Source organism: Nonomuraea sp. NPDC050547 (genome assembly GCF_044457345.1).
Taxonomy (GTDB): domain Bacteria; phylum Actinomycetota; class Actinomycetes; order Streptosporangiales; family Streptosporangiaceae; genus Nonomuraea.
In genome coordinates this window covers 1-55,748 of sequence record NZ_JBITGW010000001.1, presented here as the reverse complement: position 1 = coordinate 55,748, position 55,748 = coordinate 1, and the positions used below count along the sequence as shown (strand labels likewise).

General features: G+C 67.4%; 56 protein-coding genes and 2 tRNA genes (1 of these 58 running past the window's edge). 20 read left to right on the top strand and 38 right to left on the bottom strand.

Annotation, left to right across the window (positions count from 1 at the left end; translation table 11 throughout):
- The 3 genes from ACIBHY_RS00290 to ACIBHY_RS00280 all read right to left on the bottom strand — a co-directional run.
- On the bottom strand, nt 1-750 hold the 5' portion of the coding sequence (locus tag ACIBHY_RS00290; RefSeq protein WP_397245343.1) for an ATP-binding cassette domain-containing protein. It extends 21 nt beyond the left edge of the window; only the first 750 of its 771 coding nucleotides appear in the window; it begins with the start codon at nt 748-750; its stop codon lies beyond the left edge, outside the window.
- A gap of 1 nt (nt 751) precedes the next feature.
- Entirely contained in the window at nt 752-1,870 is a 1,119-nt protein-coding gene (locus ACIBHY_RS00285; RefSeq protein ID WP_397245341.1) for a sugar ABC transporter substrate-binding protein, read from the bottom strand.
- Between the two features lie 77 nt (nt 1,871-1,947).
- Nucleotides 1,948-2,358, bottom strand: coding sequence for a winged helix-turn-helix transcriptional regulator (locus ACIBHY_RS00280; protein WP_397305480.1), 411 nt, complete (start codon nt 2,356-2,358; stop codon nt 1,948-1,950).
- 67 nt (nt 2,359-2,425) lie between these two features.
- Between ACIBHY_RS00280 and ACIBHY_RS00275 the strand changes: the two genes are divergently transcribed.
- The 6 genes from ACIBHY_RS00275 to ACIBHY_RS00250 all read left to right on the top strand — a co-directional run bounded on the left by ACIBHY_RS00275 (nt 2,426) and on the right by ACIBHY_RS00250 (nt 8,897).
- A complete protein-coding gene (locus ACIBHY_RS00275; protein WP_397245336.1) occupies nt 2,426-3,343 on the top strand; it encodes an NADP-dependent oxidoreductase in 918 nt (305 codons plus the stop codon).
- Nucleotides 3,344-3,411: 68 nt separating this feature from the next.
- Entirely contained in the window at nt 3,412-4,476 is a 1,065-nt protein-coding gene (locus ACIBHY_RS00270; RefSeq protein ID WP_397305478.1) for an ATP-binding protein, read from the top strand.
- A complete protein-coding gene (locus ACIBHY_RS00265; RefSeq protein WP_397305477.1) occupies nt 4,473-5,525 on the top strand; it encodes a VWA-like domain-containing protein in 1,053 nt (350 codons plus the stop codon). Before ACIBHY_RS00270 ends, ACIBHY_RS00265 begins: the two co-directional genes overlap by 4 nt.
- Nucleotides 5,522-6,190 (top strand): hypothetical protein, encoded by a 669-nt coding sequence (locus ACIBHY_RS00260; RefSeq protein ID WP_397305476.1) that lies wholly within the window; start codon nt 5,522-5,524, stop codon nt 6,188-6,190. The genes ACIBHY_RS00265 and ACIBHY_RS00260 overlap by 4 nt, the downstream gene beginning before the upstream one ends.
- A 245-nt stretch (nt 6,191-6,435) precedes the next feature.
- Entirely contained in the window at nt 6,436-7,368 is a 933-nt protein-coding gene (locus ACIBHY_RS00255; RefSeq protein WP_397109087.1) for a LysR family transcriptional regulator, read from the top strand.
- 83 nt (nt 7,369-7,451) lie between these two features.
- Nucleotides 7,452-8,897 (top strand): S1 family peptidase, encoded by a 1,446-nt coding sequence (locus ACIBHY_RS00250; RefSeq protein WP_397305475.1) that lies wholly within the window; start codon nt 7,452-7,454, stop codon nt 8,895-8,897.
- A gap of 54 nt (nt 8,898-8,951) precedes the next feature.
- Here the strand turns inward: ACIBHY_RS00250 and ACIBHY_RS00245 are convergent, their stop codons facing one another.
- Nucleotides 8,952-9,479: a histidine phosphatase family protein gene (locus tag ACIBHY_RS00245; protein ID WP_397305474.1), complete on the bottom strand. Its 528-nt coding sequence runs from the start codon at nt 9,477-9,479 to the stop codon at nt 8,952-8,954.
- Between the two features lie 129 nt (nt 9,480-9,608).
- On the opposite strand from ACIBHY_RS00245, the gene ACIBHY_RS00240 reads away from it, so the two are divergent.
- A tRNA-Ile gene (locus tag ACIBHY_RS00240) sits at nt 9,609-9,682 on the top strand.
- A 362-nt stretch (nt 9,683-10,044) separates the two neighbouring features.
- Here ACIBHY_RS00240 and ACIBHY_RS00235 read toward each other — a convergent pair.
- The 11 genes from ACIBHY_RS00235 to ACIBHY_RS00185 form a co-directional block, all read right to left on the bottom strand.
- A complete protein-coding gene (locus ACIBHY_RS00235; protein WP_397305473.1) occupies nt 10,045-10,851 on the bottom strand; it encodes a DUF6551 family protein in 807 nt (268 codons plus the stop codon).
- Between the two features lie 213 nt (nt 10,852-11,064).
- The gene (locus ACIBHY_RS00230; protein ID WP_397305472.1) at nt 11,065-12,009 is read right to left on the bottom strand and encodes a restriction endonuclease; all 945 of its coding nucleotides are present in this window, start codon (nt 12,007-12,009) and stop codon (nt 11,065-11,067) included.
- 115 nt (nt 12,010-12,124) lie between these two features.
- A complete protein-coding gene (locus ACIBHY_RS00225) occupies nt 12,125-13,552 on the bottom strand; it encodes a tyrosine-type recombinase/integrase (protein ID WP_397305471.1) in 1,428 nt (475 codons plus the stop codon).
- Nucleotides 13,552-13,752, bottom strand: a complete 201-nt coding sequence (locus tag ACIBHY_RS00220; RefSeq protein ID WP_397305470.1) for a helix-turn-helix transcriptional regulator — start codon at nt 13,750-13,752, stop codon at nt 13,552-13,554. Before ACIBHY_RS00220 ends, ACIBHY_RS00225 begins: the two co-directional genes overlap by 1 nt.
- 182 nt (nt 13,753-13,934) lie before the next feature.
- A complete protein-coding gene (locus ACIBHY_RS00215; protein WP_397305469.1) occupies nt 13,935-15,116 on the bottom strand; it encodes a DUF3631 domain-containing protein in 1,182 nt (393 codons plus the stop codon).
- A gap of 23 nt (nt 15,117-15,139) precedes the next feature.
- Complete coding sequence (locus tag ACIBHY_RS00210) at nt 15,140-16,051, bottom strand: bifunctional DNA primase/polymerase (RefSeq protein ID WP_397305468.1); 912 nt, start codon at nt 16,049-16,051, stop codon at nt 15,140-15,142.
- 107 nt (nt 16,052-16,158) lie between these two features.
- Entirely contained in the window at nt 16,159-17,085 is a 927-nt protein-coding gene (locus tag ACIBHY_RS00205) for a hypothetical protein (protein WP_397305467.1), read from the bottom strand.
- Entirely contained in the window at nt 17,082-18,965 is a 1,884-nt protein-coding gene (locus tag ACIBHY_RS00200) for a DNA polymerase (protein WP_397305466.1), read from the bottom strand. Before ACIBHY_RS00200 ends, ACIBHY_RS00205 begins: the two co-directional genes overlap by 4 nt.
- Entirely contained in the window at nt 18,962-19,243 is a 282-nt protein-coding gene (locus tag ACIBHY_RS00195; protein ID WP_397305465.1) for a hypothetical protein, read from the bottom strand. Before ACIBHY_RS00195 ends, ACIBHY_RS00200 begins: the two co-directional genes overlap by 4 nt.
- Nucleotides 19,244-19,332: 89 nt before the next feature.
- Complete coding sequence (locus tag ACIBHY_RS00190) at nt 19,333-19,827, bottom strand: single-stranded DNA-binding protein (protein WP_397305464.1); 495 nt, start codon at nt 19,825-19,827, stop codon at nt 19,333-19,335.
- 49 nt (nt 19,828-19,876) lie between these two features.
- Nucleotides 19,877-20,011, bottom strand: a complete 135-nt coding sequence (locus tag ACIBHY_RS00185) for a hypothetical protein (RefSeq protein ID WP_397305463.1) — start codon at nt 20,009-20,011, stop codon at nt 19,877-19,879.
- A gap of 49 nt (nt 20,012-20,060) precedes the next feature.
- Here ACIBHY_RS00185 and ACIBHY_RS00180 point away from each other — a divergent pair, with 49 nt between their 5' ends.
- Entirely contained in the window at nt 20,061-20,330 is a 270-nt protein-coding gene (locus ACIBHY_RS00180; RefSeq protein WP_397305462.1) for a hypothetical protein, read from the top strand.
- Nucleotides 20,331-20,346: 16 nt separating this feature from the next.
- Here the strand turns inward: ACIBHY_RS00180 and ACIBHY_RS00175 are convergent, their stop codons facing one another.
- From ACIBHY_RS00175 to ACIBHY_RS00105, 15 genes are all read right to left on the bottom strand, one after another.
- A complete protein-coding gene (locus ACIBHY_RS00175; RefSeq protein ID WP_397305461.1) occupies nt 20,347-20,637 on the bottom strand; it encodes a hypothetical protein in 291 nt (96 codons plus the stop codon).
- 186 nt (nt 20,638-20,823) lie between these two features.
- Nucleotides 20,824-23,094 (bottom strand): hypothetical protein, encoded by a 2,271-nt coding sequence (locus tag ACIBHY_RS00170; RefSeq protein ID WP_397305460.1) that lies wholly within the window; start codon nt 23,092-23,094, stop codon nt 20,824-20,826.
- Complete coding sequence (locus tag ACIBHY_RS00165) at nt 23,091-23,357, bottom strand: hypothetical protein (RefSeq protein ID WP_397305458.1); 267 nt, start codon at nt 23,355-23,357, stop codon at nt 23,091-23,093. Before ACIBHY_RS00165 ends, ACIBHY_RS00170 begins: the two co-directional genes overlap by 4 nt.
- A gap of 18 nt (nt 23,358-23,375) precedes the next feature.
- Complete coding sequence (locus ACIBHY_RS00160) at nt 23,376-23,726, bottom strand: MazG-like family protein (protein ID WP_397305457.1); 351 nt, start codon at nt 23,724-23,726, stop codon at nt 23,376-23,378.
- A gap of 46 nt (nt 23,727-23,772) precedes the next feature.
- Complete coding sequence (locus ACIBHY_RS00155) at nt 23,773-24,735, bottom strand: hypothetical protein (protein WP_397305456.1); 963 nt, start codon at nt 24,733-24,735, stop codon at nt 23,773-23,775.
- The gene (locus ACIBHY_RS00150) at nt 24,732-25,295 is read right to left on the bottom strand and encodes a hypothetical protein (protein ID WP_397305455.1); all 564 of its coding nucleotides are present in this window, start codon (nt 25,293-25,295) and stop codon (nt 24,732-24,734) included. The genes ACIBHY_RS00155 and ACIBHY_RS00150 overlap by 4 nt, the downstream gene beginning before the upstream one ends.
- Nucleotides 25,292-25,441, bottom strand: a complete 150-nt coding sequence (locus ACIBHY_RS00145; protein WP_397305454.1) for a hypothetical protein — start codon at nt 25,439-25,441, stop codon at nt 25,292-25,294. Before ACIBHY_RS00145 ends, ACIBHY_RS00150 begins: the two co-directional genes overlap by 4 nt.
- A complete protein-coding gene (locus ACIBHY_RS00140; protein WP_397305453.1) occupies nt 25,438-25,821 on the bottom strand; it encodes an RRQRL motif-containing zinc-binding protein in 384 nt (127 codons plus the stop codon). The genes ACIBHY_RS00145 and ACIBHY_RS00140 overlap by 4 nt, the downstream gene beginning before the upstream one ends.
- Nucleotides 25,822-25,837: 16 nt before the next feature.
- Nucleotides 25,838-26,755 (bottom strand): DUF4097 family beta strand repeat-containing protein, encoded by a 918-nt coding sequence (locus tag ACIBHY_RS00135; RefSeq protein ID WP_397305452.1) that lies wholly within the window; start codon nt 26,753-26,755, stop codon nt 25,838-25,840.
- Nucleotides 26,755-27,102 carry a WhiB family transcriptional regulator gene (locus ACIBHY_RS00130; RefSeq protein ID WP_397305451.1) on the bottom strand — a complete coding sequence of 116 codons (348 nt, stop codon included), beginning with the start codon at nt 27,100-27,102 and terminating at the stop codon, nt 26,755-26,757. The genes ACIBHY_RS00135 and ACIBHY_RS00130 overlap by 1 nt, the downstream gene beginning before the upstream one ends.
- An 86-nt stretch (nt 27,103-27,188) precedes the next feature.
- Nucleotides 27,189-27,362: a hypothetical protein gene (locus tag ACIBHY_RS00125; RefSeq protein WP_397305450.1), complete on the bottom strand. Its 174-nt coding sequence runs from the start codon at nt 27,360-27,362 to the stop codon at nt 27,189-27,191.
- Nucleotides 27,363-27,551: 189 nt separating this feature from the next.
- A complete protein-coding gene (locus tag ACIBHY_RS00120; RefSeq protein ID WP_397305449.1) occupies nt 27,552-27,707 on the bottom strand; it encodes a hypothetical protein in 156 nt (51 codons plus the stop codon).
- A gap of 104 nt (nt 27,708-27,811) precedes the next feature.
- Nucleotides 27,812-28,582 carry an NUDIX domain-containing protein gene (locus ACIBHY_RS00115; protein ID WP_397305448.1) on the bottom strand — a complete coding sequence of 257 codons (771 nt, stop codon included), beginning with the start codon at nt 28,580-28,582 and terminating at the stop codon, nt 27,812-27,814.
- 50 nt (nt 28,583-28,632) lie between these two features.
- Nucleotides 28,633-28,770 (bottom strand): hypothetical protein, encoded by a 138-nt coding sequence (locus ACIBHY_RS00110; protein WP_375134153.1) that lies wholly within the window; start codon nt 28,768-28,770, stop codon nt 28,633-28,635.
- Between the two features lie 245 nt (nt 28,771-29,015).
- Entirely contained in the window at nt 29,016-29,798 is a 783-nt protein-coding gene (locus ACIBHY_RS00105) for a GntR family transcriptional regulator (protein WP_397305447.1), read from the bottom strand.
- Nucleotides 29,799-29,876: 78 nt separating this feature from the next.
- Here ACIBHY_RS00105 and ACIBHY_RS00100 point away from each other — a divergent pair, with 78 nt between their 5' ends.
- Both ACIBHY_RS00100 and ACIBHY_RS00095 read left to right on the top strand, forming a co-directional pair.
- A complete protein-coding gene (locus tag ACIBHY_RS00100; protein WP_397305446.1) occupies nt 29,877-30,317 on the top strand; it encodes an NUDIX hydrolase in 441 nt (146 codons plus the stop codon).
- Nucleotides 30,318-30,348: 31 nt separating this feature from the next.
- The gene (locus ACIBHY_RS00095) at nt 30,349-30,882 is read left to right on the top strand and encodes a hypothetical protein (RefSeq protein WP_397305445.1); all 534 of its coding nucleotides are present in this window, start codon (nt 30,349-30,351) and stop codon (nt 30,880-30,882) included.
- Between the two features lie 3 nt (nt 30,883-30,885).
- Here ACIBHY_RS00095 and ACIBHY_RS00090 read toward each other — a convergent pair whose 3' ends face one another.
- Nucleotides 30,886-31,983 (bottom strand): hypothetical protein, encoded by a 1,098-nt coding sequence (locus ACIBHY_RS00090; protein WP_397305444.1) that lies wholly within the window; start codon nt 31,981-31,983, stop codon nt 30,886-30,888.
- A gap of 414 nt (nt 31,984-32,397) precedes the next feature.
- On the opposite strand from ACIBHY_RS00090, the gene ACIBHY_RS00085 reads away from it, so the two are divergent.
- Nucleotides 32,398-32,469, top strand: a tRNA-Ile gene (locus tag ACIBHY_RS00085).
- Between the two features lie 482 nt (nt 32,470-32,951).
- Here the strand turns inward: ACIBHY_RS00085 and ACIBHY_RS00080 are convergent.
- Entirely contained in the window at nt 32,952-34,157 is a 1,206-nt protein-coding gene (locus ACIBHY_RS00080; protein ID WP_397305443.1) for a tyrosine-type recombinase/integrase, read from the bottom strand.
- Between the two features lie 1,300 nt (nt 34,158-35,457).
- Here ACIBHY_RS00080 and ACIBHY_RS00075 point away from each other — a divergent pair.
- Nucleotides 35,458-38,169 (top strand): tetratricopeptide repeat protein, encoded by a 2,712-nt coding sequence (locus ACIBHY_RS00075; protein ID WP_397305442.1) that lies wholly within the window; start codon nt 35,458-35,460, stop codon nt 38,167-38,169.
- 20 nt (nt 38,170-38,189) lie between these two features.
- Here ACIBHY_RS00075 and ACIBHY_RS00070 read toward each other — a convergent pair whose 3' ends face one another.
- A complete protein-coding gene (locus ACIBHY_RS00070) occupies nt 38,190-39,050 on the bottom strand; it encodes a serine/threonine protein kinase (RefSeq protein ID WP_397305441.1) in 861 nt (286 codons plus the stop codon).
- Between the two features lie 77 nt (nt 39,051-39,127).
- Here ACIBHY_RS00070 and ACIBHY_RS00065 point away from each other — a divergent pair, with 77 nt between their 5' ends.
- Genes ACIBHY_RS00065 through ACIBHY_RS00050 form a run of 4 tightly spaced genes read left to right on the top strand, consistent with a single transcriptional unit; the run spans nt 39,128 to nt 47,844 of the window.
- Nucleotides 39,128-40,651: a PD-(D/E)XK nuclease family protein gene (locus ACIBHY_RS00065; RefSeq protein ID WP_397305440.1), complete on the top strand. Its 1,524-nt coding sequence runs from the start codon at nt 39,128-39,130 to the stop codon at nt 40,649-40,651.
- The gene (locus ACIBHY_RS00060; protein ID WP_397305438.1) at nt 40,591-41,673 is read left to right on the top strand and encodes a hypothetical protein; all 1,083 of its coding nucleotides are present in this window, start codon (nt 40,591-40,593) and stop codon (nt 41,671-41,673) included. The genes ACIBHY_RS00065 and ACIBHY_RS00060 overlap by 61 nt, the downstream gene beginning before the upstream one ends.
- Nucleotides 41,666-45,199, top strand: coding sequence for a hypothetical protein (locus tag ACIBHY_RS00055; RefSeq protein WP_397305437.1), 3,534 nt, complete (start codon nt 41,666-41,668; stop codon nt 45,197-45,199). Before ACIBHY_RS00060 ends, ACIBHY_RS00055 begins: the two co-directional genes overlap by 8 nt.
- On the top strand, nt 45,187-47,844 hold the full coding sequence (locus tag ACIBHY_RS00050) for a pPIWI_RE module domain-containing protein (RefSeq protein WP_397305436.1): 2,658 nt from the start codon (nt 45,187-45,189) through the stop codon (nt 47,842-47,844). Before ACIBHY_RS00055 ends, ACIBHY_RS00050 begins: the two co-directional genes overlap by 13 nt.
- Before the next feature lie 364 nt (nt 47,845-48,208).
- On the opposite strand, the gene ACIBHY_RS00045 is transcribed toward ACIBHY_RS00050, so the two are convergent.
- Entirely contained in the window at nt 48,209-49,312 is a 1,104-nt protein-coding gene (locus ACIBHY_RS00045; protein ID WP_397305435.1) for a sensor histidine kinase, read from the bottom strand.
- Nucleotides 49,309-49,974: a response regulator transcription factor gene (locus ACIBHY_RS00040; RefSeq protein ID WP_397253758.1), complete on the bottom strand. Its 666-nt coding sequence runs from the start codon at nt 49,972-49,974 to the stop codon at nt 49,309-49,311. Before ACIBHY_RS00040 ends, ACIBHY_RS00045 begins: the two co-directional genes overlap by 4 nt.
- 133 nt (nt 49,975-50,107) lie before the next feature.
- Between ACIBHY_RS00040 and ACIBHY_RS00035 the strand changes: the two genes are divergently transcribed.
- Nucleotides 50,108-51,202, top strand: a complete 1,095-nt coding sequence (locus tag ACIBHY_RS00035) for a mannosyltransferase family protein (protein ID WP_397305434.1) — start codon at nt 50,108-50,110, stop codon at nt 51,200-51,202.
- 185 nt (nt 51,203-51,387) lie between these two features.
- Here the strand turns inward: ACIBHY_RS00035 and ACIBHY_RS00030 are convergent, their stop codons facing one another.
- Both ACIBHY_RS00030 and ACIBHY_RS00025 read right to left on the bottom strand, forming a co-directional pair.
- Nucleotides 51,388-51,519, bottom strand: a complete 132-nt coding sequence (locus tag ACIBHY_RS00030) for a hypothetical protein (RefSeq protein WP_397305433.1) — start codon at nt 51,517-51,519, stop codon at nt 51,388-51,390.
- 300 nt (nt 51,520-51,819) lie between these two features.
- Nucleotides 51,820-52,920, bottom strand: coding sequence for an integrase core domain-containing protein (locus ACIBHY_RS00025; RefSeq protein ID WP_397305432.1), 1,101 nt, complete (start codon nt 52,918-52,920; stop codon nt 51,820-51,822).
- Between the two features lie 217 nt (nt 52,921-53,137).
- Here ACIBHY_RS00025 and ACIBHY_RS00020 point away from each other — a divergent pair, with 217 nt between their 5' ends.
- The 3 genes from ACIBHY_RS00020 (at nt 53,138) to ACIBHY_RS00010 (ending at nt 54,748) form a co-directional block, all read left to right on the top strand.
- The gene (locus ACIBHY_RS00020) at nt 53,138-53,419 is read left to right on the top strand and encodes an STAS domain-containing protein (RefSeq protein ID WP_397305945.1); all 282 of its coding nucleotides are present in this window, start codon (nt 53,138-53,140) and stop codon (nt 53,417-53,419) included.
- Between the two features lie 270 nt (nt 53,420-53,689).
- Entirely contained in the window at nt 53,690-53,848 is a 159-nt protein-coding gene (locus ACIBHY_RS00015; protein ID WP_397305431.1) for a hypothetical protein, read from the top strand.
- A 330-nt stretch (nt 53,849-54,178) separates the two neighbouring features.
- Nucleotides 54,179-54,748 carry an RICIN domain-containing protein gene (locus tag ACIBHY_RS00010; protein WP_397305430.1) on the top strand — a complete coding sequence of 190 codons (570 nt, stop codon included), beginning with the start codon at nt 54,179-54,181 and terminating at the stop codon, nt 54,746-54,748.
- A gap of 312 nt (nt 54,749-55,060) precedes the next feature.
- Here the strand turns inward: ACIBHY_RS00010 and ACIBHY_RS00005 are convergent.
- Nucleotides 55,061-55,748, bottom strand: a 688-nt coding sequence (locus tag ACIBHY_RS00005) for a hypothetical protein (RefSeq protein WP_397305429.1), incomplete at its 5' end; no start/stop codon positions are given.

Sequence of the window (55,748 nt, the reverse complement as noted above, 5' to 3'; positions counted from 1 at the left end):
GGCCCGGCGGCGGGTCACCGCGTTGTCCGTGGCGCCGGTGATCGCGGCGATGATCTCCTCCTGCGTGGTGCTCCTCGCGTCGAAGACGCCGTTGTTCCGGCCCAGCCGCAGGACGGCGACACGGTCGGCGACCGCCTTGACGTCGACCATGTTGTGGCTGATCAGGATCACGCCGAGCCCTTGGGCGCGCAGCCGTTCGACGAGGTCGAGCACCTGCGCGGTCTGCTCGACGCCGAGGGCGGCGGTGGGCTCGTCCAGCAGGACCACCTTGGGCTCGCCGAGCAGCGAGCGGGAGATCGCCACGGTCTGGCGCTGGCCGCCGGACAGCGAGGCGACCGGGATCCGCACGCTCGGGATCTTGATGGACAGCGTGTCGAGCAGGTCGCGCGAGCGCTTCTCCATGGCGACCTCGTCGAGCACGCCGAGGCGGCGGATCTCGTTGCCGAGGAACAGGTTGCCGACCACGTCGAGGTTGTCGCACAGCGCGAGGTCCTGGTAGACGGTGGCGATGCCGAGCGACTGTGCCTCGCCCGGACTGTGGATGGTGACCGGGCGGCCCTGCCAGCGGATCTCCCCCTCGTCGGCCGGGCCGACGCCGGCGATGACCTTGATCATCGTGGACTTGCCCGCGCCGTTGTCGCCGACGAGCGCGAGGACCTCGCCGGCGTTGACCTCCAGCGAGACCTCCGTGAGCGCCTGCACGGCGCCGAAGCGCTTGGAGACCCCCTCCAGGGCCAGGACCGGTGCCACGTCATCCCAGCCCGGCGGCCTTGCAGGCGGCCTGTACCTGCGGGGTGCAGATCTCCTTCACGGTCCAGAACCCGTCCTTGACGACGGTGTCGTCGATGTTCTGCTTGATGACGACGATCGGCGGGATGATCTGGGCGGGGATCGAGTCGTTCGTGCCGTTGTTGACCGTGGCGGTGCCCTTGACGTCCTCGCCGGTGCCGAGCGCGATGGCCATCTCGGCGGCGTTGCGCGCCTCCGGCTTGATCGGCTTGTAGATCGTCATGGTCTGGGTGCCGAGCAGGATGCGCTGGATGCCGGCGAGTTCGGCGTCCTGGCCGGTCAGCGGGGTGCCCGCCTTGACGCCCGAGTTCTGCATGGCCTTGGCGATGCCGCCGGCCATGCCGTCGTTGGCGGCGTAGACGCCGATGACGTTCTGCGCGCCGAGGGCGGTGAAGGCGCCGTTGGCCTCGGTGTTGGCCTGGTCGGGGCTCCAGTCGGGGGTGTCGTACTCCTTGCCGATGGTCACCTGGCCGTCGAGCACCGAGTGGGCGCCCTTCTTGAAGTCACCGGCGTTCGGGTCGGTGGGAGATCCGTTGATCATGACGATCGGGCCGCGTTTGGGGTCGCCGCCCGCCTTGACGGCGTCCAGCAGGGCCTGGCCCTGCATCTTGCCGACCTGGATGTTGTCGAAGGAGGTGTACGCGTCGACGGGCCCGCCCGCCAGCCGATCGTAGGCGATCACCTTGGCGCCCTGGTCGGTCGCCTTCTTGACCGCGCCCGCGATGGCCTTGGCGTCCACGGCGTCCAGGATCAGCACCTTCACGCCGTTGGTCAGCATGGTGTCGACCTGCTGCTGTTGCAGGTTCGGGTCCTGGTTGGCGTTGTTGTAGACGACCTCGCACTTGGGGCACAGGGCCTTGACGCCCGCGGTGATGTACGGCCGGTCGAACTTCTCGTACCTGGCCGTCTTGGACTCGGGAAGCAGCAGGCCGATCTTGAAGCCCTGCTCCACGGTGCCGATCGCGCTCGGGCTGCCCGGCGCGGTGCCGCCGGTGCTGCCGCCGCCCGACTGGCCCGCCGTACCGCAGGCCGTTGCCAACCCCAGGACGGCCAGGAGACCGCCGATAACCTGTGCTTTCACACGGCGAGCCGTACCCAGGCGGAAGAGCGGCGCGCGCCGGCTTGCCAATCCTTGCCCGGGTGATGTCGGGGTCTTGATCAGATGGGCCGGACGGGCTCCGCGGCGCGTTCGTCGTAGGCGCGGCGGGCGGCGAAGACCTCGTCGGCGTGCTCGGCCGACCACTCCGCGATGGCCGCGAGCAGGCCGCCCGCGCTGCGGCCCAGTTCGGTCAGCTCGTAGTCGACGCGCGGCGGGATCGTCGGGTAGACCGTGCGCCGGACGAGGCCGTCGCGTTCGAGGGCGCGCAGGGTCTGGCTGAGCATCTTCTGGGTGATGCCGTCGAGGATGCGGCGCAGTTCGTTGAAGCGGCGCGGGCCGTCCAGGAGCGCGCCCATGACCAGCGTGGACCACTTGCCGGTCAGCATGTCGAGGATCGCGCGGGGCTTGCAGGCCCGCAGGAACGCGTCCGCGCCGCCGTACCCGCGGAGGTCGGGGAAGGTGGTATCCATCAGGTACCTGGATATCAAAGGGGTGCCTTCTTCACAAGGGATACCGCCCGCGGCCACGATGACAGTCATGAGAACGATCGTTTACCGCTCTTTCGGCGGGCCCGAGGTCCTGGAACTCGCCGACGTCGACCGGCCCGTCCCCGAGCCGAACGAAGTGCTGGTCAAGGTGCACGCCGCCGGGGTCAACCCGCCCGACTGGAAGTTGCGGCGCGGGCCGTACCCGCCGCACTGGGTGACGCCGCCGCTGGTCCCGGGCTTCGACGTCTCCGGCGTGGTGGAGGCGTCCGGGGCCTACCAGGGCAGGTTCGTGCCGGGCGACGAGGTCTTCGGCATGATCCTGTTCCCGAACCCGGCCAACGCCTACTCCGAGTACGTGGTGGCCAGGTCCCGCCAGTTCGCCCGCAAGCCGCCGGGCCTGAGCCACGTGGAGGCGGCGGCGCTGCCGATGTCCGGCCTGACCGCCTGGCAGGGCTTCGAGGACTCCTGGGACGTACGGCCCGGCCGGCGCCTGCTCGTGCACGGGGCGGCCGGCGGGGTCGGCCACCTGGTGGTCCAGCTGGCCAAGCGGCGCGGGGCGTACGTGATCGGCACGGCCAGCGCCGGCAAGCACGACTTCGTCCGGCGGATGGGCGCCGACGAGGTGATCGACTACCGCGCCGTGGACTTCGCGCACGCGGTCGAGCCCGTGGACACGGTCTTCGACGTCGTCGGCGGCGACTACCCGGAGCGCTCGCTGCCGCTGGTGAAGGAGGGCGGCGCCTACCTCGGCGCGGCCGACATCTCCGACGAGGTGGGCGCCCGGTACGCGGCCCGCGGCGTGCGGTGGCGGCGCTTCCAGGTGGAGCCGGACCACGCGGCGCTGGCCGAGCTCGCCAAGGTGCTGAACGTGCACGTGGACCGCACCTTCCCCCTGGAGGAGGCGGCCAAGGCGCACGAGCTGGCGGAGAGCGCGGACTTCGTCGGCAAGATCGTCCTGGAGGTTTGACATCCGCCCTCGCGTCAATCTACGTTGACCTAGAATCGTCAATGAAGGTTGACGCGAGAGGAGTCCGCATGCATGCGCTGGCCATGGCCGTGAGCGCGAACCTGCCCGTGATCCTGTGGGGCGCGCCCGGCACCGGGAAGACCTCGTCGGTGCTCGCCCTCGGCGAGCAGCTGGGGCAGCCCGTCGAGGTCGTGGTGGGGTCCGTCCGCGAGCCGAGCGACTTCGCCGGGCTGCCCGTCGTGCGGGACGGCGGCACCTGGTTCGCGCCGCCCCGCTGGGCCGAGCGGCTCGCCGCCGCCGGGCGCGGCATCCTGTTCCTGGACGAGCTGACCACGGCGCCGCCCGCCGTGCAGGCCGCCATGTTGCGGGTCGTGCTGGAGCGGGTGGTCGGGGATCTCGCGCTGCCCGCCGGCGTGCGGATCGTCGCCGCGGCCAATCCACCGGCGCTCGCGGCCGACGGGTGGGATCTGTCGGCGCCGCTGGCCAATCGGCTGGTTCATCTGGACTGGTCGATCAGCGCGGCCTCGGTGGCCGACGGGTTCATGGGAGGCTTCGCCGTACCGGATCTCGCGGGGGCCGCGGCGCCCACCTCGGCGCAGGTGGGGGCGGCTCGGGCGCTGGTGGGGGCGTTTCTGCGGGTGCGGCCCTCGCTGGTGCTGGCGGTCCCGGAGGACAGCGGGCGCGCGTGGCCCAGCCCCCGCACGTGGGAACTCGCGGCGACCGCCCTCGCCTGCACCTGCTCCCGGCCGGACGCGTGGGCGGAGCGGGTGCGGGCCGAGCTGGTGGTGGGCGCGGTGGGCGAGGCCGCCGGGTTCGAGCTGCTGTCCTGGGTACGCGACCTCGACCTCCCCGACCCCGAGACCCTGCTGTCCGACCCGGCGGCGCCCCTGCCCGAGCGCGTGGACCGGCTGCACGCGGTGCTCGGCTCGGTCGTCGCCCACGTGCGTGCCGACGGCGGCGGCGACTCCTGGCAACGCGCCTGGAACCTGGTCGCCCGGGTGGCCCGCCGTACCCCGGACGTGGCCGCCGGGGCCGCCCGCTCCCTGGCCTCCCGCCGCCCGGAGGGCACCGCGCTCCCGCCCGCGATGCTGGAGCTGGCCCCGATCCTGCGCGCCGCGGGCCTGATGCCATGAACATCGCCGCCGCCCGCCTGTGGGCCGTCACCCAGGCGCCGTATCTGGCCTCCGCCCTGTTCGCCCTGCGCCCCGTCGAGCACCCCGGCGGCCCGCCGGGGGTGAGCGCGGACGCCAACTGGAACGTCCACCTCTCCGGCGACCTGCCCGCCGAGGAGGCCGGGTGGTGGCTGATCCACCATGTGGGCCACCTCCTGCGCGACCACCCCGCCCGCGCCCGCGGCGCGGCCTGGCCGCTGGCCTCCGACGCCGAGGTCAACGACGACCTCCCGCCGCCGCCCTTTCCCGCCGTCTCCCCCGACACCCTGGGGCTGCCCCCGGGGCTGCTCGCCGAGCGGTACCTGGAGCTGGTCGACCTGATCGACGTTCCGCCCGAGCTGGTCGCGTGCTCGGCGCCGCCGTACACCGGCCCCGCCGTCATGACCGACGTCGAACGCTCCCTGCTGGTACGCGCGGTCGCCGCCGACGTCGACACCCACCGGGGCGCGGCGCCCGGCGGCTGGCGGCGATGGGCCGAGCAGGTGCTCCGCCCGGCCGTGGACTGGCGCGCCCTCCTGGCCACCCTCGTCCGCCACGGTCTCGCCCGCGCCGCCGGCCGCGTCGACTACAGCTACGCCCGCCCGTCACGCCGGTCCGCCCCGTCCGTGGTGCTGCCGTCCCTGGTCCAGCCCGTCCCGCGCGTGGCCGTCGTGGTGGACACCTCCGGCAGCGTCCGGGAGGAGGCGCTGCGCCGGGTGCTGGGCGAGGTGGACGGCGTGCTGCGGGCGGGCGCGCAGGTGGACGTGATCTGCTGCGACGCCGCCGCCCACCCCCCTCAGCGGGTACGGCGGGCGCGCGAGGCCACCCTGGCCGGCGGTGGCGGCACCGACCTGCGCGAAGGACTGAAGGCGGCCGGCGCCCTCCGCCCCGGCCTGACCGTCGTCCTGACCGACGGCGACACCCCCTGGCCGGCCTCCCGCCCCCGCCACCCGGTCGTCATCTGCCTGATCGACGCTCCCGATCCGGTCGAAGTCCCCGCGTGGGCGCACGTGGTGCGGGTGGAGTCGTGAGCGCCTGGAAGGGGTTCACGCAGGGCGAGACGCGCCGGTGGCGGCGGGCCGGGTTCGAGGAGGAGGAGGCGGCGGCCTGGCGGGAGGCCGGGGTGGAGGATCCGGATGACGCGCGGCTCTGGCGCACCACCGGCGCCACCCCCTCCAGCGTCATCTCCTGGCAGCGCGGCGGCCTGACGCCCAGGGAGGCGGTGCGCTGGCACGAGCACGGGGTGACGCCCCGGGAGGCCGCCGCCCGCCACCTGGCCGGCGAACCTCCGCGCCGGGTGCCGCTGATGGCCCGGCTGTTCCCGAGAGCACGGCTGAGCGATCTCGAACCCGGGCAGGCGGCGGCGTTGCGTACCCTGCTCCGGGCGGGTGTCCCGGTGGACGTGGCGCGCGCCTACACCGACGCCGGGTGGGACGGCGGCGCGGCCCGCGACTGGGCCGCGCGCCGGATCCCGCCCGCGCAGGCGGGGGTGTTCCGGGCGATGGGATTCACCGCGCCCGAAGCCGCACGTCTGGGACGAGCGCCCATGGAGGTTCTGGCCGGCTGGTGGGGCGCGGTGCCGCTGGAGGAGGTGGCGGCGTGGTGCGCCGCCGGGCTCGGGCCGCGGGAGGCCGCGGCCCAGCGGGCGGCGGGGGTCACCGCCGAGCAGGCGGCCGTCCTGCGCGCCCTGCGGTAGCCCTGACTCATCTAGACCACCGCTCTGGTCAGAGGTGGTGTGGCCGTCAGTTTCGGGCACGATGGCAAGTGACGCGGACATGAATGCCGACGTCGGACCGGGTCCGCACGTCATGCCCACATATGTGTAAATCCTCCCCGTATAGTCGTGCTTAACCGGCTAACCTAGGGGGCCTCGACAATATCTGTCATATTTCCTGACTTATCCCCATTGCTACCCAAGAAAGGCCGTCTTACCTTCCCGTTATGGACCTCGAGCTCAGGCACCTCAGAATCGTCCGCGCCGTCGCCGACGCGGGCAGTGTGAGCAAGGCCGCGAACCTGCTCGGCCTGGCGCAGCCCGCGTTAACCGCCCAGCTCAAACGGATCGAAAGGGTGCTCGGAGGCTCCCTGTTCGAACGTGACAGGCGCGGCGCCAGGCCAACACTCCTCGGCGAACTGGTACTCGAACGCGCCCGCGTCCTGCTCCCCGCCGCCAAAGAACTTCAGGATGAAGCCCTGCGATTCGCCAGCACCCCCTCCGTGCGCTACCGCATCGGCGCCACCAACGGACCCGTCCTCGGCGGGCTCGTCGACCGCCTCGCCGCCGAGCGCCCCGTCACCACCCACACCTCCTGGTCGGAACACGAACTGACCACCATGGCCGACCTCGGCCGCCTCGACTACGTACTGATCGGCGCCTGCGGCGACAGCGGCGCGCCCACCGGTTCGCTCGAATGGGAGACGATCAGCGTCGATCCCGTGTTCGTCCTGCTCGGCGCCGGCCACCGGCTGTCGGAGGAGAAGGAGCTCGAACTGGGCGACCTGGCCGGCGAGCAGTGGTCGGTCACGCCAGGCGACGGCTGCTTCGCCGACTGCTTCGCCATGGCGTGCGCCCGCGCCGGCTTCACCCCCGGCACCATCTACGAGACCGACGTCTCGACCTGCGCGCACCTCGCCCAGGTCGGCCGCGCCGTCGTGCTCTGCCAGGCCACCCACCAGCCCGCCGCGGGCCTGGTGAAGGTCCCGCTGACCGGCGCGCCCCTGCGCTGGCGGCAGCTCCTCGGCCGCCATCCCACCGCCCCCGACCCCGCGTGGGTCCTCGCCCAGGCCAAGGCCGCCCACGCCGACGCGGTACGGCGCAGCCCCGTCTACCAGGATTGGCTGGTGAGAAATCCGGGTTTCGGTACGGCGCCATAACCCGGTGATATGAGCAAGCTGATACTCCTCGCTCCCTGGGGCCCCGTCTACCGTGACGGCACCCCCAGCAGCGAGGAGACACCATGCTTCGTCGCACCCCGGCTCTGGTCGCGATCGCGATCGGGGCCCTGGTCGTCACGACCATGCCCGCCGTCGCCAAACCCCCGGCCGACGGCATGATCAGCGCCCTCCAGCGCGACCTCGGCATCACCAGGGAACAGGCTCTCGACCGCCTGGCCAACGAGGCGCGCGCCGGCCGTACCACGCCGTCCTTACAGAAGCGGCTCGGTGAACGCTACGCCGGCGCCTGGCACGAGGGGCCGCACGCCGCGCTCGTCGTGGCCACGGTCGACGCGGCCGACGCCAGGACCATCACCTCGGCCGGAGCCCAGGTCAAGGTGGTCCCGAGGACGCTGGCCCAGCTCACCGCGGTCAAGGACGGCCTCGACCGGGCCGAACCGCCCGCCTCCGTCCACGCGTGGGCGCTGTCGCCACGCGACAACTCGGTCCTGGTCCAGGCCGCCTCCGAACAGGAGGCCCGCGACTGGATCACCGCCAGCGGCGTGGACGCGGCCGCCGTACGCGTAGAACTCTCGGCCGAACGGCCCAAGCCGTTCTACGACATCCGCGGCGGCGACGCCTACTACATCCCGTCGAAGGGCTACCGCTGCTCCGTCGGCTTCGCCGCCCGCCGCGGCACCACCCTCGGCTTCACCACCGCCGGCCACTGCGGCGACGTCGGTGACGCCACCCAGGGCCACAACCGGGTCGACCAGGGCGTCTTCCGCATCTCGTCCTTCCCCAGCGACGACTACGCATGGGTGGAGACGAACTCCCAGTGGACCGCCCCCGGCGTCGTCAACGGCTACAGCGCCGGAATCCTCCCGGTACGCGGCTCCGCCGTCACGCAACCCGGTGGTTCGGTGTGCCGCTCCGGCTCCACCACGCAATGGCACTGCGGCACCGTCCAGGCACTCAACTCCACCGTCAACTACCCCGAGGGCACCGTCTACCAGCTGACCCGCACGAACGTCTGCGCCGAGGGCGGCGACTCCGGCGGCGCCTTCATCTCCGGCGACCAGGCCCAAGGCATGACCTCCGGCGGCTCAGGCAACTGCAGCAGCGGCGGCACCACGTACTTCCAGCCCCTCGCCGAACTGCTGTCGGTAGGCGGCCTGACCCTGGTCACAGCGGGCGGCGACCCGAACCCGCCCACCGGCTGCGCCACCTACAGAGAGAAGTACACCGGCTCCCTCACCTCGAACCAGAACCAGATCCAGCCGAACGGCTCCTACTACCAGTCCACGACCTCCGGCACCCACGCCGGCTGCCTGGACGGCCCCGACGGCGTCGACTTCGACCTGTACCTGGAGAAGTGGAGTGGATCGTCCTGGTCCATCGTGGCCCGCGGCGACAGCGCCAACCCCGATGAGAGCGTGAGCTACAACGGCACCTCCGGCTACTACCGCTACCGCGTCCACGCCTACAGCGGCTCCGGCGCGTACACCATGGGCCTGAACCGCCCATAGTCCCCCATACGAGTACTCGCTCGCCCGCGCCACGATAAGCGCAGGTCGTACGGCTCAGGCGAGCGAGTACTCCCACCCCGGCCGCCAGTCGAACGGCGCATCCACCAGCTCCTCAAGCGGCACCCCGTGCAGCAGATTCTGCAAAGCCCACCGATTGGCCGAATGCGCGATGACCAGCACCGTCCGCCCCTGCCACCGCTCCATCACCTCTTCGAGAAACGCGGCGGTCTCCGCGACAACCTGCCGATAACTCTGCCCGCCAGGCCAGGGCACATCGATATGCCGCCGCCTGAGCCGAGCCAGCTCATCCGCCGGCCGCCCGTTGTAGATCCCGTAGTCACACTCCCGCAACCGGGCGTCCCGCAGAATCTCCCGCCCACCCCCAAAGGCAACCTCCGCAGTCTGTACGGCCCGCCGCAGGTCAGAGCTGTACACCACATCAACGCCCGCCCGCCGAACCCCCAGCTCCACCGCCAGCTCCCGCCCCCGAGCAGACAACTCCCCCGGCAGCCGGCCCGTGGCGATCCCTGTCTCGTTGTCCACGGTGATGGCATGCGTCTCATAGATCAGCTTGACCGCCATAGGTCCGAAACTACCTCTGCCGAGCGCCGAGAAAGCCACGAATGTGATCGCCTTGGACTCCATCTAGGCTGCGGGGCATGGAATGATGTCCCAGGCGGTGCTGTAGGCGCCGCCGTACAACTCCATCCAGGGGCGGTAGCTCAGCCGGTCAGAGCATCGGACTCATAATCCGTGGGTCGTGGGTTCAAGTCCCACCCGCCCTACTTCTCCAGAACAGCCAAAACCCCCGCCTGACCTGCGCCGCCGCGCGGAGACGGGGGTTTCTCATGTCCGGCTGTCTACGGCCGACACCGAGCGTTTGCGGGTGGCTCTACCCAATGCTTACCCACGACCTCACCGGGCGGATGTCCTAGCTCGAAGCCCCGGTCGGCTGGCGCCGTAGCCTGGCCGGCGTCGCCATTGCACGGCTCCCCGTAGCGGTATCGCCCAGGCTCGGGTAAGACCGCGGACCCGTTTCTCGACTGACACAACAGGGGCAGGGCGAACTCCGTGATACTCACGAAGTCCGCCGCCCCCGCTGGTCATACGGGTACGAAACAGCCGCTTCTGGGGCCGCGCTAACCCCCTAGTACTCGATCCGCTTCCGCCTGTTCTTGTTCCACGCATCGACGACCAGTCGATACGCCGTGCTGAGACGAGAACCGGTGCCGCTGTTCTTGAAGCCCCCTCTGGAGGTCTTCGAGAGGATCTCCGCCCGCCACGCCTGCGCCGTCCCGAAGTCCAGGAGCCTCGGCGCGAGCTGAGCATCGACGATGATGTCACCCCACTTGCCGAGAGCCGTGCCGATGCCTCCGATCAACATCCCGTCCCACGTGTCAGCGGAACGGCCCCATGCGGCCTCAGCGATCGAGAGAGTGCGGTCGAGAATCTCGGCACCGTAGTAATCGGTGATCCTGAGAACGCCCTGGATAGCACCGACGGCGTTGGTTGAACTCGATCCGATACTGAGATCATGCTTCTTGAGAACCTTGTCCGTGTCGACGAACAGCGGGACGTTGCCCGTAAGCCCCACCCTGTATTCGTCGAGCGGCCTCGGCTTGTGCGACTCGCGATTCTTGATCAGGAAGAGCACGGCTTCCTGCGCCTGAGTGAGGTCGTGATGAATCTCAGCCCTGATAGTCGGAATCGAGAGGAGCCTGCAGACCCGTACTCGATGCTGACCGTCAACGATGTACAGATCTCCATTGGGTCGGCGGGAGACGACGATCGACCCCATCGCCTCACGCACGAGCTGGTTGGCGATGCTCTGGGCACGCCCCTCATTGAGGGTCCTCTGAGCTTCCGGATCGATCCTGAGGTCGTCTACCTTGACCTCGACCCCGTAATCAACCTTGTGAACGGGGAGATCGTACGCGTACCGGGTTTTGGGCATGATTTGCCCTTTCCGCGTCGCACTTGGGGGAGTATGCGGCACAAGGCCAGGATTTTGGGATAGCGACGCAGAGAACATAAAAACATACCGAGGGTCACTTTCGCAACTTCTCTCGAATCGAGAGAAGAAAGCATTATCGGTCACCCTTAAACAAAATTTTAGGGCGCTTGCTAACGGCAGCAGATCCACCCTTTCGCGAGCCTCTTACATCGCCTAAAGCGTGAAGCCCGGTCGGCTGGCGCCGTAGCCCTGCTTGGCCGGCCAGAGGACGACTACGTCCTGGCTGTGGGCCAGTTCGATCAGGTCCTGGCGCGGCTCGCTGGGCAGCAGGATCGCCCTCGTAGCGTCCGGCAGGAAGCGGCCGTAGTCGGCGAGCTGGCCGATGGCCATGCGCACGTTCTCGCGGGTGACGCTGCCCTTCGCCTCAACCAGCAGCTTGGCGTCGTGGTCGTACAGGTCGGTGAAGAGCGGACGGGTCTCCCCCTTCGGCAGCATCTGATGCCGGCCGACCTTGTGATTCTTGCTGCGCAGGTAGTCCCCTAGCGCCTGCACGAGAGTGGACTCCTTCCGCTCAGCCTCGTACGGCTCCCGGTCGGGGTTGACGAAAGTCCGCTCCGTGAGCTGCTGCTCCAGTTCGAGCTCCTGCACCTGGTCTTCGCTCGGGTTGTCGTTGGCGGCGTCGAGCAGCCTCGCCAGGCTGGTTTGCGGCGGCTGCACGGCCGCATCGATGGGGCGCAGCCGGAAGACGATGACGCGGCGGATGGCGCCACCGCCAGTTTCGGGGGCGTCGGCCTCATACCAGGGCTCCTTGTCGTCCACCTCGAACTCACCGAGGTAGGTGACGGTGCCGCGGGCGCCCTGGAAGACGCGCAGCGCCTTGTTGTTCTGCTCGTGGTTGAGGATGCTCGCGTTCCCGGACATCATCCGCTGGTCGCCGTACTGGCCCTCACCGCTGTAGTGGAACAGGCCGTCAGGCATCCAGCCGTCGAAGTAGCCGTGCTTCTCGCCGGCGATCGGGTCGGTGAAGACGAAGACGTTGTCGCTGCGGCTGGACGGGCCGATGCCGCCCTGCGTGCGGCCACCGAAACGCTCGTGCAGCGTCTTGCGCTCGATCGGCTCGCCGGGCTTAAGAGTCCACGCGGGGGTCGGGGTGGTCATGGGGCAGTCCTTCCTGTGATCACTTTGCTTGTGATCTACCTTAGCGGACCACGATCATCGATGCGCAACTCTCATATGGGAATTGGATGCTGATTTTCGGTGTCCGATTGAGGTGTCAGGTCAGGCTGGAGTCGAGATCCTTCAGCGCGTCGGCAATGCGCCTCTTTGCGGCCTCGTCTTGGCCAACGATGCATTTCGCGTAGATCCTCAGTAGGACATCCACGCTGTGACCTGCCCATTCGGCTACTTGCGTGGCTGGTACGCCGGCGTTGAGCCAGGTCGAGACACAGGCGTGGCGCAGGTCGTAGATGCGCTTGGCCAGCGGTGACTGCGCTTCCTTCTCGGTCAGGGCATGCTCTCTGGCCTTGGCCCATACACGCCGGCATGTGATGCCGGCCAGCTCGCCGCCGCGTACCCCGGTGAACAACCGCCCTCCGGGACCGGTGCCGAACTCCGCAAGGTGGGCGCGGAGAATCTCGGTTAGCGCGGGAGGACAAGGAACGATGCGGGTCTCCCCCTCGGCGCGGTGCTTGAGGGCTCGTTCTTCCCGCAGGCTGCCGTCGTCCGTCCATTCACGGCCGGCGAACGGCGCGGCGCCGGCGAAGCGAAGCTCGCCCCAACCGTCTGCCGGCTCCTCCAGTTCTCCCGTCTCGGGATTCCTAGCCAGCTCGGGAAGGATGACGTTGTCCTCTCCAAGCCTCACTACTTCCTCGGGACGTAGCCCCGCGTAGTAGATGACGGCGAAGAATGCGACCAACCGCTTTCCGCTGGGCTGCTGTCCTTCCACCGCGGCCAGGAGGCGGCGCGCTTGCGCGTGGTTGACGACGCTACGTCTGTCCACTTCGTGGGTGACCCGCGGCGGCTTCCATTTCAGAGCCCTGATCGGGTTGGCATCCAAGAGCTTAAGCTCCACGGCGTAGTCCATGGCGTTCTGCAAGATGGTCTTGTGCCGGCGAATCGTGCTTGTGGCGGCGGCCTTCCCGTTCAGGCGGGAGGTGGCGGCGTCGAGCAGCGCACGGACAGTGGCCGCTTCGGTAAGTGCGGAAATGGGGCGCGTGTTCTTGGCCAGCCACGCCAGCACTTCGGCCGTTTCCTCGGACGCTTCGGCGCGCTGTTTGGTGTTGAATCCCCATCGACGCATGGCGGTTCGGAGGTCAAGGTCAGGCGGTTTGCCCTTGCCGCTCATGAGCATCGCCGGCGTAGCTGCGGTAAGGGCGCGGGCGATGTCTTGGCGGTACTTGGCCGAGGCAGCCTTCCACTTGAAGTCGGCGAACTTGCAGGCGAAGTCGTACCAGGTCATCTCTGGCCGCTCAACGCGGCTCCATTTCACTGGCTCGCCGGTAGCCAGGCTGAAAGGCTCACCTTCCCGAGCCGCGGTGAGCAGCTTGCTTCGGTAAGCATCTGCCTGCGCACTCTTCTGGAAGGTCCGTTTCCACGGCTTGCCATCCGTGGACCACTGGACGCGGTATGAGGTGACCTTGCCCGCGACGTTCTTGCGGACCTCGGTCTTATGAACGCGCACGCGGTAGGTGGTGTTCTCCATCAGGCCGCGTCCTCTCGGGCGTTGAGCCAGCTTTCAAGGTCGGTACGGCGAACGCGAAGGGAACCGTTGGGCAGGGTGATGCAGCGCGGGGCGCGCCCCTTCTGGCGCCAGTCGTAGAAGGTGGATCGCGAGATCTGGAGTTCGGTGCAGACCTCGGCGACGGTGAGCATCGCATGTAGGCGGGTGACGGTAGCGGCCATCTGGCGCGTTCCTTCCGGGCGTGTGGACCGGTGGCATGGGGCGGCCTCGGCGGTGTGCTCGACACTGTCGCCGAGGCCCGTAGCGGGGTGGTGGAGGCGGGTTTGGAGGAGGTATCCGTCCCATCCGTCCCAAGCTCATTTCCGCAGGTCAAGCCTGGGACGGGTAGAAGGGGTGGGACGGGTCAACCCGTCCCAGGCATGCTTTCCGTCCCGCGCTGACCTGCACTGACGAGGTTGGGACGGTTGGGACGGATACCCCTGCCGAAGGGCACGACATCGCCCTCGGGAAGCGGGTCAAGGGCGGGGCAGTAGCGCCCCCAGGCGTCGGCGAAGTCGGCGCGCTGGTAGCCCTTGGCCTGCCCGGCGGGGAAGCGGATGTTGGCTGAGCGGATCTCGTACTCGCTCAGCATGACGCCGAGCTTGCGCGGGCTGAGTCCGGCCGGTCCGTGCTCGTTCCACTCTCCTTCCGGGTTGGTCTTGAGGCGTTCCAGGAGGACGGCGGTGGGCAGGGCGGTGTCGTCGCCGAAGGCGGTGCGGCAGTCGGTGAGCAGGCGTAGCCCTGCGGATGGTCGGCCGTTGTCGTCGGCCTCGGCGGTCAGCGCGACGGCGGCGGCGCGGGCGCGGTCGGGCCAGGTGCCGCCGGCGTGGTCGGCAATGACGATGAGGGGTTCCCAGGTGTCGGCGGCGCGGTCTTCGACGGGCATGGCGGGTTCGGCTTCCTCCAATGCGGTCAGGTCGGCACGTAGCCACTGGTGGAGCGCGCCTGCTAGGTGCTCGCGGAGCGGGGTGCGGTCGCGGCGGTGGCGGTAGGGGGCGGCTTTCTCGCCGGGGCCGCGGCGCCGCATCCGGACGATGATGGCGCGGTCTTCGATGGTGTCGGGCATCGTGCCGATGCCGGCGAGTGCGGCCATGGCGAAGGTCGGGATGCTTTCGACCTGGTTGCGGGAGGCGTCGTAGCGTTTGGCCGGCCGGTTGCGTTGGTGGCCGGCGTTCAGCAGGCCGCGCAGGTCTTCGTTGCCGTCGGCTTTGGGGCCGAAGATGGTGTCTGCCTCATCGACCAGGATGGTGGGCGGGTCGGCGGTGATGGACCGGTAGATGGCGGGCGGTGAGGAGTTGACGGTGATGAACGGGTTGTGGCAGGTGGCCTCCACGATGTCGAGGAGCCGGGACTTGCCGCATCGCTTTTCGGGGCCGCGGATGACCAGTCGCGGGGCGTGGGCCATCGCGGGTTGGGCGTGGGTGGCGGCGATCCACAGCGTGACGGCGTCGGTGGTTTCGGTGCTGGGCAGGATGACGTAGCGGGTCAGGGCGGCGCGGAGTTGGTCCAGCAGGGCGGCGCCGGTGGGCGGATGCCGTTGGGTCATGGTGTCTCCCAGGTGGGTCGGGTTCATGCGGTGCGTATGCCGGCGTCGATGCCGTAGCCGATGACGGCGGCCAGGGCGCGCGGTGGGCGCGGGTCGGGGCTGTGCTGGTTGGCGGTCTCGGCGGCGACCTGGAGTGCGTGTTGGACCAGGTCGCGGGGCAGGGCGCCGCGGGCGATGAGCTTGCCGAGTTTCCAGGCGGCCAGGTTGAGGGCGTGGTTACGGCCTCCCTCCGGGGCGGTGGCCACGCGCTCTATCTCGCTGGTCAGGGCGGCGTGGCCGTAGGCGGTCAGCCGGCGGGCGGGCAGGTCGTCCAGCAGTTCGGCGATCGTTCCCGTGGCGGGTTGCGGCGGGGGCGGGGTGAGGGCGGCGGTCAGCCAGTCCGGTAGCGGGGCGGGTGGCTGGTCGCGGGTGAGGGTGTAGGGGCCGGTGCCGTCGCGGGCGGCCACGTAGCTGCCCGGGGCGACGACGTAGCCGCCGCGAGCTCGCGTGTCGATGAGCCAGCCCAGTCCCTTGCCGCGCGCCCCGGAGGTGTTGCCGAGGCGCTGGCCGGGCGGGGCGGTGAAGTAGAGGTGGGTGCCGCCGCGGCGGGTGGTCACGGTGCGGGTGTCGTCGGGGTAGGGCTGGCCGTGCTCGGCGCAGAGATGGCGGAAGACCTGCTCACCGGATGCGATGCCACGTCGTGCCCAGGTGGCGGGCGGGTGCTCGCCGAGTTTGGGCAGGTCTAGGTCGATGACCAGCAGTCCGGAGGGGCCGCATGCGATGCCGACGTTGTAGGGGGCGCGCTGCCACCAGGCGGTGAGTCGGTCGGGGTCGGTGGTGGCGTTGTGCTCCCAGTCGGTGAAGCCGCGGGCGGGGTATTTGCCGTGCGGGGTGAGTGGGAAGACGTGCCAGCCGCGCCGGGCGGCGTAAGCGGCGGCGGTGAGCAGGTCGGGCATGATGAACCCTCTCGTTTGGGCAGGTCACAGGCTTGATCGGGACGGGCATCCCCCAACTGGTGGCCTTGTCGGATGGCCGGTAGGGCCACCAGTTGGGGGATGGTAGGTCAGGCAGCTTGGTCGAACAGACCAAGCTGGTAGGGGCGGCGGCGAGCTCGCGCGAGCCGGTCAACAACTTTGGTGCGCCATCGCAGGGCGGCCTTGGGGCAGTTGGCGCAGTTCTTGTGCACGCCCACGCACTCGGGAAAGCGGGGGTAGCCGCGGTGGCGTTCGCCATCTGACCAGGCTTGGGAGTCGGCTGAGCTGAGGTCGGCGCCGTACAGGTCGAGCCCGTCAGCTTTGACGCCGAAGCCGTGCATGTTGCGCAGGCCGCGCGCTGCCAGGGCGCCGACGATCTCGGCGATTTCGCGGGTGTGTTGGCGTCGGCAGACGCTACCCAGACCCACCAACGGGAGCGTGCGGAGGTCCACGCCGGCGTCGGCGAACATGTCCAGGATCGCTAGATAGTGCCTCAGCCGCTCACCTTGGGCAACGGCGATCAGGCGCTCTCTGAGGTAGGGGGGTAGCAGCTTGCGTAGTTGCAGGTAGTTGGTCACGGTCCACATCTGGTGCTTGTGCACCGCGTCGTCTAACGGCTCGTCAGGGCCATCCGGCGGGATGCCGCGAGCGGCGCGGGTTCCGTGGAAGTAGCGCGGATCGGTGGGTTTGAGGTGCTGGTTTTGGCCATAGATGATCGCTGGTTCACACATCCAGTCCATCGGCGCGATGAAGTCAGGCATGCCGATGTCGCGGGCGTACCAGCAGACGAGCTCGGCGTACTCGGCGGGCGTGATGGTCCACTGGCCGTACATTTTGATCTCGGTGAAGCCGCCGGAGTCGAGCGCCCATCGGCCCACCGCGTGCGGCAGCGTCTTGCGGTTGCGTAGGCGGCGGGAGGAGACGAACAGCGGCACGTCACGGAAACGCTCGTCAGCCAGCCAATGCGGGTGGTGCGTGCCGAGGTAGAACACTGCCGGCGTGCTCGTGGCGGTCATGCCACCTCCTTTCGCGTCTCGGCGGCGGCCTGGTCGGGTAGGTGACCCCAGTGGGTGCCGAGGATGTCGGCGTCGGCCACGATGGGCACGTCTCGGAAGCTGGTCGTCATCGCGGCCTTGAGGGCGGCGCACAGGCGTTCGGCGTCGCACTCGGGGGCTTGGATGATGACCTCGTCATGGACGAACAGCCACAGCCGGGCCTCGGGATGGGCAGTGGCGAACCGGTAGACGGCGGCCAGCAGCAGGTCACGGGCGGTGGATTGCACCATGTAGTTGCCGTTGGCGTAGCCGCGGGCGGGGTCGGCGGGGATGCGCCGGCCGCTCGGCGTGGTCACCACACTCTGTGAGGCAAGCGCTTTGGTGTAGGCGATCACGCGCGGGTAGGTGGACTGCCACCGGTCGATGACCTGCCGGGCCACCTCGGGTGTGACGCCGGTCTGGTCGGCCAGCGCGGTGGCGCCGCCGCCGTACAGGGTGCCGAAGGTGCACCGTTTGGAGATGGTGCGTTGCTCCTTGGTGTAGCCGTCGCCGTACATCAGGGCCGCGGTGGCGTCGTGAATGTCGGTGCCGGAGGCGATCACCTGTTTCAGGGTCGGGTCGTTGGACAGGGCGGCGGCCACCCGTACCTCTACCTGGGAGAAGTCGCAGGAGATCAGCACGTGGCCGGGGTCGGCGCGAAAGCAGTGCCGTAGCCGCGGGTCGTGTTTCTTGAGCGTTTGCAACGCCGGGCCGGTGATAGACATGCGGGCGGTCTTGGCGCGCAGGGTGTTGATCTGCGGGTGAACGCGGCCGGCGGGGTCGGCGGCGCGCAGGAACGCGGTCAGGTTGGCGATCAGGTTGGAGGTGCGGGCCACCGTCTGCCGGGCGGTAAGCACGTCGCGCACCTGCTCTGGCAGCGTGTCGGCGCTCAGGGTGGTGAGGGTGGTGAGGGTGTCGGCGGTGACCTTCAGTCGGCCGGTGGGGGTGCGCGGCAAGTCGGTGATGCCCGCCTCGGTGAGGTGGCCGTCCAGCCAGGCGGCGAACCGGGGTGAGCCGGCGGGTACGCCGAGGGCTTGGTGAATGCCCGCCTCGGCGGCGTGGTGCTCGCGCTGGACCTGTTGGAGGAGGGCGGTGGTGTAGGAGCGGTCCAGCAACAGGCCACGGATGGTGATGCCGGTGGCGTGGGCGGCCAGCCACTGTTCCATCCGCACCAGGTGGGTGAAGTCGAGGCAGTGCCGTAGCAGCACCGGCAGCAGTCGGCGCACGTAGACGGCGTCCAGCCCGGCATACACCACGTACGCCTCATCGGAGGTGGGCAGGTGGTTCCACCCCCAGGTCTGCCAGGTGTGGCCGGCGCGGTGCCCGGTCGGCGCCAGGGCGCGCATCCGGGCATGTAGCGCGGCCTCGGCGTGTTGCAGGCCGTCGTCCAGGTGGCGGCCGGTCAGCTCCTTGAGCCCGTGGCCGGCGCGTTCGTCCGGGTCGATCAGCTTCGACAGCAGGTGCGTGTCGATGACGCGCTGCCCGAGCGCGACGCCGAACGCCGACCAGACCGCGAGCGGATCGTAGGGGGTGTGGGTGACGAACCGGCGTCCAGAGTCGGCCAACGTGGCCCGGATCGCGGCGTGCTGGTCGGGGTCGGCCGGGTCCAGCACCCACGCCTCACGGGGTGAGCCGAATTGGATCAGCCGCACGGTGAAGGTGGGCGCGAACTGGCGGGGACCTTTGTCGTCGATGGCGCTGGTCTCCACGTCCAGCCCTAGCATCGCCTCGGCGGCGCAGAACCGGGCGAACGCGGCCGGCTCGAACGCGGCGGGCGGGTGGACGGTCATGACGTGGCCGGCGTGCTCTCGCACGTAGCAGGCGGCCGGGCCGGCGGGTGGACCGGTGGGCGGGGCGGTCATCGGGCCTCCACGGGATGGCAGTGCGGGCAGGTCCACAGCACCGGCGCACCGGCCGGCAGCAGGGTGAGGCCGTGGCAGGTCGGGCAGGTGGGCGGGCTCGGCGCGGGCAGCGCGGCGGCCAGCCACTCGTACCCGTCACCGGCCAGCGCGGCATCGCTGGCGGCTGGGTTGGTGGCGACAACGCGCACGCCCGACACCACGGCGCCGGTGCTGTCCGGCGCGACGACGAACAGCGACGCCTGGTCGTCGGGCTCGGTGGTCGGGGTGGTTCGCGGCATGGAACGCGGGTCCTTTCTGGCGGCGGCGTTGCGGAGCGGCAGCGACGTGAGGGCAGGCCGCGCCGCTTCGCAACGTCAAGGACGGGTGGTCAGAACGGCGGCTCGTCACCGGCCGCGCCGGCGTGGGCGGACTCGGAGGCCCACGGGTCATCGAACCCGCCGGCCGCCGCGCCGCCGTTGGAGGTGCCGTTGCGGCTGGGCTGACCGTTGCCGTTGCCGCGGGCGGCTTTGACCGGCCGGGCGGTGGCGAACCGTAGCGAGGGGCCGATCTCGTCTACGGTCATCTCCATGACGGTGCGCTTGTCTCCGTCGTTGGTCTCGAACGTGCGCTGACGCAGCCGGCCGGAGGCGATGACGCGGGTGCCGCGGGTGAGCGACTCGCCCACGTGTTCGCCGAGGTCGCGCCACGCCGAGCAACGCATGAACAGCACCTCACCGTCTTCCCACTGCTCCACGCTCTTGTTGTAGGTGCGGGCGCTGGAGGCGACGGTGAAGCCGGCCACGGCGGTGCCGGACTGGGTGTAGTTCAGTACGGGGTCGGCGGTCAGGTTGCCGATGATGGTGATGGTGGTCTCGCCAGACATGGCGGACTTCCTTCCTGCTTTGACGTGCGTGAATGGCGGGGTGGTGGGGCTAGTGCCAGACGTTCCAGGTGTGATCGCACGCGCGGCACTGGTAGGTGTGGACGATGGCGTCCAGGTCGCGCCGGGCGTGGTGGCCGATGAGGTCGGTGGTGGTGCTGCCGCAGTTCTCACAGACGGCGTCCACGTGCGGAATCTCCTTTCCGGGGTGGGTGGTTGGCCGTACCGTCAGGCGTATGGCTGAGGAGAGCTACAGCAGCGAGGACCTGGCGGAGTGGGAACGGTCGGTGAACGTGCTGCGCGCCGGGCCGCGGGCGGACATGGCCGATGAGCGGCAGGCGTATGAGGCGACCGCGAATCTGTGCTCGGGATGGGGCGGCTGGATGGACATGCCCGAACCGATCTCGAACATCGTGCAGCGCGCGGTCGAGGCGGGATACCTGCAAGCCCTGGCCGACGTGCGAGACGGGCGGGTGGCCGGCCTCGGCATACCAGAGCAGGGGTAAGGGAGGTCGGCCGGGATCAGCGAGTGACGTCGCGATGCAGCCGGCGCAGATAGTTGTACAGCCGCCGGCCCAGACGCAGACGCAGGCCGGTGCTGTCGCAGCGGCGGCACCAGCGTTTGACGCGTCCGTTGGGCTTGAGGGTCTTGCCGTGCCCCTTGCAGCGGGGGCAGCGGCCGAAGGGGTCGGCGGCGCAGGCGGCGGCGTAGCCGAGGAGCCACAGCACGGCCAGCGCGGCGGCCAGGAACGGGATCGGGGTTGCGACGGAGGTCGCGAGGTGGGTGGTCGCGGTCGCGGCCAGAGAGGTCATGGATGGTCTCCAGAGCCGGTTTTCGGGCGTGGGAAGCCGAGCCCGCTACCCGCGACCTGCGGATATTCGGGCTGGTCAGAGGTCGTTTCGGTGGTCGCGGGGCGGGTCGCGCAGCCGCGACCGGTCGCGGGACTCCCGCGACCCAGCGAACCCTGAGAGCCGGGTTCGCCGAGGCGCGGCGCCGGCCTATTCGGCGCTGTTCTGTCGGCGGTTGATGGCGGCGGTGATGGCCGCCTTCTTGGCGCCCTTGAGCGCCTTGCCGTCCCGCTTGACGTCCACGCTCGGCACGCCGAGCGCGCGAAGCTGAGCGGAGATGGCATCGCCGGTCAGGTCGGCGTAGTGCTCGGGGATGCGCTCGGCCAGCCGGGCCGCGAGGAACGTCCAGGGCAGGCCGGTCTCACTGCCGCCCTGGAAGACGCTCAGCGCGTCGGCCAGCACGTCACGCACCTCACGCGCCATGGTCTGACCGGCCGCGTAGCCGGTCAGCGTGCCGGCGCGCTCGCGCAGGGCGCGGGCGGTGGTCAGGATCTTCTCGGCATCGGCGGCATCCGCCAGGAAGGTGCGCACGGTCGGGGTGTCATCCGACGCGCCGTACAAGTAGCCGACGCCCCGGTACTGCTTGCCGATCGGCAGCGCGGAGGCGTCGAAGCCCTCCGAACCGGCGTCGCCACCGAGAATGGCCTCCGACACGTTGCGGTTGCCGCACTTGAGCGCGAACCGCACGGCGTGGTTGTCGCGGTAGCGGTTGAACAACCGCTGCACGTCTCCGGCGCCGACCCCGCCGGGCTTTTGGGAGCTGGACAAGATGATGACGCCGGCGGACGGGCCGACCGCCATGATGAAGCTGAGCAGGGCGGCGATCTCCTTGTTCGTCTCCTGATCGTCCAGCTCGTAGTAGACCTGGAACTCCTCCATGACCAGCAGCCACACGCGCAGGTTGGGGTACTTGCGCGACAGTTCCTCGGTCAGCTTGCCGTCCGGGCATTCGGTGACGGGCAGCGTGGAAAGGAACTGGTTGACCTGCTGAATGTGCGCCTTGATCTCGCGTAGCGCGTCCAACAGCATCTCGATCGGGTCGCCGTCGCGGTTGGGCACCGTGCCGAAGATGATGCGGTGCGCGATCAGCGCGAACTTGCGCCAGTCCGGGCTGTCCTTACCATCGACCACGGTAAGCCTTACGTACGGGTCCATCGCCGCGTACAGGGCCAGCAGTCGGGCCGCGAACGTCTTGCCCTTACGGGGCTGTGCACCGACCAGAATCGAGATCCACAACAGCAGCAGATCGACCTTACGACCGCGTTCGTCCAGCCCGAACGGGGCCGGCTGCCAGATGTTGCGCGCCTTGCCGTCCAGCAGCGGCGTGCGGCCGGCGGGCACCGCGAGCGGGTCACGGTCGGCCACGAACAGCATGTGCCGCCGGTTGGAGGTCATGTCGCGGGTCAGGTAAACCTGCTGGACAGTGACGTCCAGGCCGGAGGCGATCTCGCCGCGCGCCTTGACCGCTTGCTCGAACGTCTTGCCGTAAGGCAGGTCCACCAGCACCTCACTGCCGGTCCCAGCGTTGTCGCGTGACATCCGGGAACCGAACTTGACCTGCTGGTTGGGCTTGTCCGGGTGGCCGAGGCCGGCAGCGTAGTAAGCACGCAGCACGACGTCGCTGTTCAGCAGCCGGTAGCGGCGCGACACCATCGCGGTCGGAATGATCTGCCGCCCCGCCGGCCGCCCGTAGCGGGCCAGCGGCGGGATCAGCGCAGCAGCGATGACCGCCCACCAGACGGGCGCCAGGTCGGCGCCCACCGCGACCAGCACAGCGATGCCGAGGGCGATGAGCTGGAAGACCAGGGCGATACCGCGCCAACGGCGGGTGGCCTTGCCCTCCCGGTGCAGCTTGAGCCACATCGCCGCGTCGTTGTCGGTGGCCGCCTGCTGTAGCAGCGTGTACTGCTCATTGACCCACCACCAGCGCAGTTGCCGGCCGGCCAGCCGGAACACGCCGACGACCGCCCACCACAACGCCTGAACGCTGTACCAGGGGGCGCGGGCGGCGTGGAAACCGGCCACGTACGCCACCTTGCCCGCACTCCGGCGCACGGTGGCGGGCAGGTGCTGCCACCGCAGCCCGGGCGGGATGATCGGGCGGCGCTTCTCGCCCTGCTCTGACTCCAACAGAACGGGCGCCGGCGGGTCCACCGGAACCGGCGACGTCTCGGCGCCGGCGTCGTCGTCCTGGTCGTCCAGGGCAACCTCATAGGAGGTGTCATAGACGGCCAGCAGGGTGTCGGCGGGTCCGGGCTGGTCCGGGCCGGGCGGCAGCGTGCCGTACGGCAAGCGATCGGCGCGGGCCGCGTCCAGGTCCACCACCTCGGCGCCCTGCCCATCCGCGCCGGCGGGGCCGTCCGGGTCGGGGTGCGGCGGCGACTCGGTGAGGGTGTCGAAGTCGGTCGGGCGGTCGGTCATGATGAAGACACCTCCTGTGCGTTGTCGGCAGCGGGGTGGCAGGGCGCGGCTTCGGTTTGGCGACTGGGGGCCGCGCCCTGCGTGCTGGTCGGGACACTCGGCGGGGTGCGCGTGCGCGCCCCGGAGTCGGGGCCGCGCCGGTGGGCGGCCATGCGGGCGTGGATACGGGCGCGGTCGGCCGGGCCGGTGATGAGCATCCGCAGGTAGATGGCCACCGGTACGGCCAGGCAGGCCAAGCTGCCGATGAGCATGACAGTCAGCACGGGCGTGCCTTTCCCTTCTCAGGCGGCGCCGGCGCTGACCAGCGCCGGCAGCCGCGGGTGACGGGCGGACAGATGCTCGTTCAGCAGCCGTTCGGCCTGCCCGACGTCGCCGGCGACAGTGGCCAGCGCGGCCATGGCCGCGATGATGACGTCACACAGTTCGCCGGTCAGCTCGGCGGGGGTGGCGCTGACGCCCTTGCGGGGGTTCTGGCCGGTCACGCCGATGTAGGCCGCGACCACCTCGCCGAACTCTTCGCCGATCTTCATGATGCGCATGGCGATCTCGTGCTCGGTGGGCGGGTTGGCGGTGTTCAGCCACGACAGCAGCGCGGCGACGTGCTGGGGCAGGGTGATCTGTCGTCTGGTCATGGGGCGGATTCCCTTGTCTTGTTGGGCGGGTGTCGAGCGGGGCGGGTCACGCGGCCTCGGGAGCCAGGGCGTCACGCACGGCGCGGGCGTCGTCCATGCCGCACCGCAGGGCGCGCTGAATCTTGTAGGCGCTCGGGGTGGCGGACAGGTCGCCGGTCGCGATGAGCGCTTGCGTGCGTTCGATCAGCGTGGCCACCTCGGGGCTGATGAGCCTTACCCGATCATTGGTGTTCGCGCTGTACGTAAGGCCGGTAAGGGTGGCGCCGGCGTGGGTGTGGTCCAGCCGGGAGAACGCCTCCAGGATGATCGGGAGCGCGGTGACGATGGCCACGGCCACGATCGGCCCGAGCACATGCAGCACCAGGCGGGAGAAGGAGAACTCCTCCCCCGCCGGCAGTCCCCACGGCAGGTACGGCCAGGCGTTCATGCCGAGGGTCAGCCCGAGGAACAGCCACTCGATGCGGATCAGCTTGCGATCGTTGAGCGGCTGACCGCGGGTGCCGAGGTAGGCGCGGGCGCCGACGACGACCAGCAAGGCGATGGACATGAACGGTTCGACCAGCCATGCGAAGATCCAGCCGGGCGACCACGCCGGCGCGGCCTCGGCGGCGAACCGCTGGACGCCGGCGGTGGACCAGGCCAGCGCCAGCGTGAGCGCCACCATGGCCGCTCCGATCAGCAGGCGCCGCATCCGGGCGGCCTGCCAGGCGCGCATGGCGTGGTCTTGCCCCAGCAGGTGCAGCCGGGCGGCCTCGTGGGCTTTCTTGCGGCGCTGGCGCACCCGGGGCGTGTCCAGCAGCAGCGGCGTGTCGTCGGTCTGGAGCGCGGCCAACTGCCGGGCCTCGGCCACCTCGGCGCGCAACTGCCGCACGCGCTTGGTGTCCCCGGTGACCTCCTGCTCGGCGTCGGGCGGCGGGTGGGTCGGGGTCTGGTCGGTCAGGTGGCGTTCGATGTCGGCCAGGGCGGCGGCGATGTCGTCCGGTCCCGGCTCAGGGGCGGCGAGAGTCATGCGGCTTTTCTCCAATCAGTCTTGGCGGTGCGGGCGGGCGCGCGGGTGGGGGCGGGGTCGTCGCCGTTCCAGCGGCGGCGTAGCTCGTGGACGGCGGCGATGTCGGGCAGGTCCTTGGCGCGGCGGGCGCGCTGTTTCCAGGCCAGGACGTCGCCGAGGCGCATGAACGGGATGCCGTCGATCAGGTCGGCTGAGGCGATCAGGTAGTCGGTCGGCCAACCGGGCGTCCAGCGGTCCACGAATTCGATGGCGTGGGTGGGGTGGTTGACGACCAGGCCGTAACCGGACAGGGCCCCGCTCGGCGGTATGCCGAGGGAGAGCACCGTGGTCCAGGCCGGGCCGCGTGCCAGCACGTCCAGGTCACCCATCCGCGAGCGCAGGCCGCGCACGTACAGGGCGGCGCTGCCGCACACCACGTACTCGCCGAGGGGGAGGTTCAGGCGTGCGAGCTCGGCGAAGAGGCCGGTCGGATCACCGACCAGCACAGGCGGGGCGGACGCCACCGATAGCCGGCGGGGCGCGGCGGCCTCGGTGGGCGGGTAGGTCGTCGGGGCGGTCATGGCGAGTCCAGGCGGGTGAGGAGGTCGTCCAGGTCGGTGGCGACCCCTTCGAGCACGTACTGACGGTCGCTGTGTTCGTCGTTCAGCTCGTTCTCGATGCGGTCGCGTAGGGCGCGCAGTTCGGCGCCGACGTCGTGCGCGTTCATGCGGCGGCCACCGCCTCGGCGCAGTCGAGGCAGGTGCCGAGGTGGCGCGGCAGCACGTAGCCGACGTCCCGGTCACACTCCGGGCAGGTGCGGCGGGCGGCGTTGGCCTTGCCGAGGGCGGCGCGCTGGCGCGCGGTGGCGGTGCGCTTGGGCAGGGCGAACCGCACGTCGTACAGGTAGGCGGCGCGAACGCCGGGGGCGCCGTGGCGGCGGGAGCGCCACAGCACTTGGGCCTGAACGCCCTGACCGCCGGGCCGTAGCCCTTCGGCGGTGAGTTGGCGCAGGGTGAGCAGGTGCGGCGGGGCCATCTGCCAGGGGTAGGTGGGGATGCCGTACCGGGTGCCGGCCGGGTCCCAGAAGGCGGCGCGGATGCGAGACATTGCAGGATTCCTCCGTTCAGGGACGGTGCCGGGGGTGGCGCGGGCGGGCGGGGTTGGTGACGGGGCGCGGGATGCGCACGTCGCCGGACACGGAACGGGCATCGACGGTCAGGCCGTGCTCACCGCCGGCCGTGGCCAGCGCGGCGGGCGCGCTCACCCGGATGTCGCCTGAGGTGGATTTCGCGGTGACGTGGCCGGGTTCGGTGGCGCGCACCGTGATGTCACCCGAGATGGTGAGCAGCCGGGCCGCGCCCCCGAAGTCGCCGAGGGTGATGTCACCGGATGTCGAGTCGGCGCTGACCGTCTCGGTTCTGCCGAGGTCGATGTCACCGGACACGGTGCGCACCTCGGCATGGTCGGCGTACTCCGCGGACACATCACCGGAGGTGGAGGAGGCGGCAAGCTTGCGGCAGGCGTCCACGCGCAGATCACCGGAGGAGGAGGTGAACTGCGTCCACTCCAGTTCGCCGCTGGTGGTGACGTCGCCCGTCTTGGTGTGCACCCGCAGCGCAGAGCCACGCGGCAAGCGGACCTCGGCGCGCACGCCCGGAGTGACGTTCGCCCCGGAGATGACCTGCCCGCCGGAGATGACCTGACCATTGACGATGGTCATGCTGCCGCCGGTGACGATGATGCCGCTATGGACGTTGCCGGAGACGACGACGCGCCCGCCTCGGGTGTGGCTGACGATGGTGGTGCCGCCGTCCGGTGTGGGCACGCGCACCGTCATCACCCGCGTCTCGGCGGTCAGGGTGGCCTCGGCGATAGCCTGACCGGCGGGACTGTCAGCGCCGGCGGGTGTGCTCAGCTCGATGTCGGCGCGTTCGACGTCGCACACGCGCACGGTGATCTGTCCGTGCGGCATGTCCAGGTCGAACACGACGGGGCCGGCTATCGGCGCGGCCAGGGTTCGACTCCCTGCCGGGGCGTTCATCACGCCACCCCCGACAGGTCAGGCGTGAGCATGGCGTCCAGTTCGGCACCCAGAAGCGCCCACTCACGAGCCGAGCGGCCGGCCCAGATGCCGTAGGTCGGGCGGACCTGCATGCTGTAGAGCGCGCACCAGGCGCGCACCGGGCAGAGCGCGCACACCTCGCGCGCCACGTCCTCACGGGCGGCGCGCTGGTCGGCCGACTCGATGATGCCCCCGGCAGGGCCGGTGTGCAGGTCGGGGTCGTAGACGCATTCGGCGGGCGGCGGCTCGTGGTCGATGCGCCAGGCTGCCGCCCACTGCTCAGGCAGCATGCGCGCCGGGTGGATAGGGCGTTCGCGGTGAACCATGATGGTGCTACTCCTTCGGGAGTCGAGAAAGAAGGGGGCGGCTCGTGTCTTGGCCGATCAGGGCCGCCCCCGCCGGAACGTGGCGTTCACTTGGTCATGGCGCGGATGAACTCGGCGAACTGCTGCCCGCCGTTCACGACCGTCTGAAAGGCCCACTTGAACGCCGCGGCGGCGCCCTGCGGGTCGGTGAAGATGTAGATGACCGTGCCGAGCACGATCAGCGTCGGCAGGAACCGGCTGATGGTCTTGACGGGCTGCATGTGGGGCAACTCCCCTCGCGTGAGTGAGCCGGCTGGGAGGTTGTCAGCCGGGAGCGCCCCGGCAGGGAGTCGGACCCTGCCTGCGACCATCGGGGCGAAAGAGTTGGTGTGTGAGCCGTCGCGTACCGCCGGCGCGACAGGACGCGTCGATCTGGGCCGCACGTGACTCATGCGGGGCGCCGAGCGTGGTCAGCCGGGGGCCACCTCGACATACACGCGGACACTGGGCTGCACTGGCGCCGAAGGGCATAGCCCCTTGATCGCGGTAATGCAGAACGTCTCGCGTAGGGTCAGCACGGCATCGGCGACCTCGGCGGGCGTTCCGGTCAGGCGAATGGACAACATCAGCACTCCTATGGGTGTGTGGCGGAGACACGAGCGGCGGCGAAGGAGCGCCCCGGCGGGGAGTCGAACCCTGCCTGCGACCATCGGGGCGGGTAGCGAACGGGTCAGCCGAGCAAGTCGCGCAGCATGGCCTGATGGGCGCGGAAGACGCGGCCGGCGTAGTAGCCGCGGAGGTAGGCGGCTAGGTGGGCGTAGCTGTCGGCGCGGACCCATACGGCGCGCTTGGCGTCGTCGGCGCCGACCACGGCGGGCAGCTTGGCGCGGGGCCGGGTGCCGAGGTGGAACCGGACGGGCACGGTGACCATCCATGCCTCATCGCTGGCGCGCGGGTCGGGCACGTAACGGGCCGGAAGCGGCCGGCGCACCATGCTTGCCAGGTCCAGGCAGGTTTCCTCTGCGAGCTCGCGCACCGCCGCCGCTTCCGGGTCCTCTCCGGGTTCCACGTAGCCGCCGGGGATGGCCCAACCGTGACCGTCAGAGCGTTCGACCATGACCAGCCAGCGGCCGGCCTCGGTGTCGGCGGTGACGATGGCGTCGGCGGCCAACTGCTCTCCCCAGTGACCCAGCTCGTTGCGTCCGTAGCGGACGCTGGTCGTCTCGCCCGGGTTGACCGGACGGCCGTCGATCACCTTGAACGGGATCGCGGCGGCGGCCTGGCGGCTGGTCCAGTCGATCCGCGTCGGGTCGGCCTGCGGGTCCGCCCAACCTTCCTTGATGCCCTTGGTGAACACGTCGGGGTGGGTGTAGGTGACGCACGTGGTCATGGTGAGATCCCTCGGATTGGGCGTGTGGGTGATCTCGGCATCGGCGATGCCGGAGCGCCCCGCCAGGGAGTCGAACCCTGCCTGCGACCATCGGGGCTGTAGAGGGGGCATGGCCCGGAGAACGGGAAGTCCTCCGGGCCACGGGTGCGGGATCGAACGGCCTACTTGCCGTTGCGGACGGTGTTGACCTCGTTCAGGAAGTCGCTGGCCTGATCCGGCTCCATGAAGGATGCGAAGTCCTCCAAGTCGGTCTGGGTCAGGTGGTCGGCGTTGCCGAGAATGCGAGCGAAGGCGCTCATGGTTGTCTCCTGGTTGCGGGTGGACAGTGATCAGCGGCAGGGGCTTCTCCCCTGCCAGGCCGCCTTTTTCGTGGGGAGGCGGTGACCCATCCAGTTGTCCAAGTGGCATGTGCTCCAGCCCGTCGGCGCGCGGCGTGTGCCGCCTTCCCAGATCTTCCGGCTGAGCAGCGATCTCACCTAGGCGACTACTCGTCTAGAGGAGTTCTGATTCATGTATCTCAGACTCGTCTAGAGGAGTCAAGGGGCTATCTGGCAGGAAGTTGGTACGCGAGCACGTAGGCGTCGCTCGACATCACCGTGTCGCAGACTTCGAGGGCCCGCCCGTCCTCGGCGAACGCGGTTCGGATCAGATGAAAGACGGGTGTACCGGGAGCGAGCCTGAGAGCCTTCACCTCTTCACGCAGAGGCATCCGCGACTTGATCTCTTCGTCAAAATGGTCCAGCCGATGGCCCATCTCCTCCAGGCGCGCATAGATACCCCCTGGCCCCGTGTCGGGCTCGGCTATCTGCGTCCCTCTAGCAATGACCGCAGGCAGATAGGAGACTGCGGTCTCAACGGGATGGCCGTTGATCAAGTACCGACGTGAGCGAACAAGGACCATGTCCCCCTTGGACAAGCCCAACCGTTGCGCCACATCGGCCGGCGCCTTCATCTCGCTGATCTGGATGGAATCGACGGACGGCTTTCCGCCCGCCCCTTCCGTCTCAACGATGAAGGCCGCTTTCCCCTGCTCACGATGGCGTCGAGCAAAGCGGTCTGACGCTAGACGGCGCACCGGCGGGCGTGCTCGAACGAACACCCCACGCCCGTGCTCCGCTACGGTCAGCCCTTCGGCCTGTAGGAGCTGAAGGGCGCTTCTGATGGTCATACGTGCGACGCCGTAGTGTTCCATCAGCTTGGCTTCGGATGGCACCTTAGCTCCAGGCATCAGGGTTCCACGCTCGATCGTCTCTCTCAGATGGTCCGCGATCTGTTTGAAGACGGGCCGGTCTGATACTGGATCAAGACCAGGCAAGGATAGGTCCACTGCGCGTCAACTCCTCCACTCGTACATACGTGTACTAGCTTGGAAGTGTAGCTAGGTTCGGGTCTCGAAGGGATTGCCATGGATCATGACTCACGCCACTCTGTCAGCGTCGCCGGCGTCATCGTTGATGATCAGGAGAGGGTCCTGCTCATCCAGCGCAGAGACAACGGCCACTGGGAAGCTCCGGGCGGCGTCCTTGAACTGGACGAAGACATCGTTAGCGGGCTTAAGCGTGAAGTCCTGGAGGAGACGGGTCTTGAGATCGATCCGGAAGTACTTACCGGCGTCTACAAGAATATGGAACGAGGTATTGTTGCGCTCGTTTTTCGCTGTCGCCTCGCTAAGGGTGTTCCCGTAACGACCGACGAATCACGGGCCTTTAGGTGGGTCACGCCAGATGAAATCAGCAATCTCGCGGTCCCAGCTTTTGCTGTTCGAGTACAGGATGCATTGAACAGCGATGGCAGAGCGGTTATACGCCAGCATGACGGCGTACAGCTCATTAGCTCTAGCGCGTAGCGAGGCCCAAGATACAGAGTAGAGGGAGGCCGTGGGACAACCTGTTGACTGGTGGGCCAACCTTTTGCAGGGAGCGATCAGCTCTGTTATAGGCGGCATCGTTGCTGCATTGACCGCATGGTACGTCGTGCAAGCGACGATCAGACATGAACGGGCCCTAACTGAAACTTCTGCCGCACGAGAAAGTGCACACACCTTCATTCGACTCACACATCGTGCCGCCAAACTTATGTGCACACCGTTCCAACCGCCACCTGACTATGGCGAGCTTGGCACTGTGCTGAGCGAGTGGCTATTGGAAACCTCGCTACTAATAATGGCCATTGCCAAACATAATCCTAATCTGACTAGACAGTTAGACGAAGTACGCGATGTTGTCGCTACCGCTTTCAATCAAGCATCATATGGCAGCGATTATACAGTGTCTCAGAACTTCCGAATCAGAGAGCATGCCAGCGATGCGATGATGGTCGTTTCAAACAACGTCGCGAATTGGGTCGCTTTCGAACGCGGCACTATCAATCCACTTCCTCAGCCTCCGCGCATCTTCGACGATGACGAATGATATTCATGGCCGAAATGGACCTTCAATGACCGTTCTGGCCTGGATCTCAAAGTCGATCGGAGAGTCGAGACTTCCTCGTCCCGCCGTCCAGTGATCATCCAAAGTGGTCACGGTCCAACCACGGCAAACCTCCGACGTGGGTAGAAACGTACTAATCAACGCCACTTGGGCATGTTCAGCCACCTTTTCCAGGCGATCTATTGCGATATCTGTCGCTTTCCGGTCAAAGCAGCGACCGAGCGCCCCATCGATGAGGAGCAAGGTGGGCTCGACACGCGCGTGATGTTGGGCATGAAAAGCAGCCAGTTCCCACATAATAAGGTTCTGCATCGATCTGCTGAAACAGCGGTGACCTGACCTATCTGTGCGACCACCCACTTCAACTATCCAGTCAACTTGCTTACCTGCGATACGAATCTCTTTTACAACATCGCTCGACTCGGCGAGCATGCTGAGCGTTGCCTTCATCGCCGACACACTAAGGTCAAATATCTGCGCAAGAGAGACGAGATTGCCAAGAGCTTCATCAGTTCGATCCTCCTCAAGCAAGATTGTCTTGTATGGCCGAGCAACATATGGAACCAATCGACCATCGAGAACGTGGGTTACATTGCCCGATCGGCCTGCGGTAGCGACATCATGAGTATGTGGATCAAACCATCGAACTTCAATGTCCACATCGCGATTACGAGAAAGTTTTGCCACGTGGTCTGGATGTGCGACACTTGCAAGAAGGCGAGCCAGAACTGATTTACCACTAGCATTGGGGCCAGTGATGAAGTTCCGCATGGCCAGCTCAAACTTTCGCCCCGACAAAGCCCCAGGAGCGGAATTGACTGATATCGACTCCACCAACCCGAAACGGTCTCGCGCGCCCCCGTTTACTTCAGCGCTTTTCCGTGCCTCGTGCAGTCGTTTCCATGCCTTGAGTTCGGCAGCCGAATAGACGCGGCCTTTATTGGAATCAATTTCTTTACCATGTGAGTAGCAGCACCAAATACCGTTCTCAGGTTCCCGGCGTTCGGCAGCGGGGAGACCTCCTGTTCCGCGCGGGCCACCCGGCGACGCAGCATAGATATGAGCAGCCATGCCAGTGTTCACGACTTGCGTTCTACCTGGCCCTGGCCCCACGGTTGATCGTCCGCAATTTAACACTGAGCACTGGTAACCAGCTCGTTCGGCTATGATCTTCCGGGTTGCCGCCGAGAACTCGGCACGTTTATCCATTCCCAGCATCCCACTTCGTCTCGTCAGCGACATTCCATGCTACCTGTGATGGCGTTGCATCAGGGGGCATACAAGATGGGATGGATGCAGGCCACTCCGTAGGCTGCCCAGAGAACCGCTGTCGCTGAACGTCTCAGGCGCACGCTGACGGCCGAGTCCGATGTAGCGAGATGGTTTCCACCTGGCTCAGGCATGAACCATGAGAATGGCACTCAGGCTTGATCATCCCCCAATGTCTCCCCCGCTGACTCAACAAAACACACCCTTTCGAGAGTTGTCGCAGCTCAGAGGCATGATCAGATAGCGCCGGTCTCCGGACTCATAATCCGTGGGTCGTGGGTTCAAGTCCCACCCGCCCTACTCTCCTACACCATGCCTGACCTGGGCTTTCTCGGAGTTTCGCCTGCTGCGACCTCGATGTTGATCATGGTTGGTCGCTCGGTGGTCGCTCGCGCGCACGGACGGTGTCAACCGGTAGATCATTGAGACCGTCAATCTCAACTCAGACCCCTAAGACGACCACGTGAAGGTCCTGCCGGAACGCCCGTTGAGGGCGGACGATCAGGATTGTTCTACCGCTCGGTCACGCATCCGCCAAGCCACCAGGGCCCGTGCTTCGAAAACGCATATCCCGCGAGGTGTGGGGCCTGGCAGAGTCTGCATCTGTCTGCCCGTTCAAGGCATGTGGCTGATAGCCAACACACCGGTGATGCCCACCCGAGGAGCCTGGCCCGACGCCACCCTCTTGCGCATAGCCCGGTCGCCATCCGCACGAAGCTGCTGGCAACGATGAAGCGGGCCCGCCCAAGGCATGGCGGGCCCGCTTTCACATGCCGAATGGTTCAGGTGGAGGCGTTGTCGCCGGTCTTGGCCGGCAGGTTGATCAACCGCGCCGTCTGGCCGTTGCGTGCCGCGGTGTTGACGAGAGCGGCGGTGGATTCGGCGGCGGTCTTGGCCAGCTCGGGGTAGACGCTGGTGTAGGTGTCACGGGTGAAGGTGGAGGAGACGTGCCCGAGGGTTTCTTGCACGATCTTCACATCGACACCGGCCGCCAGCATCAGCGTCGCCGCACCATGCCGTAGATCGTGCAGGCGCACCGGTGGCAGCCCCACCTGGAAGGCCAGCAGGTAGAACTGGTCACTGACCTGCTGCGGATGCAAGGGCCTGCCGATCTCGTCGGTGAAGACGAATCCGCTGTCCACCCACGCCTCCCCCGCGACCAGACGCTCTGCGGCCTGAGCCTTGCGGTGCGCGCGCAGCGCGGTCACGGTGTCGTCGTCCAGAGCGACCGTGCGATCGCTGGCCTCGGTCTTGGGCTTGCCCTGGATCGGCTGCCAGCCGAGCTGGGTGATCTGCCAGTGCACCCCAGCCGTCCCCGCCGACAGATCGACATCCCGCCAGCGCAGCCCAACCGCCTCGCCGCGGCGCAGTCCCCGCAGGGCGATCAGCCGATACAGCGCGTACAGCCGGTGGGTGGCGGCGTGGGCGAGGAAGGCATAGGTGTGCGAGGGGGTCCAGACCATCACCGGAGACGGACGCGGTGTGGAGGCGTAGAGATTGAGCGTCGCCGCTCGGCTCAGCTCGCTGCCGCGCCGCTGCTGCTCGACGGTGAGCCGCCGCTGCAGCGTCCGATTCCAGTCGGCGACGCGTTCGTCGGTCCACACCAGCGCTTTGGGGGATGCGGCGTCGGGCAGTTCGACCACGGCGGCCGGGTTGAAGTCGATCAGCCGATCCTGCTTGATCGCGATGTTCAACGCGTGCCGCAACGTGGCCCGGATCCGGTGCATCGTCGCGGGACCGACCGGCCGCCGATTGCGCACCTCCGCCCCCTGGACCGGGTCCCTGCTGGCGCGGGCGGCGGTGATGACGTCGTTGAACTCCTCGATCGCATCGAACATCCCCGCGACGTCCGACACCCGCAACCGATCCAACCGGATCTCACCCAGATAAGGGACGAAGTAGAGCCGGATATGCGCCTCATAAGAGCGGCGCGTGGTCGGGTCGATCCTGCGCTTGCGGCGCAGGAACTCCTCCATCCACTCCGCCACCGTGACCGACGGGTTGAGATCCTGGCGAGTGCGGACCCTACGCCGCCTTTTAATCCGTAGGTTCCGGGTTCGGGCCCCGGGCGCCCTACCACTCTGACCTGCAGATTCGCTGATCTCTTGATCAAATAATCAAGAGATGGGTCATGCCTGGGTCACATCTGGGACACACCGGCACCAAGGGAGATCTCCGGTATTGCGCTCAGCGTGGTGGCCGGTTCGTGAGGGGGACGCCGGAGCCGCTCCGCCAGCGGTCCCCAGCCCATGCGGGGACCAAGTGGATCCGCACATGATCGGCGTAACCCTGTCTGGTGCGCTCACGGACGAGCTGGAGGGTGGCCAGCCCGTGACGCAACCACTGTGCCACCGTGCACGCCGCACTCACTACACCGGGACATCAGCGACGGCAAGATCGCGGGCAGCCTACACAGCGTACCCCGCGGCGCGGAAGCCACCGTGGAGCTGCGCGACACGCTACGCAATCCCAGCGAGACCATCGACCGCAACCGCGATCGGTAGCGGGATCAGCGTTTCCTGACCACCGCACCATGCGCGTCGAGGACGCATCGTGGATGCCGTACCGCAACACCAGACAGCTTGCCGAAGATTGGCCGATGCCCGCTTCGCTCGCTGAAGTCCGCCTCATCCTGTGCGGAGGTCATGGCCGTTCTCGCAGTTGTGGGCACGGTGAGTGCGGTCGTAGGGATACCTCCGCCCAGCGGACAGTCCACCCACCCGAACTGATCCGTGGGCCGCGGACCCGTGGTACTCGAGCTCGCCGGACAAGTTCTCCCGCGAGGCCGCGTGACGCGCTTTCCGCACGGCACCATTCCGCTCATCCACAAGTGACGTCCCCGGTAACCACGACCGGGAGGCAGCCTGGCATCCAGGCCACCTCCCGGCTCACTCGGCTATCTCAGCGGGTGGACCAGGCCTCGGGCTGGCCCACGGGGCACGGCTTGTTGCGCGGCAGGCGGGGCGCTGGACGAGGGCGCCGCGGGCGTCGTGGGGGGACCGTCGCCTTGATCGGCCGATCGGCCTTAGGCCGTCGCCCATCGCGCCTACCAGGTCGCCTCTGCGAATAGCTCACATTATCTCCTTTGCCGATTGTGCCCATAAATGTCGCATTCATGGGCTTTTGGTCGCCACCTGAGCGGCCAAGGCGTTGACGACAGCGTTGCAGTTAGGCCCCGGAATCGCCAACCGGCAATCGTTAGGCGAGCGTTAATGGGGCCGTGGACTTCCATGTCATGCTTTGCGGTATCAAGGAACACGCAGGAGTCGCGAAAGGAGGTCGAGCAGCATGGACTGCCGCGTGCTCGGTCCGGTCGTCGCCCTTGGAGGAGACGGGCAGGTGGAGCTATCATCGGGAAAAGCCATTGAACTGCTCGCCGTCTTGGTCCTGGCGGAGCAGCATCGCGCATCGCACGAAACCATCGCTCGCTATTTGTGGCCTGGTGAGGCATCCAACGGAAATCGAATCCGTCAGTGCTTCTACGTTCTACGACAGCACCTCCCAGATGCTGCACACCGTAAGGAACGTGGTTTCTGCCAGCTCCAATTCCGGCCGAAAGACATCGACTACGGCAGGTTCAAGAAGTTCCTCCATGCCGCTCAGATGGCCGAGAACCCCAGCCATCGACTGCAGGCGCTCAAATCGGCCTATGCCGAGTGGCGAGGAACTCCATTGGAAGGCTTGCCCGGACCAGCATTCCAAGAAAAGCGGGACGAGCTCATCGCCGAGCTCCACGATCTCGTCGCTGCGTGCGTCAGCGCAGAGCTGGACTGCGGCCAGCCGTTACCCGCACTCAACCGGGCCCACCTGGCGATTGACCGTTGGCCGGAGAGCCTCACGCTCCTCGACCTGAAGGTTAAGGCCCTGCGCGTGCTCGGCCGGCTGGACGAGATCGAACCTGCGCTCTCTTCATGGGAGCAGCGATCCGGAAAGAGCGCCTTCCACCTTCTCCTGTCAAGAAACGTGGCGACGCTGAACAGCTCTACATCCACCCCCCAAGCCGTGCCGGACCGACCGCGGCCGCGGCAGCTCCCGCCTCTTCCCGTCGAGATGGTCGGCCGTGGCCGCGAGCTCGAGCAACTGGAGGCCACGCTCCTGGGGCGCACGCCCGGCCGCAGCCGCATCGCGATGCTGGCCGGCCCACCAGGTGTCGGGAAGAGCTCCCTTGCCTCTTGGGCAGCAGCCCTGATTGAGCAGCGCTTTCTCGGCGGCATCCTCCATGTCGACCTTGGCGGATTCTCTTCGCGGGAGCCTGAACGACATGGCCCCATTCTCGCCAGGTTTCTGAACGATGTTGGCGTGCGTCCGGAGACCCCGACAATGGATGGGATGGTCTCCGCCTACCGAAGCGCGCTCGCGGATCAAGCGATCCTGGTGATCTTGGACAATGCGCTCGACGAGGACCACGCGCGCCTGCTGCTACCCGGGCCGGGAGCGAGTGCGGCCATCGTCACCAGCCGACGGCGTATGCATGGGCTGGCGATCCGGGAAGGCGCTGAGCTCATCGACCTCGCACCGATGACATCGCAGGACTCCATCGAGCTATTGCGGACACGGATGGGCGACGAGCGGATGCGCACGGTCGTCCCCTTTCTTGACGACATCGTCCACAGCTGCGCCGGAATTCCGCTGGCGCTAGCGATCATGGCTGCGCGGATCGCCTCGCGGCCGGCTCAAGCAGTTGGTGGCATCGTCCGTGAGCTGCGTCAGGAAGGCACGACGTTGCGTTCCCTCAACGCAGGTACGGGAAGTGAGAGCGTACGCCGCTCGATCGAGAACTCCCACAAGCATTTGACAGCTCCGGCGGGGGCACTCTTCTGGCAGCTCGCAGTTCATCCCGGGCCGACCATCAGCTGGCCGGCACTACGGGCACTCGTAGGAAACCCCGGCCAAGCAAGCGGGACACTCGATGAACTGATGGCTATGAGTCTGGTAACCGAGCCGGTGTTCGAGCGCTACGCCATGCATGACTTGGTACGTGCCTACGCCGCCGAGAGGGCGGACACGAAGAACGAGGGCGAGCGGAGCACCGTGATGGAGCGCGTGCTCTCGTTCCTCCTCCACAATGCCTGGAGCTGCGATCGCAAGCTGGACCCGGGCCGACGATTGCCAATCGGTGAACCGCGGGCCGTCGAAGTCGTGGCTCCGGCCGGAGCGGCCGACGCGATGGCCTGGCTCGAAGCCGAGTACTCGACCCTCACGGCGGCTATTCGGCTGGCGTGTCGCCATGGCCTCGACCACTACACGTGGCTGTTGGCGATGACCCTGGTGACCTATCAGTGGCGCACCGGCCGCGGCCTGGACGCGATCGAACACCTGACCAATGCCCTTGCTGCGGCTGAACGGGTTGCGTCATCTCGGGACGTAGCCATGGTTCACCGCATGCGTGCAGGGACACACAGAAGTCTGGGAAACCTGAGGCTTGCGATACAGGAGCTGCGTAACGCCGTCCGGCTGAGCGATGACGGCGAGGACATCCGGGGCGGCGCCATGGGGCGCCATATTCTCGGTGTCGTGCTTCGGGAGAGTGGCGTGCCTGGCGAGGCGCTGGAGCACTTCGGCACAGCCCTTTCCGTGTTCACCCAGCTTGAAGATCTGCTCAATCAAGGAGCCGCGCTCAACGGCATCGGAAGTGCCAATTACGATCTTGGCCGATTTGGCGAGGCGCTGGATTGCTGTCGCCGCTCTCTCGACCTCCTGAACACCACTGACGACCTCAACGGCCAGGCTCACGCATTGTTTAGCCTGGGTCGGATTCACGTGGCTCTTGGAGACCATGAAAGCGCGATCGCCTCCTTCGAGGGCGCCGTCAGCCTCTATCGGTCGCTGACCTACGCGAGCCGAGAGGCTAGGACTCTGGTTTGGCTGTCGGAGGCGTTGCGGATCGGAGAGCGGCCACAGCAGGCAGACGGAGCACTCGATCAAGCCCTGACAATCATGCGTCGACTTGGCAAGCGCGACCCCGAAGCGAGCCTCGAGCGTTTGCGGAGCCTCCTGTGACACGGCGTGGTCTCACCTGGTCAAGATGCCGACAAGCCCTGACGATAGTAGGCGGTTGGGTCCGGCCGAGTGGCTTTCGGTGCGGCGGGAGCACCGAGAGGCGGCAGCATCGGCCGCAAGATGTTCAGAACCTCCTTCGGGCCATCTGGGCGCTCTCGCGGGTCGATCGAGACCATGGCCAGGCCGAGAGCCCGCAGACGCTCCGGCATTTCCCGCATGAAGTCTTGGGGGAAGGGGCGGGCGGTCCGGTCGAGAGGAAGGTCCAGTCCGGCGTAGGGAAGCTCCGCAACCATCATCTCGAACAGCATCGCTCCAAGAGGAAACACATCGGTCTGCTGATCCAGCCGGGCTGTCTGGTCGTACTGCTCAGGTGCAGCGTAGCCAGGACTGCCGCAGGGAGAGGAGTTCGTCTCCCCGATGGGAAGAGAGATTCCCACATCGATCAGGCTGAGTTGCCCCCGAGCCTGCATCATCACGTTGCTCGGCGTGACATCGCGATGGACATATCCCCCCGCGTGCAACTCCGCGAGAATCTCGCACAGTTGCGCGATGACGCATACGGCCGCGACGGATTGAACCGGCTGGTGTGCGACGATCCAGTCCTTCAAGGTGATTCCGTCGACGAATTCCATCACGAAGAATCGTCGGCCAGATCCTTCGCCGAGATGGCCGGTATCGAGAACACTCGGAATTCCCCGAATCCCTGGAATTCGCCCTAGACGAGAGTACTCATCTTGGATCTCATCGCCTTTCTCGCTGAACAGAACGGTTGATTCGAAAGAGCGGGGCAATTGAAACTTGACCACAACCTTCCGGTCAAGGTGTTCGTCCCGGGCCGCAAATATCTCAGCCATGCCACCCTGGCCGATCTTTCTCTGCACCCGGTATCGCCCATTGAGGAGAGTTCCGATCACTAATGCCTGACCCCACGCGAGACGACCCGAAGAGGGAGTAAATTATGGCAGAGAAATGGCCACCGGACGGCATGTACCGCAGGACGGATGTCGTCAGTATCCGTCTCAGCATGTTCGGACCCGAGCGCTACAGATGTCCCGCGGCAGACGCCCTCCAAGCCCATGGGTTCGCGCCTCGAAGGCGAGCTGCGGAGAAGCCCGAGAAGCTGGAGCAATTCCCTCACGGGCCTTTCATGGCGGCACTCGACCAGGCCGAACGTCCAGCAGACGAGCCGCGTAACCAGCGCCGCTCGCACGACGGAGTGCGGCAATGGACCCGGCACGCGCTGGAGATGTACGGCAAGGCGTTCCCGCCGGCTTTGGAACTACGCCCTGCACGCCGCCCCTGGGTCTATCGATACCGGCGAGGCGACGGTGCGAAGTACCAGATCAGCGCGTGGGGACGATGCTTCGAATCTTCTGATGGACGGCAGCGTGAGCTCCGCCTGCCAACCAACAGGGTGCGTCCACGCACCAAGGTGGAGCGTGCGGTTGCCGCCCTGATCACCGCGGAGGCGGATCCCGATCCCCGGCTCGAGCGGGTTCGCGTCGTCCAGTTCTCCCTATCGGACGGGCAGGTGGACACGATCTTCGACGGCACCCGAGAGGAAGCTTTGTCCGCCTACCGCACCGACGGTGCGCCCGCCGTACGTGCGCTCCTCGACAACCGGGGGTACCAGCCAGGGAGCGCTTGCGGGACCTGTGCTGTGTCGCCTGTCTGTCCAGCCCTGCCCGCCGCTCCTGGACTTCTCGGCATTGCCGACCGCACCAGGCCACGCCGTAGCTGGTCACCAACGACAGGTAACGGCTACAAGAAGTGCCCGGCCCGTGCGCACATGCGCGGCTTGCGGCTGCCGGTCAACGACGCTGTCGAGCGGAGTGCGGATGCTGAGCGCGGCCGCGCGGTCCATGCCTTTCTGGCCGCACAGCACTGTCGACGGCCGAGCGTGCCGTGCGGCTCGGACATCCCACCGGACTGGATGCCTGAAGGTTTCGACCTTCCCGTCGAGGAACAGCGGCTCGGCGCCGAGTTGCTCCGGCACCATGCCGAGGTGTGCCCCATACGGTTGAGCGTGTCCGAATCGGAGATTCGGATCGAACCCGCTCTGGCGTTCGACGATTCCGCAGCCGACCTGCTCGTCCTGACCGACCCCGATCTCCTCTACCAGGACGGAGACGCCCGGGTGTGGCGAGAGACCAAAACCTCCAGGTGGAATCGCCCTTGCCGCGATGTGTTAACCAGATATCCCCAGGTTGCCCTGGCCGTCCGGATCATCGGAGCCGGCCTTCTGTCCGGCCCCGATCTCAGGGGACGGGTCGAGCTCGAACTGCTGCAACCCGCCGGAGTCGACCTTCATCTGATCGACCCGTTCGCAGCGGGTGTGCAATCGGCAGCCGAGACGGCGCTCCGCGAGCAAGTGTCGGGCTGGCATGCCGATGGCGCCTTCAACGCTCTACCTGGTCCGGAATGCAAGACCTGCGAGGTGTCCCGGTGGTGCTCCAAGCGGGCAACGGAGGCGGCTCCGTGAGCGTTCCCACGACGAGAGACCTTACGACTCTGGGCATGGTGGCTCGAGGAGTGCTCGACCTCTCGTCGGTGACCCAGGCGTCGTCCTTTCGCCTGCCGTACCCTCCGAACCTGCAACGCTCGTTGGACAGCTTGGTGCTGGCGGGGCTGACCCGGGGCTCGGCCGTACCTAGCGGAGTGCCTGGCCTGCTGGCCATGTGCCGTGAGCTCGAACCGGCGGCGTGGCCGCTCGCACTTCCAGTTAACTTCCTGGCTCCTGACACCCGTCTGATCCACCGCATCGCGGGCGAACCGACACGCTCCTGCGCTGAACTCACCAGTCTCGATCACGACGGTCTCCCTGAGAAGGCCGATGCCATGCTGAACGAACTACTGACCGCATGCGGAACTGCGGAACGTTTCATGGAGTGCCGGTCGTTCCTGCTGCATCGGCCGGTCATCCTCCGCCATGATCCGATGCGGATGCGCCCGACCATGCTTCCGATCTGGAAGCTGGTGAGGCATCTCTACGAGCCGGTACCGGAACGATTCGTGATCGAGGGGCTACTGCACCAGTGCAAGGGGTGCGGGTTGCTGGCCAAGGCCCTTCCCTCACAACGCCCTTGGTGCGAAGGCGGCTGTCCCCTCGAGCTTGATCGGCTCGAAGCGACCGACCAGCCGAAGCGTGCGCTGGCGCTCGACGTCGCCCTGCGCCTCTTCCTGTGCCTGCCGGGGCTCGTCGAGCCTGAAGGGCCCTTTCCGCCTCTTCTTCCTGAACGGGGTGTCCACCGCTACGTCGATCAAGCCGGGTCGCCCCGCGCGGTCCTGTTCCAGGACTTCGAGCAGCCGGGACCCGCCGCGCTACGGGCAGGTCGAGTCGCTTCCCTGCTCGGCGACCCACTGGATGTCGTGGTGCCAGACAGTACGGCGGCGAGAGCAGGTTACCTACGGGGCTTCCACGGCGCCCTGCCGGGCAACGTGGAAGTACTCCTGCTGTCGAAGAGCCAGTTCGACGCCTCACAGCCGAGGAGGAGTGATGCGTAGCACCGAACAGTCCCTGCGCGAGGTGACCAAACTCCTGTCAGAGGCTGCACCTGACAAGAGAAACGATCAGCTGACGTCTCTGTGTGAGATCGAGATCGGCCTCCTCCTTCAACAGCACCTCTGCCCTGGCGCACCGGCGGCGGACGCATGGGCGCTCTTCAGCGGCTTCCCTTTCGCGGCCGTCTGGGGCGCCGCGAACGCCGCGGGGCAGAAGACTCTTCGAACCGCCAGGTACACACTGTGGACCTGGGGACGCCGCCGGGCATGGGCCGACGCACTCCAGAACTATCAGCAGTACGACCGGCTGTTGCGCGGCTATGACGTGGTCGATCCGGACCTGGCCGCCACCCGCCGTACGTCGCTGTCCGTGGCGCCAGACCGCTGGGAGACATACGAACGATTGCTGCAGGAAGCGCCGTACTTCGCCGGACGGCCCGTGACGATCGCGGGTGCGGGACGGTACGCCTTCCCGGTCGGCCGGCATCTCGCGACCGTCGAGCTACCTGACCAGGCCATGCCCGCGCCCCTTCGCCACGATCTCACTGCACGACCGGCGAACGAGGGGCGGCCACTGACCTTCACTCGCGACGAGCTTCTGGAGACAGCGGCGTTCATGGACTCGATCGCCTTCGCCAAGTGGGCGGAGCGGCTCGAAGGGACCCACTTCTTCAGGCAGCGAAAGGGTGCCTTCCACCCAGCTGAGGAGTTCGAAGTGGCGCGCCTCCAGCACCTGCTGGGGATCGTGGGCGCGGGCAAGAGCACGTTGCGAGACGTGATCGCCGTCCACCTGGCCCGCCGCCGCCGCCGGACGACGGTCATCATCGGCGATGTCGCGGAGCAGATGAAACTGGTCGACCTCTACAACACCTTTGTCCCCAAATCCGCCGCCCCAGTCCTCGGTGCGTCGAGTCGCCCTCAGCATGCCGAACGCCTGCACCGCCGGTTGGCCAATCGCGGTGGGCTCAACCTTCTGGTTCAGGACGACTCCAGCTTCGCGTATCTGAGCACGTCCTGCGCCCTTGACGCGCTGCGGCTCGACGACATGCCTTTGGGGTACGGCGAGGCGCCGTGCCAACGGCTCCAGCCGCCCGACAAGCGCGGTGGCTTCACCGAAGGCCCTTGGAAGCGGCCCCGGCAGGCTTGTCCGTTCTGGACCGGCTGTCCGCGACACCATGCCGCTCGTGAGCTCGTCGACGCTCTGATCTGGGTCGCGACACCGGCGAGTTTGGTCGACGTGGCGGTGCCGTACCCGCAGAACCACGAGCGTGTCCGTTATCTGGAGCTGGCCTGCCGTCGAAGCGATCTGGTGATCGTCGACGAAGCCGACCGGGTGCAGATGCAACTCGACCGGATGTTCGCCCCCGCCATCCCGTTGATCGGTGGTGGTCCCGACACGCGCTCCTTCCTGGACGACGTCAACCAGCACCGAATTCGGGAACTCGCCAGTGCCGGGCGCATCCAACTGTCGGACCGCGATGTGGAGAACTGGTCGGCCGCCGTCAACACCACGCAAGCTGCGGCAGATCGGCTGCTGGCCATGCTCGTGAGTGACGTCGGGCTACGCAATTGGGTCAGGATCGGATACTTCAGCGCTTGGACGCTCCAGCTCCGATTGATTGAGGAGCGATATCCGGTTCCCGATGATCACAATTATGCGGCCCAGCAGGCCATGGCAGGAAAATCCGCCCACCTCCAAGCACGGCGCCAACTGACCGACATCCTCGACGCGTTCCGTGACAACCCCTTCGGCGATCGACGTCTGCAGACCGAGGAGAGTGCCGAGCTCACGAGCTTGCTGAGCGAACTGCTCCACACCAACAACAGGGCGCGCACGAGAAGCCGGTTGGTGGAGACGCTCCGCAGGCTGTTCGACTTGGATCCGATCCTGCGGCAGACCGACCAGGGCTACGAGCGCTACGAGCAGCTCCGCGCCCTGGCCGGTGACGGGCCGTCACCTGAGCCGAAGTGCGCCGAGCTCACCTCAGAGACGGACCGGCGTCGCTGGCGGCGCGCACTTCCGGCTGAGCCCGACGAATGGCTCAAGCTTCTGGCGACCCGCTTCGAGTTCACCCTGCTACTCAGCGCGATGGAGCCCAAGCTGGCCTTGATCAACGCCATGTGGCCGCGAGTGGCCGTGGCGCTCAAGCTCGGCTTCAATGAGATGTACCGCAGGCCACTCGACTACGGACCCATGGTGCCGGAAGCCCCGATGGGCAACGTGATCGGATTCCAGTTCATCATGCAGGGGCCGGACCCCGGTGGCGTGCGCAGTGGTGAGCTGCGTTTCTTCAGGTGCAGCGGAGTCGGCAGGGAACTCTTGCGCGCCATGCCGGGCCTCCCCGAAGTGGACGGCCGCCCAGGTACCAACGTTCTGTTGATGTCAGGCAGCAGTTGGGCTGGCCGCTCCAGCCGATACCACATCAACGTCCCCATCGGGGTGATCATCGAGCCGGATCCGAAGGAATTGGATCACATCGCTGATCAGAGCCGATTCCGCATCGAGTTCCTTCGCGACGGCTGCAGCTGCGGGATCCGATGTCAGTGCGACGAACCCCATCAGCCGTACCGCATCTCTGGTGAGCCTCTCATCAGGCGAGGCGACATTCTCAGATGTATGGCCGTCGCCCTCGGCAGAAACGACGAGGGGATCAGCAAGCTTCAGAGCGAGCTCCTCAAGCTACCTGAGAGTCGCCGCCACATCCTGCTACTCGTGGGCAGCTACGAAGAAGCCAAAATCGTGGCAGACGCGCTCCACACGCTCAACGCGCGCTGGAGGGGGCGGGTCCGCCGACTGGTCCCCGACGACGAGATCGAGACCGGAAGTCACCTGGACGACGACGAGCATCATGCGCCCGTTCTGCGTCGGGGTGAGGTCGAAACTCTGGCCTCCACCCGAGCCGAGATCCTGGTTGCTCCTCTCCTCGCGGTGGAACGCGGGCACAACATCCTCGACGTCGACCGCCAGCATGCCGCGATTGGATCGATCTACTTTCTGGCCCGGCCCAACCCGCGCCCCGATGACCTCGGTCTCGCCGTGCACGCGATCAACGACTGGATCGTGCGTGCCGTCGAAAGCGGGGAGTTCGCCTCCTGGGTGCGCGGCGAAGCCACTCTGGGCCAAGGTGCCCGCGAAGTCAGGCACCAAGCACGCTCCCAGTGGTATCGCCTGCTTGCCAGGAGCATGGCGTGGAGTCGCCTGGACGAGGATCGCGAGTCGGTCACCTGGGACTTGCTCGTGCTGATCTGGCAGGTGATCGGCCGTTCCGTGCGTGGCGCGGTGCCCACCCGTGTCGCGTTCGTCGATGCCGCCTTCGCACCCAACCTGGCGCTCGGTCAGTCCGACACTCCGGAGACCAGCCTTCTGTACAGCATCCATGCGGTGCTGAGGCCGTACTTCACCTCGGATGGTGACGTGCCCGAGATCGACCGTCGCATCGTCATGTCACTCTACCGGCCGATGTGGCAAGCACTTGATCAATGCCTGACCCAGATCACGAAGGAAGGGGTTTCCCCGTGTATCACCTGATCAACATGACTGCCTACGAACCGGACCCGGACGCCGGGCCCTGGCACGAGGACTATCGAATCCTCACGTTCCCGGACGAGTGGAGGATCCCCTTCATAGACCTCTACCGAAGGCGGTGGCGCCGCGACCAACCAGTCAGCCTTCCCGTCAGCAGTCTCAACGATCTGCTCCGCTCCACCGCGCCAGGGCTGGTCGCTACGGGACGGGGAGCCGGAACGAGCGCCGAGGTGCCCTGGTTCTACTCGATCGACGAGATGCCCATCGAGTTGGTGACCACACTTCTCGCCTCCTGGGTGATGACTTTGCCGCCCGACGATGAGGATACGGAGCAGCGGTCCGCACTCAATCAGGCACTGACTCTCATCGAAGATTACGAGCCGGACTGGCTGTCCGAGACCGTGAACCTCACCGCCGCCGGTACCTCCCCTGGCGGCACTGCTCGTCCTGAGCAGAGGCTCTATCATCTCCTCCCCGAGCGCATCGGCACCAGGCTCACAACTCGGCCGATGCCCCTCAGCGGCTCCAGCCTGTCGTTCCGGCTCGTTTCCCGCGACCAAGGTGTCGAGCTCGTCAGCTGGCCTCCACAGACATATGTCCGGAAGAGGCAGATCTGGCGCTACTCGGCCGTCATGACTATCACCGTGCAGACGGTACCGTTCGCTGCACGCTTCCGGGTGCACGTCTCCTACGGGATCCGACGATGGGCCACCAAGCCCCCCGTTCTGTTGCCGGATGGTCGTGGCGCCTCGGTCTTGCTCGACGCACCCTTGCCATGGCTGGAGGCAGCCAACACAAGAGACCGCCTCGCTCTCAACTCGCTGGCATTCGATCGCAGCCTCGGCGTCCTGGCATGGAACCGGCGAAGCCTTGCCGAGCTCCTGCCAGGGCTTGACCTGGTCCACTCTTATCCGAAACCCGCCGAGCTGACGGCTGAGCCGGTCACCTGGATGGAAGGACAGGGCGGAGTCGCGGCTGGCATCGTGTACAGCACGGCGATGGGCACGCACGGCGTCGGGGCCGGCCTCATGCCGCTCGAGCGCTCCTTGCTTGATCACTGGGTTGAGGATGGTCTCCGCCCCTACTTCCGCCGGGTCGCCCCTCTCGAGCGCGTACGCGGAAAGTCCAAGCCGGTCCTGCTGCCTGCGAAGACGAAAGACCCGATCAAGGAGGAGCTGCGTTCTCGCCGGCTTGTCCAGGCCCGTTGTGACGCGGTGCGCGCGGCGCTGGGCGAGCAGCCCTTGCTCATCGATGTGCTCTGGCAGAACGAACAGACTCGTGATGAGCTGGTCGAGGCGATTCGCGAATGGCTGGAGCTTCCGCCCGTCACCGCCGAGGCCGACGAGCACGAATGGCAGGCCGGCGACCTACGCGTAATCGTGCGGACTCGGCCGCTGGAGAATCTTGGAGCCCCCCTGAGGGCCGATCGTAGGACAGGCCAGTCACGAACCCAAGCGCTGGCCCACGCCATCCGGGCCCGCTCGGCCGAGACCGCGGCCTATCTGGGCCCTGGCACGTCCACCGCCCAGCTGGCCATCGTCGAGACTCTGGGTCCGGACCGGTTCACGGCACGGGATTCCGACCCCAAGAGCGCTCTTCGGCACGGATGTGCAGCGGCGGGCAGGGTCAGCCAGTTCATCGTCGTTCCGGAAGATTCAGAAGAACCCGTGCAGCGACGCGCCCTCTCGGCCGTTGCCGACGGTATGCGACAACTCGGCGCCGTGGTCCCACCTCAACAGCGGCTGGGTGAGGAGCTGGCTCCTGACCTGCAGTACCTAGCCCTCTGGTATGTCCGTCGCCAGGCCGGTGGACCGACCCGGCAAGCAGGGCAGTATCTGGTCGCCCTTCGGATACGCCCGGACGACGTGCACCATTCTGTGCGTGGCTGGGACGATGCCCGTAAGGAGTGGGTGCCGTATGCCCAGCTGCTTCTCACTCTCATCGCCGATGGAGCCGTCGAGAACATCCGGACCGCCGCGGACAGACGCGATGCGGTCCAGCGTCGAATCCGATCTTTGCTCTACCAAGTACGGGATCGGCCGACCCTTCTCCTGGTCAACAGCGGAAACCTGCGTGACGCTTGGCCTGGTCTCAGCAACGGGCAGCTCGTAAAGGACAAGATCTCTTTCGACGGGGAACGAGAACCCTCGTGGATTGCGCTCCATGGGCCAGACCTTCGCGTGGTGCTGCTCCGTGACGCCAACAGCCGGGAGGAGACCTCGCAATGGTTCGCACCCGGCGCGAGTGAGGACCTCACGCCTGGTCTGGCGCAGGGTCTCTGGCGCGCGCGAAACGCGGACCAAGACAATCGGGTGTTCGCGAGCACCGTCGACAGGCCGCCCGCGGGACGCAAGGTGGCTCGCGACCTCCTCAAACTGGTTCCCACTGAGTCATGGCCCCATGCCCCGGCCGCTACGGCGTCGAATCCTCAGGCTTTGGAGCTGACGGTCCTGGGTTGCTTGTCCAGAGCTGCGTTGGAGGCGTCCGGGCGCGCCGATGCACGCCCGGACCAACCGGCGATTGTCGCGACCTCGGCTCATCAGTTGCGATTTCACGACGAGTACCACCCGCTCAGCCGGCCGCTGCCGCTTCATCTGGCGAGGCAGGCCGAGGAGTATGTCCTGCCCCTCGCTCGCGAAGGCAGTTAAGGGGGATAGCACTGCCCTGCTCGCTGCGTATCGACGGATCCAGCCCTTCCCGGCCGACAGGCTTGACCTCGCCACCGTTCATCAGCCTCTGAACGGAGTCGAGCAGGAACGCCGCGGGTCCCCTGTTCCCTTGGAGGTGTGGGTGCCGAAAATTCGTCCACCTACTCTGGCCTGGAAGTGCTCAAGAAATGATCATTCTCGTCTGAGCATTCGCTCAACCAGATTTGAGCGAATGCTCAGCATCTACGTGTGAAGCATCGCGTTGTTGCAACTCCTGCGCCGTTGGTGCCTTTTGACGCGGTACAGGATGCCGGGCGGTGACCTGCGGGGCCGTCCTCGGTGGTGACGGCCCAGGTGTGCGGGTTCATATGTCTATGGGCGGGAGGTGGATGGTGATGGTGAGGCCGCCGCCGGGGTTGGGGCGGGCGGTCAGGGTGAAGTGGTGGGCCTCGGCGATGGCGTGCACGATGGCCAGTCCCAGGCCGTGGCCGGTGCGCGTGCGCCGGCCTTCCAGGCGGTGGAAGGGCTCGAAGATGAGCTCGATGTCCGTGGGGGGCACGACGGGGCCGGTGTTGGCGACGGTCAGGCTCTCGCGGGTCAGGGTGACGCGGACGCGGCCGCCGGGGACGTTGTGGGTGATCGCGTTGGCCAGCAGGTTGGTCACGAGCTGGCGCAACAGGGTCGGGTCGCCGTGGATGACGGCCGGGCTCAGCGAGGCCGACACCGTACGGTCGCCGTGGTCGAGCCCGGCGACCGCCTCGGCCAGCAGCCGGGCCAGATCGACGGGCTGGGCCGCGGTCAGGCCGTGTTCCGCCCTGGTCAGCGTGAGCAGGGCGTTGGTGATGTCGATGCTGCGCTGGTTGGTGCGCAGGAGCTTGGGGCCGAGGACCCGCAGGTCGTGCGCGTCGGGGTCGGCCAGCGCCACCTGCAGCATCGTGCGGGTGGTGGCCAGCGGGGTGCGCAGCTCGTGGGAGGCGTTTGCGGCGAAGCGGCGCTGGGCCTGGAAGGCGACGTCGAGGCGGCTGAGCATCTCGTCGAAGGTGTCGCCCAGCTCCTTGAGCTCGTCGGCCGGGCCGTTCAGGGCGATGCGCTCGTGCAGGTTGCCGGTGGCGACCGTACGGGCGGCCGCGGTGATGTCGTGCAGGCGGGCCAGCATCCGCCCGGAGACGTACCACGCCAGCGCGAGTGCCAGGACGCTCAGCACGGCCAGGCCGACGCCGCTGAACAGCAGCAACGTGGCCAGCACGTCCTCCTTGCTGTTGATGTCCAGCACGTCGGAGGCGGCCACGGTGGGGATGGGACTCGGGGAGCCGGTCGGCTCCGGAGCCGGGGCCGGGCCCTCCGGGAAGGCATACCGCGGGGCGAAGCGCATCAGCAGGTACACCAGCGCGACCAGCGCCACCCCGGCTAGCAGGAACATGCCCCCGTAGACGAGCGTGAGCCGGGCCCGGATCGTCAGGCGGCTCACGAGGGCGGCAGGAGGCTGTAGCCGACACCGGTCTCGGTGTGGATGACGGGTGGATCGCCGAGTTTGCGGCGCAGCGTGGAGACGGTGATGCGCACCGCGTTGGTGAAGGGGTCGGCGTGCTCGTCCCACACCTTCTCCAGCAGTTGCTCGGCGCTGACGACGCCGCCGCCCCCGCGCAGCAGCACCTGGAGCACCCCGAACTCCTTGCGGGTCAGGCGCAGGTAGCGGCCGTCGCGGTAGGCCTCGCGGCGGAAGGGGTCGAGCACGATCCCGGCCCGCCGCAGCACTGGCGGCGCGGCGGGGGCGGTGCGTCGCTCCAGCGCACGCAGGCGGGCCACCAGTTCGGGGAAGTCGAACGGTTTGACCAGGTAGTCGTCGGCGCCCAGCCGCAGCCCGGTCACCTTGTCGTCCAGCCGGCCGGAGGCGGTCAGCATGAGGATGCGGCAGGCGGGGTTCAGGGCGGGAAGCCTGCGGCAGACCTCGTCGCCGTGGACGCCGGGCAGGTCGCGGTCGAGCACGACCACGTCGTAGTCGTGGACCGCCAGCCGTTCCAGCGCGGCGTGCCCGTCGGCGGCCACGTCCACCGCCATCGCCTCGCGCCGCAGCCCCGCCTGCAGCGCCTCGGCCATGTAGGGCTCATCCTCGACGACCAGCACTCTCATCGCCGCCCCTTCCCCGTGCGCGGACAGCCTGGCAGGACGGGCGTATCGCGAACGTATGGTTTTCCCGCGACACCCGCCAAACACCCCGATTGGTGCAGTGACCTGCGCAATATCACCAATCCGGGAAGGCTTCATGCACTCCATTCTGAACGGCCGGCCGCACCGCCAGGCACTGACCGCCTGGCTGCTGGCCCACCTCGCCATGGCCCTGCTCGCGGCAGGCGGCGCCTGGTACCTGAACATCGGCCGCGACGCCGGTCACCTGGAGCGATGGATGCGCTGGGACGCGGTCCACTTCATGCGCATTGCCCGCTACGGCTACGCCGGCGACCCCGGCGCCGACCCCGACCCAGGCCTGCCCGCGTTCTTCCCCGGCTTCCCGCTGCTGCTGCGCGCCGTGCACATGGTGATCGGCGACTGGACGCTGGCCGGGCTGGCGATCTCCCTGACCGCCGGGGCGGTCGCCGTGTGCGCGCTGGCCCGCCTGGCCGAGAGCGAGGCCCGCCCCGGTGCAGGCGCGCAGGCGGTGTGGGCCCTGTTGCTCGCCCCACCGGCGGTCTTCCTGGTCGCCGGCTACAGCGAGGCGCTCTTCCTGGCGTTCGCGTTGCCGGCCTGGCTGCTGGCCGGGCGCGGGCGCTGGGTGGCGGCCGCCGGATGCGCTGCCCTCGCCTCCTCGGTCCGCATCACCGGCCTGTTCCTGGCCGTGGCGCTGGTCGTCTGGTTCGTCCGCTCAGGTAGGGCGCGGACGCGTTCGGCCGGGTGGCTGCTGCTGCCGTTCGCCCCCTTGGCCACCTACAGCGCCTACCAGTGGAGCAGGACCGGCGATTGGCTGGCCTGGCAGAGTGCGCAGAAGGCTGGCTGGGGCAGGGAGCTGGTCTGGCCGTGGGAGGCGTGGCAGACCAGCTGGAACGCCGCGTGGCAGGTCGACAACTCCTTCACCTGGGCCTTCCGCGGCGAGCTCGCCGCCGCGGTGCTCGGTGTGGCGCTGACGGTGTGGCTGGCCCACCGCCGCCAGTGGCCCGCTTTCACCTACGTCGGTCTCCAGGTCGCCGCCCTGACCACCTCGACCTTCTACATGTCCATCCCGCGCTCGGCCCTGCTGTGGTTCCCGCTGTGGGTGCTGCTCGGCCGCGCCGACCGCCGCTGGTTCCTGCTGTACGCCGCCGTTGCCGCCCCCCTGTCGGCCCTGCACGTCCTGATGTTCACCACCCACCTGTGGGCCGGCTGAGCCGTCCCCCTGAAGGCTCTCCAGGGGTAGACGGTAGATCAGCTTGGTTCCGAGCCCCCAGCTTATGATGCCCGGACAGGAGCGAGCCGCTGGTCACCCCGGCGGCGGTCGCGAGCGTCGCGCGGGCCGCGGGCTAGGTGGTTTTGAGGCGGCGGCACTGGTCCTCCTGTTGCCCACCACGCAGGTCAGCGCCGCGTTGTCGAGCCCAGTTCGTCGAGGCACAAAAGATCGAAACGTCCGTAGCGGGCGATGGGCTTGTTGAGGATCAGTTCGTCGGTCGCCTCCACGAGTTCGTTGACGAGCTTGGCGGCCAGCACGTACTTGACTCGGTATCGGCCATCCGACGCTCGGGTTGATGCCAGAACAAAGGTATCTCTCAGTAATCGACGTCAATGGCGCGTGGAAGAGCTCAGGCCGTCATTTTGCGCGGGCTGGCGTCGGTGTCCGCCAGGGTGCGACAGACCCTGAACTGATGAGGCGGGCTGAGGTTTTCTTCTGAGCGTCAGGCGGAAGCTTGGCCGGCTGGATGGCGACTTCTAGGGAGGCGATGTCGGTGCTGATCGATGACCCCATCCCACCCGGCGTGACTGCGCTTGCCGATAATTCCTCCATGCAGGTCAAGCGGCATGTGAGTACTCGTGGACGACGCCGCCGAGCCGGTCTCGTCGGCGTACGTTCAGGTTGATGATTCGCTCTGGATCCGTGATCGGGTCCGGCACGGAACGCAGCGGCGCGGCTTGGTCCAGGGCTTGATGGGCGCGGTGGTGGTTGTAGAAGCGTTCGTACTCGCGCAGGGCGTGCCGCAGGTGGTGTTCGTTCCAGAGCAGGCAGCGGTCGAGGAGTTCGCGGTGGCACGACTGCACCCACCGCTCCATGATCGAGTTCATCCGCGGTATCCGGATACCGGTGAGCACCGTCTTGATGCCGGCCTCGGCGAGGATCTCGTCTATGAGGGCGGGGAACTTACCGTCACGGTCTCGGACCAGAAAGCGCGCCCGACAACCCACATCGTCCAGGTCCATCACCAGGTTCCTTATCGCCTGAGTGACCCAATTTGCGGTGGGGTGCGCGGTGGCGCCGAGCACACGGACGCGCCTGGTGGTGTGCTCGATGACGGCCAGGATGTAGTGGCGCTGTCCGTTGAGGGTGATGGTCTCGATGAAATCGCAGGCCAGCAGGGCGTCGGCTTGCGAGCGCAGGAAGTTGGCCCAGGTGGTGGAAGCTCGCTCGGGTGCCGGGTCGATGCCTTCCTGTTGGAGGATCTCCCATACCGTGGAGGGTGCCACCTTGATACCCAGCGTGGTGAGCTCGCCGTGGACCCTCCGGTAGCCCCGGGATGGGTTCTCTCGGACCAGGCGCAGGATGAGAGTGCGGATGGAGCGGACCCTGGGCGGGCGGCCGGCCCGCTTCGGCCTGCAGGTACGGGCGTGACGTCGTTTCATCAGATCGCGGTGCCAGCGCAGGACGGTGTCCGGCCGGACGAGAAGCCGTAGCCGGCGCAGGACCTCGCGGGGCAGCGAGGTCAGGAGAGCGGCGAGAAGGGCCCGATCCTTGGGCGCGAATCTCACTTTGATGTCAGCGCCGAGTTGGCGTTCAAGGACGGTGATCTGGTGACGCAGGACGAGAGTCTCCACGTCCTTGTCCCGATCGCCCATGGGCAGCAATCGCAGCGCGGCGAAAGCGTTCGTGACGGTCAGGTAGGCCAGGCGAAGCAGCACAGCGGATCATCCTGCCGCACGCGTTTCCGTCTCCGGCCGACCGAGCTCGCGAACGGCACCCGAAGCCCTCTCAGAGCCATGACCTGGGCGGATGTAATTATCGGCAGGCGCAGTGATGTAGCCGATTGTGTACGATACGTGAGGTTGAGGGTGGGAGTGCCGCTGTGTTCCGCGCCGCAACGACGGTCCTGTCCACGGATCACATCATCGTCACCGCCTGCGGCGAGCTGACATCGCCACCGCTCACGCCTTCGAGGAAGCAGTCGAAGCCGCTGTGGGCCAGACCCGCGGGCCGCATCTGATCCTGGATCTGTCCGAGCTGACGTTCATGGACTCCCTGGGCCTGCGCAGCGTGCCGGCCTGCCACCGGCAGGCCCGCGCGCGCGACGGGCAGCTGACGCTGGTCAACCCCGCGCCGCAGATCGCCCACCTGCTCAGCGTGACCATGCTCGATCGGCACATTCCCATCTTCGCCACGATCGACCAGGCCATCACCTGAAACCTCCTCTTGGCCCAGGCGCTGCTGGAGGGGGAGCCTCTGGGCCAAGAGGGAGATCGGCGATCGCGCCCTGCCGGACGCGACCGACCTGCCGGCGACGCTGCAGCGCCGCGCTGACTCATCCGGGCCCTGGCCTGGGCCGACAACGCCTACAGCGGCGCCCTGGTCACCTGGGGCCTCACCCTGAAAATCGTCAAGAAACCCGCCCACCAGCAAGGCTTTCAGGTCCTGCCCCGCCGATGGATCGTCGAGAGGTCGATCGGGTGGTGGATGAACGCCCGCCGCAACGTCATCGACTACGAATGCTGCCCCGACCACAGCCAGGCACACCTGACCTGGGCCATGATCACGCTCATGACCAGACGTCTGGCCAGGAAGGGCTCACAACGGTCGACGCGCGATGGTGTCCAGATGGCGCACGCCGCCTAACCACACCGTCCTCGGACCGACGGCGGCTGTCGCGCTGTGGCCTTCGTCGCGCGCTCGGCGGCGATCACAGCCGGGTCCGGGGTCGCCCCAGGCGATTGATTGCCATTGATTGATCACCATGATCGGCCTGAGCCCAATCAACTCCCCCGTGCTACATCGGAATGAAAAGACCCTTCGCGACCTGGGCAGCGCTCACGACACAAAACACCAAAGGGGGGCGGGTTGAAGGCATGAGAGCGCCACATCAGGTCCTGCCCGGCGCACCGCGGCGAGCGCGGGTCCAAGCAGCGACGAAGGCAGTGCCATCCATACTCGATCAGGAGGCAAATCATGAATCGCAGCTTAAGAACGCTGCTGGGCGCGGTCGCCGCGCTCGTCTTCATCGGCACCTTGCTGACAACTCCTGCACACGGCCAGGCCGTAGCCTCCACGCAGTTTGCGGCCTCAGCGTCCGCTATGACGCCGTACTGGCCCGCGCCCGGGCTCTACAAGATCAGGAACGTGAAATCCGGCAAATGCCTCAACATTCCAAACGGCTCCACTGCAGAGGGAGCGTCGGTAACCCAGTTCACCTGTGGCGACTGGAACGACCACAAGTGGAGCCTCGAGCCAATCGAAGGTGACTTCTACAGGATCAGAAACCTCAACAGCGGAAGATGCCTGGCCATCCCCGGAGGCACCCATACGCCGAACACCCAGGCCATCCAATGGGGCTGCGGTCCCTGGGACGACCACAAGTGGCGCTTCGAGATCTACCCCAGCGGCAACGTCCAGATCATCAACAAGCACGCAGGCCAATGCCTGGCGGTCCGGAACGGCGACATCGCCGACGGCGCACCGGTGATCCAGTTTCCCTGCGGCAGCTGGCTCGATCACTTCTGGCGATTGGAACGCCTCTGATCCACGCAGGGCGTGAACAGCGCTCTACGGCGTCCTCCTCCCGAACGTGGCCCCTGCCCCGAAGTGGAAGGTTGCCGCAGGTCACGGACGTGCTTGCCGGACAGCACAGCGCCTGGTTTCGGCATCGAACAGATGGGCCGACGATACAGTCGAATCTCCGCAGAACGCGCCGTCGTTGCGCTGACCTGCGGCTGAGCCGTCCCGGACATCAGACAGAATCGAAGTTCTGAGTGGTCACGGGCTACCTGGTGGCTGGGGCCACGTTCGGGAGGAGAACGCCTAGGGGAGCGATACCCGCCGGCTACGTGATGTTCATTCCTGGATCCTTCTGCAGACGCCTCGCGCTCGGTCCGCGGCACTGGTGCCGGCCGCATCGGTCACGGCGATCTGGACATCGAAGGGGCGGCCCACCACGCAGCCAACCCGCAGGGTGGATGAGTTCTTGAAGTAGGTCTGCTCTACTCCGTTCATCGTCCACGTGGTGCTGAACGGTGGCGTCCCGTCGATCTGCGCCGTGCAGACGACCAGAGCGGCGCCGGTGTCGCAGTTGAGGTACCGGATGCTGGCAGTTCTGCGGTCCGGGCACGTGATTCGCGTGTCCCCCATAGTCTCCTCGACGCCAAGCGAGTAGATGATCGTGAGCTCGATCTCGAGCGTCTCGCCGGGTTCGCAACTCACCAGGATGTTCCGGATGTTGTTGAACCTGGGAAGGGGGTCGCCATTGCTCGTCCATCCGATGAAGTCGGTGCTCCTGCCGTCGGCCTTGACCGGGACGGTGCAGACGATGTCGGGTGTGTTGGTCAACGCCGGTCTGCACACGGGGTCGTCGGGCGCCTGGGCGTGGGCGGCGCCTGCTCCCGTCAGCAAACCTCCGAGCACTACGGCCAGCAGCACGAAGACAGCGACTAAGGCGTGTTTCAAAAGGCCTTGAGGCTGGTCGCATGGAAGTGATCGACATACGACGAGGTCTCCGGTAAATGGTCCAACGACCAAGAAGCAC

Excerpts from the sequence above, each read along its gene's own strand:
- ACIBHY_RS00015 (WP_397305431.1), top strand. The coding sequence starts at position 53,690 with ATGAACGCCCGCCGCAACGTCATCGACTACGAATGCTGCCCCGACCAC.
- ACIBHY_RS00110 (WP_375134153.1), bottom strand. The coding sequence starts at position 28,770 with ATGAGCGCCTTCGCTCGCATTCTCGGCAACGCCGACCACCTGACCCAG.
- ACIBHY_RS00155 (WP_397305456.1), bottom strand. The coding sequence starts at position 24,735 with ATGACTCTCGCCGCCCCTGAGCCGGGACCGGACGACATCGCCGCCGCC.
- ACIBHY_RS00055 (WP_397305437.1), top strand. The coding sequence starts at position 41,666 with ATGCGTAGCACCGAACAGTCCCTGCGCGAGGTGACCAAACTCCTGTCA.
- ACIBHY_RS00115 (WP_397305448.1), bottom strand. The coding sequence starts at position 28,582 with ATGCCCCCTCTACAGCCCCGATGGTCGCAGGCAGGGTTCGACTCCCTG.
- ACIBHY_RS00180 (WP_397305462.1), top strand. The coding sequence starts at position 20,061 with ATGGCTGAGGAGAGCTACAGCAGCGAGGACCTGGCGGAGTGGGAACGG.
- ACIBHY_RS00255 (WP_397109087.1), top strand. The coding sequence starts at position 6,436 with ATGGACCTCGAGCTCAGGCACCTCAGAATCGTCCGCGCCGTCGCCGAC.
- ACIBHY_RS00035 (WP_397305434.1), top strand. The coding sequence starts at position 50,108 with ATGCACTCCATTCTGAACGGCCGGCCGCACCGCCAGGCACTGACCGCC.
- ACIBHY_RS00135 (WP_397305452.1), bottom strand. The coding sequence starts at position 26,755 with ATGAACGCCCCGGCAGGGAGTCGAACCCTGGCCGCGCCGATAGCCGGC.
- ACIBHY_RS00175 (WP_397305461.1), bottom strand. The coding sequence starts at position 20,637 with ATGACCTCTCTGGCCGCGACCGCGACCACCCACCTCGCGACCTCCGTC.
- ACIBHY_RS00220 (WP_397305470.1), bottom strand. The coding sequence starts at position 13,752 with ATGGCCGCTACCGTCACCCGCCTACATGCGATGCTCACCGTCGCCGAG.
- ACIBHY_RS00145 (WP_397305454.1), bottom strand. The coding sequence starts at position 25,441 with ATGAACGCGCACGACGTCGGCGCCGAACTGCGCGCCCTACGCGACCGC.
- ACIBHY_RS00245 (WP_397305474.1), bottom strand. The coding sequence starts at position 9,479 with ATGGCGGTCAAGCTGATCTATGAGACGCATGCCATCACCGTGGACAAC.
- ACIBHY_RS00100 (WP_397305446.1), top strand. The coding sequence starts at position 29,877 with ATGGATCATGACTCACGCCACTCTGTCAGCGTCGCCGGCGTCATCGTT.
- ACIBHY_RS00195 (WP_397305465.1), bottom strand. The coding sequence starts at position 19,243 with ATGCCGCGAACCACCCCGACCACCGAGCCCGACGACCAGGCGTCGCTG.
- ACIBHY_RS00140 (WP_397305453.1), bottom strand. The coding sequence starts at position 25,821 with ATGTCTCGCATCCGCGCCGCCTTCTGGGACCCGGCCGGCACCCGGTAC.
- ACIBHY_RS00125 (WP_397305450.1), bottom strand. The coding sequence starts at position 27,362 with ATGCAGCCCGTCAAGACCATCAGCCGGTTCCTGCCGACGCTGATCGTG.
- ACIBHY_RS00150 (WP_397305455.1), bottom strand. The coding sequence starts at position 25,295 with ATGACCGCCCCGACGACCTACCCGCCCACCGAGGCCGCCGCGCCCCGC.
- ACIBHY_RS00075 (WP_397305442.1), top strand. The coding sequence starts at position 35,458 with ATGGACTGCCGCGTGCTCGGTCCGGTCGTCGCCCTTGGAGGAGACGGG.
- ACIBHY_RS00265 (WP_397305477.1), top strand. The coding sequence starts at position 4,473 with ATGAACATCGCCGCCGCCCGCCTGTGGGCCGTCACCCAGGCGCCGTAT.
- ACIBHY_RS00235 (WP_397305473.1), bottom strand. The coding sequence starts at position 10,851 with ATGCCCAAAACCCGGTACGCGTACGATCTCCCCGTTCACAAGGTTGAT.
- ACIBHY_RS00210 (WP_397305468.1), bottom strand. The coding sequence starts at position 16,051 with ATGCCCGACCTGCTCACCGCCGCCGCTTACGCCGCCCGGCGCGGCTGG.
- ACIBHY_RS00060 (WP_397305438.1), top strand. The coding sequence starts at position 40,591 with ATGCAAGACCTGCGAGGTGTCCCGGTGGTGCTCCAAGCGGGCAACGGA.
- ACIBHY_RS00040 (WP_397253758.1), bottom strand. The coding sequence starts at position 49,974 with ATGAGAGTGCTGGTCGTCGAGGATGAGCCCTACATGGCCGAGGCGCTG.
- ACIBHY_RS00280 (WP_397305480.1), bottom strand. The coding sequence starts at position 2,358 with ATGGATACCACCTTCCCCGACCTCCGCGGGTACGGCGGCGCGGACGCG.
- ACIBHY_RS00065 (WP_397305440.1), top strand. The coding sequence starts at position 39,128 with ATGGCAGAGAAATGGCCACCGGACGGCATGTACCGCAGGACGGATGTC.
- ACIBHY_RS00170 (WP_397305460.1), bottom strand. The coding sequence starts at position 23,094 with ATGACCGACCGCCCGACCGACTTCGACACCCTCACCGAGTCGCCGCCG.
- ACIBHY_RS00275 (WP_397245336.1), top strand. The coding sequence starts at position 2,426 with ATGAGAACGATCGTTTACCGCTCTTTCGGCGGGCCCGAGGTCCTGGAA.
- ACIBHY_RS00270 (WP_397305478.1), top strand. The coding sequence starts at position 3,412 with ATGCATGCGCTGGCCATGGCCGTGAGCGCGAACCTGCCCGTGATCCTG.
- ACIBHY_RS00200 (WP_397305466.1), bottom strand. The coding sequence starts at position 18,965 with ATGACCGCCCCGCCCACCGGTCCACCCGCCGGCCCGGCCGCCTGCTAC.
- ACIBHY_RS00010 (WP_397305430.1), top strand. The coding sequence starts at position 54,179 with ATGAATCGCAGCTTAAGAACGCTGCTGGGCGCGGTCGCCGCGCTCGTC.
- ACIBHY_RS00190 (WP_397305464.1), bottom strand. The coding sequence starts at position 19,827 with ATGTCTGGCGAGACCACCATCACCATCATCGGCAACCTGACCGCCGAC.
- ACIBHY_RS00225 (WP_397305471.1), bottom strand. The coding sequence starts at position 13,552 with ATGGAGAACACCACCTACCGCGTGCGCGTTCATAAGACCGAGGTCCGC.
- ACIBHY_RS00250 (WP_397305475.1), top strand. The coding sequence starts at position 7,452 with ATGCTTCGTCGCACCCCGGCTCTGGTCGCGATCGCGATCGGGGCCCTG.
- ACIBHY_RS00230 (WP_397305472.1), bottom strand. The coding sequence starts at position 12,009 with ATGACCACCCCGACCCCCGCGTGGACTCTTAAGCCCGGCGAGCCGATC.
- ACIBHY_RS00160 (WP_397305457.1), bottom strand. The coding sequence starts at position 23,726 with ATGACCAGACGACAGATCACCCTGCCCCAGCACGTCGCCGCGCTGCTG.
- ACIBHY_RS00130 (WP_397305451.1), bottom strand. The coding sequence starts at position 27,102 with ATGGTTCACCGCGAACGCCCTATCCACCCGGCGCGCATGCTGCCTGAG.
- ACIBHY_RS00120 (WP_397305449.1), bottom strand. The coding sequence starts at position 27,707 with ATGTTGTCCATTCGCCTGACCGGAACGCCCGCCGAGGTCGCCGATGCC.
- ACIBHY_RS00215 (WP_397305469.1), bottom strand. The coding sequence starts at position 15,116 with ATGACCCAACGGCATCCGCCCACCGGCGCCGCCCTGCTGGACCAACTC.
- ACIBHY_RS00205 (WP_397305467.1), bottom strand. The coding sequence starts at position 17,085 with ATGACCGCCACGAGCACGCCGGCAGTGTTCTACCTCGGCACGCACCAC.